This window comes from Geminicoccus harenae (genome assembly GCF_019800005.1).
Classification (GTDB): Bacteria; Pseudomonadota; Alphaproteobacteria; order Geminicoccales; family Geminicoccaceae; genus Geminicoccus; species Geminicoccus harenae.
This window is the reverse complement of record NZ_JABGCL010000001.1, coordinates 1-57,122: the sequence shown is the minus strand read 5'-3', so window position 1 is coordinate 57,122 and position 57,122 is coordinate 1. Positions and strand designations below refer to the sequence as shown.

General features: G+C 69.8%; 50 protein-coding genes, 1 other RNA gene and 1 riboswitch (1 of these 52 running past the window's edge). Of the genes, 26 read left to right on the top strand and 25 right to left on the bottom strand.

The features are described 5' to 3' along the window. The 11 genes from HLA95_RS00255 to argH all read right to left on the bottom strand — a co-directional run. Window positions 1-826, bottom strand: the 5' portion of a protein-coding gene (locus tag HLA95_RS00255) for a UDP-N-acetylmuramoyl-tripeptide--D-alanyl-D-alanine ligase (protein WP_222181995.1). 563 nt of this gene lie to the left of the window's left edge; the window shows 826 of its 1,389 coding nt (coding positions 1-826); the start codon lies at window positions 824-826; the stop codon falls past the left edge of the window. After that, entirely contained in the window at window positions 823-2,286 is a 1,464-nt protein-coding gene (locus HLA95_RS00250) for a UDP-N-acetylmuramoyl-L-alanyl-D-glutamate--2,6-diaminopimelate ligase (RefSeq protein WP_255591100.1), read from the bottom strand. The genes HLA95_RS00255 and HLA95_RS00250 overlap by 4 nt, the downstream gene beginning before the upstream one ends. Then, a complete protein-coding gene (locus HLA95_RS00245) occupies window positions 2,264-3,976 on the bottom strand; it encodes a peptidoglycan D,D-transpeptidase FtsI family protein (RefSeq protein ID WP_191061918.1) in 1,713 nt (570 codons plus the stop codon). The genes HLA95_RS00250 and HLA95_RS00245 overlap by 23 nt, the downstream gene beginning before the upstream one ends. Continuing rightward, the gene (ftsL, locus tag HLA95_RS00240; protein WP_191061919.1) at window positions 3,973-4,347 is read right to left on the bottom strand and encodes a cell division protein FtsL; all 375 of its coding nucleotides are present in this window, start codon (window positions 4,345-4,347) and stop codon (window positions 3,973-3,975) included. Before ftsL ends, HLA95_RS00245 begins: the two co-directional genes overlap by 4 nt. Further along, window positions 4,344-5,366, bottom strand: a complete 1,023-nt coding sequence (rsmH, locus tag HLA95_RS00235) for a 16S rRNA (cytosine(1402)-N(4))-methyltransferase RsmH (RefSeq protein ID WP_322100083.1) — start codon at window positions 5,364-5,366, stop codon at window positions 4,344-4,346. Before rsmH ends, ftsL begins: the two co-directional genes overlap by 4 nt. Before the next feature lie 523 nt (window positions 5,367-5,889). Beyond that, window positions 5,890-6,289: RNase P RNA component class A (gene rnpB, locus HLA95_RS00230), an RNA gene on the bottom strand. Between the two features lie 17 nt (window positions 6,290-6,306). After that, window positions 6,307-7,023: an N-acetylmuramoyl-L-alanine amidase gene (locus tag HLA95_RS00225; RefSeq protein ID WP_191062142.1), complete on the bottom strand. Its 717-nt coding sequence runs from the start codon at window positions 7,021-7,023 to the stop codon at window positions 6,307-6,309. Then, on the bottom strand, window positions 6,995-9,532 hold the full coding sequence (locus tag HLA95_RS00220) for a TIGR02302 family protein (protein WP_222181993.1): 2,538 nt from the start codon (window positions 9,530-9,532) through the stop codon (window positions 6,995-6,997). Before HLA95_RS00220 ends, HLA95_RS00225 begins: the two co-directional genes overlap by 29 nt. Window positions 9,533-9,578: 46 nt before the next feature. Continuing rightward, window positions 9,579-10,838, bottom strand: a complete 1,260-nt coding sequence (gene lysA / locus HLA95_RS00215) for a diaminopimelate decarboxylase (RefSeq protein WP_191060776.1) — start codon at window positions 10,836-10,838, stop codon at window positions 9,579-9,581. Beyond that, on the bottom strand, window positions 10,835-11,011 hold the full coding sequence (lptM, locus tag HLA95_RS00210) for an LPS translocon maturation chaperone LptM (RefSeq protein WP_191060775.1): 177 nt from the start codon (window positions 11,009-11,011) through the stop codon (window positions 10,835-10,837). The genes lysA and lptM overlap by 4 nt, the downstream gene beginning before the upstream one ends. A 29-nt stretch (window positions 11,012-11,040) precedes the next feature. Next, window positions 11,041-12,408 (bottom strand): argininosuccinate lyase, encoded by a 1,368-nt coding sequence (gene argH, locus HLA95_RS00205; protein WP_191060778.1) that lies wholly within the window; start codon window positions 12,406-12,408, stop codon window positions 11,041-11,043. A gap of 48 nt (window positions 12,409-12,456) precedes the next feature. On the opposite strand from argH, the gene HLA95_RS00200 reads away from it, so the two are divergent. The 11 genes from HLA95_RS00200 (at window position 12,457) to gabT (ending at window position 24,361) form a co-directional block, all read left to right on the top strand. After that, window positions 12,457-12,978: a TlpA family protein disulfide reductase gene (locus HLA95_RS00200; RefSeq protein ID WP_191060774.1), complete on the top strand. Its 522-nt coding sequence runs from the start codon at window positions 12,457-12,459 to the stop codon at window positions 12,976-12,978. A 198-nt stretch (window positions 12,979-13,176) separates the two neighbouring features. After that, entirely contained in the window at window positions 13,177-13,935 is a 759-nt protein-coding gene (locus HLA95_RS00195) for an SGNH/GDSL hydrolase family protein (RefSeq protein ID WP_191060773.1), read from the top strand. A 192-nt stretch (window positions 13,936-14,127) separates the two neighbouring features. Then, window positions 14,128-15,237 carry an ABC transporter substrate-binding protein gene (locus HLA95_RS00190; protein ID WP_222182123.1) on the top strand — a complete coding sequence of 370 codons (1,110 nt, stop codon included), beginning with the start codon at window positions 14,128-14,130 and terminating at the stop codon, window positions 15,235-15,237. A gap of 46 nt (window positions 15,238-15,283) precedes the next feature. Further along, window positions 15,284-16,333, top strand: a complete 1,050-nt coding sequence (locus tag HLA95_RS00185; protein WP_191062028.1) for an ABC transporter ATP-binding protein — start codon at window positions 15,284-15,286, stop codon at window positions 16,331-16,333. Between the two features lie 56 nt (window positions 16,334-16,389). Beyond that, window positions 16,390-17,187 carry an ABC transporter permease gene (locus tag HLA95_RS00180; protein WP_191061974.1) on the top strand — a complete coding sequence of 266 codons (798 nt, stop codon included), beginning with the start codon at window positions 16,390-16,392 and terminating at the stop codon, window positions 17,185-17,187. After that, window positions 17,184-17,978, top strand: coding sequence for an ABC transporter permease (locus HLA95_RS00175; RefSeq protein WP_191061973.1), 795 nt, complete (start codon window positions 17,184-17,186; stop codon window positions 17,976-17,978). The genes HLA95_RS00180 and HLA95_RS00175 overlap by 4 nt, the downstream gene beginning before the upstream one ends. Before the next feature lie 4 nt (window positions 17,979-17,982). Next, window positions 17,983-19,599: a 5-guanidino-2-oxopentanoate decarboxylase gene (locus HLA95_RS00170; RefSeq protein WP_222181989.1), complete on the top strand. Its 1,617-nt coding sequence runs from the start codon at window positions 17,983-17,985 to the stop codon at window positions 19,597-19,599. 10 nt (window positions 19,600-19,609) lie between these two features. Next, window positions 19,610-20,410 carry a carbon-nitrogen hydrolase family protein gene (locus tag HLA95_RS00165; RefSeq protein ID WP_191060282.1) on the top strand — a complete coding sequence of 267 codons (801 nt, stop codon included), beginning with the start codon at window positions 19,610-19,612 and terminating at the stop codon, window positions 20,408-20,410. 29 nt (window positions 20,411-20,439) lie between these two features. Beyond that, window positions 20,440-21,354 (top strand): agmatinase, encoded by a 915-nt coding sequence (speB, locus tag HLA95_RS00160; protein WP_191060283.1) that lies wholly within the window; start codon window positions 20,440-20,442, stop codon window positions 21,352-21,354. 4 nt (window positions 21,355-21,358) lie between these two features. After that, complete coding sequence (locus HLA95_RS00155; protein WP_191060281.1) at window positions 21,359-23,044, top strand: flavin monoamine oxidase family protein; 1,686 nt, start codon at window positions 21,359-21,361, stop codon at window positions 23,042-23,044. A 15-nt stretch (window positions 23,045-23,059) separates the two neighbouring features. After that, window positions 23,060-24,361: a 4-aminobutyrate--2-oxoglutarate transaminase gene (gene gabT / locus HLA95_RS00150; protein ID WP_191060280.1), complete on the top strand. Its 1,302-nt coding sequence runs from the start codon at window positions 23,060-23,062 to the stop codon at window positions 24,359-24,361. A gap of 31 nt (window positions 24,362-24,392) precedes the next feature. Here the strand turns inward: gabT and HLA95_RS00145 are convergent, their stop codons facing one another. The 6 genes from HLA95_RS00145 to HLA95_RS00120 form a co-directional block, all read right to left on the bottom strand. Then, a complete protein-coding gene (locus HLA95_RS00145) occupies window positions 24,393-25,142 on the bottom strand; it encodes an SDR family oxidoreductase (protein WP_222181985.1) in 750 nt (249 codons plus the stop codon). Between the two features lie 13 nt (window positions 25,143-25,155). Next, window positions 25,156-29,223: a glycogen debranching protein GlgX gene (glgX, locus tag HLA95_RS00140; RefSeq protein WP_222181983.1), complete on the bottom strand. Its 4,068-nt coding sequence runs from the start codon at window positions 29,221-29,223 to the stop codon at window positions 25,156-25,158. Further along, complete coding sequence (locus tag HLA95_RS00135; protein WP_191058567.1) at window positions 29,224-30,855, bottom strand: alpha-D-glucose phosphate-specific phosphoglucomutase; 1,632 nt, start codon at window positions 30,853-30,855, stop codon at window positions 29,224-29,226. Beyond that, the gene (glgA, locus tag HLA95_RS00130; RefSeq protein WP_191058566.1) at window positions 30,852-32,312 is read right to left on the bottom strand and encodes a glycogen synthase GlgA; all 1,461 of its coding nucleotides are present in this window, start codon (window positions 32,310-32,312) and stop codon (window positions 30,852-30,854) included. The genes HLA95_RS00135 and glgA overlap by 4 nt, the downstream gene beginning before the upstream one ends. Window positions 32,313-32,315: 3 nt before the next feature. Then, window positions 32,316-33,584 carry a glucose-1-phosphate adenylyltransferase gene (gene glgC, locus HLA95_RS00125; RefSeq protein WP_191058565.1) on the bottom strand — a complete coding sequence of 423 codons (1,269 nt, stop codon included), beginning with the start codon at window positions 33,582-33,584 and terminating at the stop codon, window positions 32,316-32,318. A 359-nt stretch (window positions 33,585-33,943) separates the two neighbouring features. Beyond that, window positions 33,944-36,439 (bottom strand): glycogen/starch/alpha-glucan phosphorylase, encoded by a 2,496-nt coding sequence (locus HLA95_RS00120; protein WP_191058568.1) that lies wholly within the window; start codon window positions 36,437-36,439, stop codon window positions 33,944-33,946. Window positions 36,440-36,730: 291 nt separating this feature from the next. After that, window positions 36,731-36,809: riboswitch (SAM riboswitch) on the top strand. Between the two features lie 86 nt (window positions 36,810-36,895). On the opposite strand from HLA95_RS00120, the gene HLA95_RS00115 reads away from it, so the two are divergent. Both HLA95_RS00115 and sugE read left to right on the top strand, forming a co-directional pair. After that, on the top strand, window positions 36,896-37,825 hold the full coding sequence (locus HLA95_RS00115; RefSeq protein WP_191058564.1) for a homoserine O-succinyltransferase: 930 nt from the start codon (window positions 36,896-36,898) through the stop codon (window positions 37,823-37,825). Between the two features lie 162 nt (window positions 37,826-37,987). Further along, complete coding sequence (gene sugE / locus HLA95_RS00110; RefSeq protein ID WP_191058563.1) at window positions 37,988-38,308, top strand: quaternary ammonium compound efflux SMR transporter SugE; 321 nt, start codon at window positions 37,988-37,990, stop codon at window positions 38,306-38,308. Window positions 38,309-38,327: 19 nt separating this feature from the next. On the opposite strand, the gene HLA95_RS00105 is transcribed toward sugE, so the two are convergent. Beyond that, window positions 38,328-39,776: a hypothetical protein gene (locus HLA95_RS00105; RefSeq protein ID WP_222181981.1), complete on the bottom strand. Its 1,449-nt coding sequence runs from the start codon at window positions 39,774-39,776 to the stop codon at window positions 38,328-38,330. A gap of 137 nt (window positions 39,777-39,913) precedes the next feature. Then, window positions 39,914-40,693 carry a methyltransferase domain-containing protein gene (locus tag HLA95_RS00100; RefSeq protein ID WP_222181978.1) on the bottom strand — a complete coding sequence of 260 codons (780 nt, stop codon included), beginning with the start codon at window positions 40,691-40,693 and terminating at the stop codon, window positions 39,914-39,916. Window positions 40,694-40,844: 151 nt separating this feature from the next. On the opposite strand from HLA95_RS00100, the gene gloB reads away from it, so the two are divergent. Beyond that, window positions 40,845-41,585: a hydroxyacylglutathione hydrolase gene (gene gloB, locus HLA95_RS00095; protein WP_255591095.1), complete on the top strand. Its 741-nt coding sequence runs from the start codon at window positions 40,845-40,847 to the stop codon at window positions 41,583-41,585. Between the two features lie 10 nt (window positions 41,586-41,595). On the opposite strand, the gene HLA95_RS00090 is transcribed toward gloB, so the two are convergent. Further along, window positions 41,596-42,459 carry an FtsX-like permease family protein gene (locus HLA95_RS00090; RefSeq protein ID WP_222181976.1) on the bottom strand — a complete coding sequence of 288 codons (864 nt, stop codon included), beginning with the start codon at window positions 42,457-42,459 and terminating at the stop codon, window positions 41,596-41,598. Continuing rightward, complete coding sequence (locus HLA95_RS00085) at window positions 42,456-43,163, bottom strand: cell division ATP-binding protein FtsE (RefSeq protein WP_222181974.1); 708 nt, start codon at window positions 43,161-43,163, stop codon at window positions 42,456-42,458. The genes HLA95_RS00090 and HLA95_RS00085 overlap by 4 nt, the downstream gene beginning before the upstream one ends. Window positions 43,164-43,229: 66 nt before the next feature. Here HLA95_RS00085 and HLA95_RS00080 point away from each other — a divergent pair, with 66 nt between their 5' ends. The 6 genes from HLA95_RS00080 (at window position 43,230) to vapC (HLA95_RS00055) (ending at window position 45,732) form a co-directional block, all read left to right on the top strand. Next, entirely contained in the window at window positions 43,230-43,925 is a 696-nt protein-coding gene (locus HLA95_RS00080; protein WP_222181972.1) for a zinc-ribbon domain-containing protein, read from the top strand. An 8-nt stretch (window positions 43,926-43,933) separates the two neighbouring features. Continuing rightward, window positions 43,934-44,365 carry a nucleoside deaminase gene (locus HLA95_RS00075; RefSeq protein ID WP_222182117.1) on the top strand — a complete coding sequence of 144 codons (432 nt, stop codon included), beginning with the start codon at window positions 43,934-43,936 and terminating at the stop codon, window positions 44,363-44,365. 55 nt (window positions 44,366-44,420) lie between these two features. Continuing rightward, window positions 44,421-44,666 (top strand): type II toxin-antitoxin system VapB family antitoxin, encoded by a 246-nt coding sequence (locus HLA95_RS00070; protein WP_191060185.1) that lies wholly within the window; start codon window positions 44,421-44,423, stop codon window positions 44,664-44,666. Next, on the top strand, window positions 44,663-45,061 hold the full coding sequence (gene vapC, locus HLA95_RS00065) for a type II toxin-antitoxin system VapC family toxin (RefSeq protein ID WP_191060186.1): 399 nt from the start codon (window positions 44,663-44,665) through the stop codon (window positions 45,059-45,061). The genes HLA95_RS00070 and vapC (HLA95_RS00065) overlap by 4 nt, the downstream gene beginning before the upstream one ends. Before the next feature lie 66 nt (window positions 45,062-45,127). Beyond that, window positions 45,128-45,343, top strand: coding sequence for a type II toxin-antitoxin system VapB family antitoxin (locus tag HLA95_RS00060; RefSeq protein WP_191060187.1), 216 nt, complete (start codon window positions 45,128-45,130; stop codon window positions 45,341-45,343). Further along, complete coding sequence (gene vapC / locus HLA95_RS00055) at window positions 45,340-45,732, top strand: type II toxin-antitoxin system VapC family toxin (RefSeq protein ID WP_191060188.1); 393 nt, start codon at window positions 45,340-45,342, stop codon at window positions 45,730-45,732. The genes HLA95_RS00060 and vapC (HLA95_RS00055) overlap by 4 nt, the downstream gene beginning before the upstream one ends. A gap of 3 nt (window positions 45,733-45,735) precedes the next feature. On the opposite strand, the gene uvrB is transcribed toward vapC (HLA95_RS00055), so the two are convergent. Further along, window positions 45,736-47,934 carry an excinuclease ABC subunit UvrB gene (gene uvrB / locus HLA95_RS00050; protein WP_191060189.1) on the bottom strand — a complete coding sequence of 733 codons (2,199 nt, stop codon included), beginning with the start codon at window positions 47,932-47,934 and terminating at the stop codon, window positions 45,736-45,738. A 202-nt stretch (window positions 47,935-48,136) separates the two neighbouring features. On the opposite strand from uvrB, the gene HLA95_RS00045 reads away from it, so the two are divergent. Both HLA95_RS00045 and HLA95_RS28790 read left to right on the top strand, forming a co-directional pair. Continuing rightward, window positions 48,137-49,459, top strand: a complete 1,323-nt coding sequence (locus HLA95_RS00045) for a calcium-binding protein (protein WP_191060190.1) — start codon at window positions 48,137-48,139, stop codon at window positions 49,457-49,459. Window positions 49,460-49,513: 54 nt separating this feature from the next. Continuing rightward, entirely contained in the window at window positions 49,514-50,617 is a 1,104-nt protein-coding gene (locus HLA95_RS28790; RefSeq protein ID WP_191060191.1) for a calcium-binding protein, read from the top strand. 27 nt (window positions 50,618-50,644) lie between these two features. On the opposite strand, the gene HLA95_RS00035 is transcribed toward HLA95_RS28790, so the two are convergent. Both HLA95_RS00035 and HLA95_RS00030 read right to left on the bottom strand, forming a co-directional pair. Next, on the bottom strand, window positions 50,645-51,685 hold the full coding sequence (locus HLA95_RS00035; protein ID WP_222181969.1) for a PilZ domain-containing protein: 1,041 nt from the start codon (window positions 51,683-51,685) through the stop codon (window positions 50,645-50,647). Window positions 51,686-51,700: 15 nt separating this feature from the next. Next, a complete protein-coding gene (locus HLA95_RS00030) occupies window positions 51,701-53,188 on the bottom strand; it encodes a glycosyltransferase (RefSeq protein WP_191060355.1) in 1,488 nt (495 codons plus the stop codon). 339 nt (window positions 53,189-53,527) lie between these two features. Here HLA95_RS00030 and HLA95_RS00025 point away from each other — a divergent pair, with 339 nt between their 5' ends. From HLA95_RS00025 to HLA95_RS00010, 4 genes are all read left to right on the top strand, one after another. After that, entirely contained in the window at window positions 53,528-54,211 is a 684-nt protein-coding gene (locus HLA95_RS00025) for a response regulator transcription factor (RefSeq protein WP_191060356.1), read from the top strand. A 91-nt stretch (window positions 54,212-54,302) separates the two neighbouring features. Next, complete coding sequence (locus tag HLA95_RS28785; protein WP_191060357.1) at window positions 54,303-55,202, top strand: calcium-binding protein; 900 nt, start codon at window positions 54,303-54,305, stop codon at window positions 55,200-55,202. An 85-nt stretch (window positions 55,203-55,287) separates the two neighbouring features. Beyond that, complete coding sequence (mtnK, locus tag HLA95_RS00015) at window positions 55,288-56,562, top strand: S-methyl-5-thioribose kinase (protein ID WP_191060358.1); 1,275 nt, start codon at window positions 55,288-55,290, stop codon at window positions 56,560-56,562. Window positions 56,563-56,583: 21 nt separating this feature from the next. Then, the gene (locus tag HLA95_RS00010; RefSeq protein ID WP_191060359.1) at window positions 56,584-56,802 is read left to right on the top strand and encodes a BrnT family toxin; all 219 of its coding nucleotides are present in this window, start codon (window positions 56,584-56,586) and stop codon (window positions 56,800-56,802) included. On the opposite strand, the gene HLA95_RS00005 is transcribed toward HLA95_RS00010, so the two are convergent. Further along, window positions 56,799-57,122: integrase core domain-containing protein (locus HLA95_RS00005; protein ID WP_222181967.1), on the bottom strand; the 324-nt coding region annotated here is incomplete at its 5' end. The two genes, HLA95_RS00010 and HLA95_RS00005, sit on opposite strands and share 4 nt — an antisense overlap.

The window sequence follows — 57,122 nt, the reverse complement described above, 5'->3', positions numbered from 1 at the left end:
GCGTCCGCCCGCCCAGCCGGGCCTCGACCCGGCTGCCGTCCGCGTCGCCCGTCTCGGCCAGGAGCCGCAGGTCGGCGCCGGCGGAGCGGCCGAAGGTGAGAATGGCGCCGGCCTGCGAGCCTCGTGCCGCCTGGAGGAGGAGGTCCGACCAGCGATTGTCGGCGGGCAGCACCACCGTGCCGCCCGGCTCGATCGCCTCCATGATCTCGGCCTTGGCGCGGGCGATCGCCTCCTCGCCGGGGAAATGGCCGAGATGGGCCGGAGCCACCGTGGTCACCAGTGCCACATGGGGCCGAACCTGCGCTGCCAGGGCCCGGATCTCGCCCGGGTGGTTCATGCCCAGCTCGAACACGCCGAACGCCGTGTCCTGCGGCATCCGGGCCAGGCTCAGCGGCACGCCCCAATGGTTGTTGTGGCTCTTGGCGCTGGCATGGGTCGGGCCGAAGGCGGCGAGCAGGGTGGCGAGCGCCGCCTTGGCGGTGGTCTTCCCGGCACTGCCGGTGATGGCGACGATCCTGGCGCCGGCCTCGGCGCGCCGCGCCCGCGCCAGCGCTTCCAGGCCCAGCAGCGTGTCCGCGACCAGCAGGCCGGGCGCAGCTTCCGGCAGGGCATCCGCACGGGCGACCAGGGCCGCCGCGGCACCTGCGGCCAGCGCTGCCGGCACGAACGCGTGGCCGTCGCGATGCTCGCCCTGGAGCGCCACGAACAGGTCGCCCGCCTGAAGCTCGCGCGTGTCGATCGCGACGCCGTCGGCCTGCCAGGCGGGGCCGCTCAGGGTGCCGCCGCTGGCCGCGGCAGCCTGGCTGGAGGTCCAGAGCGCGCTCATGCCGGGGCAAGCTCCGCAAGGGCGGCCTTCGCGACCTCGGCATCGTCGAACGGATGGGTGACGCCCCTCACCGTCTGGCCGCGCTCATGGCCCTTGCCGGCGATCAGCAGCAGATCACCTGGGCGAAGCTCGGCCACCGCCGTGCGGATCGCCAGCGCACGGTCGCCGATCTCGCGCGCACCGGCCGGCATCCCCGCCAGGACCGCGGCCCGGATCGCAGCCGGGTCCTCGCTGCGCGGGTTGTCGTCGGTCACGATCGCCACGTCCGCCCGCTCGGCGGCCATCTGGCCCATCAAAGGCCGCTTGCCCGGGTCGCGGTCGCCCCCGCAGCCGAACACCACGACGAGACGGCCCCCGACATGCGGCCGGGCCGCCGCCAGCGCCTTTTCCAGCGCGTCGGGCGTGTGCGCGTAGTCGACATAAACGGCGGCACCGCCGGGCGTGGCACCTGCGAGCTGCATGCGCCCGGGGGCACCCATGACCTGCGGGATCAACCGGAGCGCCTCGGCGGGGTCCCCGCCGGTCGCCTGCCACAGCCCCAGGGCCGCCAGGAGGTTCTCCGCCTGGAACGCGCCCACCAGCGGGCTCGCGACCCGGAACTCCCGCCCGGACAGCGCCAGCACCAGGCTCTGGCCATCCGGCTCCGGCCGCTGCTCGACCAGGCGCAGCGCCTGGGCCTGGCGACCATAGTCGATCACCCGGATGCCGCGCTGTTCGCAGACCGCCGCCAGCCCTGCGAACTCCGGCATGTCCGCGTTCAGCACCGCGACACCGTCCGGCACCAGCACCTCGGCGAACAGGCGGCTTTTGGCGGCCAGATAGGCGGCCATGTCGCCGTGATGGTCGAGATGGTCGCGGGTGAGGTTGGTGAAGGCGGCGGCCATGATGCGCAGCCCGTCGACGCGGCGCTGCTCCAGGCCGTGGCTGGACGCCTCGATCACCAGCCGCTCGACCCCCGCCTCGGCCAGCTCGGCGGCCAGTCGCTGCAAGGTCAGCACGTCGGGCGTGGTGAGGTTGCCCGGCAGGTCGCCGGTCGTGGACTGCACGCCGAGCGTGCCGATCGAGGCGGACTTGTGGCCGGACAGCGCCCAGAGCTGGCGGGTGAAGCTCGCGACCGAGGTCTTGCCGTTGGTGCCGGTGACCGCCGCCACGGTGGCGGGCTGGCGGCCGAAGAAGCGCGCGGCGAGCCTGGCCAGTGCCGCCGCAGGGTCGGGGGCGACCAGCACAGGGAGGGCGTGTCCTGCCAGGGCCGGACCGCCGAGCACGGCCACGGCACCCGCCGCGATCGCCTGCTCGACGAAGGTGCTGCCGTCCACGCGCGTGCCGGGCAGGGCCGCGAACAGCGTACCGGGCCGCACCTCGCGCGAATCGAGCGCCAGGCCGCGGATCTCCGGATCCGTGGCGTCGGGCGCCGGCAGGGCGGTCAGGCCGAGGCCGTCAATGAGGCGCGAAAGCCGCAAGCTGCGCCTCCTTGCCCCGCCGCTTCATTTCCTCCTGCTGGATCTCCGGCGGCGCCTTGGCCAGGAAGCCGTCCTCGACCTCCTGCGGGACCAGCGGCACGCCCAGGAGCGGGGCCACCCGGCTGATGATCTTGCCGGTCGCCGGGGCCGCGTTCCAGCTGGCGTAGCGGAAGCCCATCGTGGCTTCGTTGGCGGTCGGGTTGTCCAGCATCACCAGGACGGCATAGCGCGGCGCGTTCATCGGAAAGGCGGCGGCGAAGCTGGAGATCACCACGCCCTTCACGTACCTGCCGTTGACCGGCTTGTCGGCCGTCCCGGTCTTGCCGCCCACCATCATGCCGGGCACCCGGGCCTTGGTGCCGCCGCCGCCCACGACGTTCAGCCAGAGCAGCTCGCGGATCTGGTCCGAGGCTGCCTGGGAGATCACGCGCTCGCCCGGCACCGGCTGCTCGGGATCGCGCCGCAGCAGCGTGGCCGGGCGCAGGATCCCGCCGTTCACGACGGCGGCAAACGCGTTCAGGAAGCTGAGCGGCGTCACCGCCAGGGTGTGGCCATAGGAGACCACGGCCACCGTGATGTCCGGCCAGCGCTTCGGCACGAGCGGGGCGCTCACCCCGGGCAGTTCCAGCTGGGGCTTCTCCAGGAGCCCCAGCCTTTCCAGGTAGTGGTGCTGCAGCTCGCGCCCCCCGGCCAGCGCCATGCGTGCCGTGCCGATGTTGGAGCTGTTGATGAACACGTCGGTGGTGGACGCCCAGCGCTTGAGCATGTGCGCGTCGCCGATCGAGCGGCGGCCGATCTTCAGCCGCTCGCGGACGTCCCACATATCGTCCATCCGCACCACGCCGGCGTCGAGCAGGGTGCTGAGGGTCAGGGCCTTGAACAGGGAGCCGACCTCGTAGACCCCCTCCGTGTTGCGGTTGAACCGGCGCTCGTCCTTGGGCCCGACCGGGTGGTTGGCGTCGAAGTCGGGCAGGCTGACCATGGCCAGCAGCTCGCCGGTATGCACGTCCATGATCATGGCGTTGCCGGCGGCGGCCTCGTAGGTGCGGATGGCGCTGGCCAGCTCCTCGCGCAGCGCCTGCTGGACGCGCAGGTCGATCGACAGCGCGAACGGCTCGCGGTCGCGCATCCCGGCTTCGGTGCGGATGGTCTTGTCGAACACCAGCTCCAGGCCGCTCAGCCCGTTATTGTCGATCCCGGTCTGGCCGATCAGGTGCGCCACCAGATTGGCCTGCGGATAGACCCGCCGCGGCTGGTCGCGGAACTCGATGCCGGGGATGCCCAGGCGCAGGAGGTCGGCCTGCTGCCTGGGCGTGATCCGCCGCTCCAGCCAGATGAAGTGCCGGTCGGTGTCGAGCAGGCGGGCGATGATGCGCGGGTCGCGTTCCAGCACGGCGCCGAGGCTGCGATAGACCTCCGGGTCCTTGGGCACCTCGCGCGGGTCCGCACCCACCCCTGAGACGATCACGTCGGTCGCCACCGGGACGCCGCGCCGGTCGACCACATCGCGACGGCTGATGCCGTCCTTGGGCAGCACCAGGGCGGCGGCGCGCTCCTCCTTGGCGGCGAACTGGGTGATGTCCACCAGGCGGAAGGCCAGCGTCGCGAACAGCAGCCCGAAGGTCGCGACCACGACCCCGATCCGCCTTCGGCCGAGCGCCACCGAATCGAGCGGCACCCTCTCCTTCATCGCGGCAGCCCGCCCATGGCCAGGGGCTTGAGGCGCGCCGGCACTTCCGCACCGGACGGCAGCAGGACCGCGAGCATCCGGTCGGCATAGGCGACCCGCGCATGGTCGGGCAGGGCGCTGGCGCTGGCGAGCTGCCGCACGGTCACCGGCACCATGTCGAGCTTGGGCGCCACCGCCACGATCCGGTCGGGATGGGTGCGCAGCGCCAGGTCGGTCTCCAGCGTGCGGATCTCGTCAACCGTGCGGGCGATCTCGCGCTCCAGGCCGTGCGCATGCCGCTCCAGCCGCACCACCGCGTATTTCAGGTGGAAGGTCGACCAGGCCGTGCCCAGCAGGAGCAGCACGAGAAACACCAAGTTCCGCCCGGTCATCGCCCGTCCCCGCTCATGCCGGGATCGCCCTGCTCCGGCGCCCGGTGTTCGTACCCCTCCCCCAGCCGCACGGCAGCGCGCAGGCGCGCCGAGCGGGCCCGGGGATTGCCTTCGGTTTCCTGCGGTCCCGGGCGCTGCGGCCGGTCCACCAGCCAGGCAAAGCGCGGCGCCACCTCGGCCAGCGGCGGCAGGTGGCGGTAGGCGCGCCGGACCCGCCCCCCGCGCTCGTTGACGAAGTCCTTGACGATCGAGTCCTCGCCCGAATGGAAGGACACGGCGACCAGCCGTCCGCCCGGGCGCAGCACCCGCTCCGCCGCGTCGAGTGCGGTGCGCAGCTCGCCCAGCTCGTCGTTCACCACGATGCGCAGCGCCTGGAAGGTCCGGGTCGCCGGATCGATGCCCTCGCGCCCCTGCCCCTTGACCCGGGCCACCAGCTCGGCCAGCCGCCGCGTGGTGTCGATCGGCGCCTTCTGGCGCTCGGCCACCACGGCGCGTGCGATCCGGCGCGCGTCGCGCTCGTCGCCATGGTTCCACAGCATCCGGGCCAGCTCGATCTCGCTGAGGCCGGCCAGCAGCTCGGCGGCCGTGGGCCCGTCCTTGGACATGCGCATGTCCAGGGGCGCGTCGTAGCGGAAGGAGAAGCCGCGCTCGGGCTGGTCGAGCTGGAAAGAGGAGACGCCCAGATCGAACACGATGCCGTCGATGGCGGGGATGCCCAGGTCCGCCAGCACCCGCTCGAGTTCGCCGAACCGGGCATGGACCAGGGTCAGGCGCGGCTCGCCTGCCAGATCACGCTGGCCGCGGGCGATGGCATCGGGGTCGCGGTCGAGCGCCACCAGCCGCGTCACCCCGCGCGCCAGGATCGCCCGGCTGTAGCCGCCGCCGCCGAAGGTGGCATCCACCACGACCTGCCCCGGCCCGGGCTCGAGCGCCCGCAGCACCTCGGCCAGCATCACCGGCGCGTGACCCTGGGCGGTCTGCCGATCGGCATCGGTGGGGGTAGCGTCGGTCGGGACCACGGGCCGCAATGTCCTCGAGCGAAGGCTGCACGACTATCGTCTGGGGGTTAACACGCAGCGCACAGGCGACCAACGGTTTTCTTAGATTTTCCCAGGAAGTTCTTTGATTGTCACCATTTTCCCGCGGTCTTGGACAAGCCGATACTGGGTAATTTCCAAAAGCGGGCAAAAGCAACCAATGACGAAGTCACCTTACTGGCGCGCGTCTATTTAGTTATTCTTAGATGGCCTTGCCGCCGATCATGCCAGCCGCCCGGCGGGCGGCAAGTGGGCATGTGGCGCCTGCGCCGACGGTTCAACCTATTGGCGTGGCATCACGCCAGTTATGGGCGCGGCTCCGGGGATGGTCAAGCCGCAAACACCACCCTGCTTGTGGATATCGTACCACAACCTGTGGAAAAACGCGCCTCCGCCGACCCAGCCGGTTGTGGATAACCCTGCGGAAATCTCCAGTTGTGACATGGATAATCGACGCTGCGCCCACCCTCCGACCGGGGCTGGATTTTCTACCAAGCGGTGAAAATACGTCAGGCGGCCTGTAAGCCGGGTTCTGTCCCCGCCGCATGGGCGGGAGGCGGCCATTCCTCTGGGACGGCGCTCACGCGCCGCCTCGCGCGACCGACCCGGACGACCAGCCCGGAAGCAGGCCTGCAGGCGCGAAGCCTGCCGTCGTCCCTATTTGGTCTTGCTCCCGGTGGGGTTTACCGTGCCGCCACCGTCGCCGGCAGCGCGGTGCGCTCTTACCGCACCTTTTCACCATGACCCGCAGGCCAAGGATGACCCAGGCGGGCTGTTCGGTCTCTGTGGCACTTTCCCTGGGGTCGCCCCCGCCGGGCGTTACCCGGCACCGTACTTCCGTGGAGCCCGGACTTTCCTCGCCCCCTGCCATCGCTGGCAAGGAGCGCGGCCGCCCGGCCGCCTGACGCGGGCACGGCCTCTATCACGATGCGTTCCCGAGCTGAAGCCTCTCGACCGCCCCCAGCAGCCGGCAGGTCTCCGGATCGGCCAGCCCGTCCACCCGGCGCGGCCGGTAGCGGCGCTGGAATGCGGCCAGCGCCAGTTCCAGGCTGACACCCTCCAGGTCCACCGGGTAGCCGATCGCGCGCAGGCTGGCCCCCGGGTCGGCGACCAGCTCGCCGCCCGCTTCAGGCCAGCGCCCGATCCCCGCCGCAGCCAAGCGGGCCCACGGGAACAGCTCGCCCGGGTCGGTCTTGCGGTTGGGCGCGATGTCGGAATGGGCCAAGACCCGGGCCGGCGGGATCGGCCAGCGGCGCAGGATCCCCCGGCACAGCCGGATCACCGCCAGGATCTGCGCCTCGGGAAAGGGCCGGTAGCCCCATTCATGGCCCGGATTGACGATCTCCACCCCGATCGAGCTGCCGTTCAGGCCGGACCGGCCGGCCCAGGCGCTGACCCCGGCATGCCAAGCCCGGCGGCCTTCCGGCACCAGGGCCAGGATCGTGCCGTCCTCGTCCACCAACCAGTGCGCGCTCACCTTGGCAGCCGGGTCGCGTAGCCGGTCGAGCGCCAGCCTGGCGCTCTGCATGCCGGTATAGTGGAGCACCAGCGTATCGACCGCGCCCCCCGCCGGCCGCTCGTCCTGGTTGGGCGAGGGCCGGGCGCGCGGCTCAGAACCGCTCGAGCAGCCGGTCGTAATAGTCGAGCTCCATCCGTGGCCGGTCCGGGTCGCCGGAGCGGCGGTAGAGCTCCTCCAGCACCGCCCTGGCCCGGCCGAGCGCCGCCTCGTCGGGCACCGAGGTGCTCTCCGTGTCGACCCCGCCCATCCCTTCCGGCTGGCGACCGAACGGGTCGCGCTGCATGCCGGCCTGGTTGCGGCCGGGCTGGCCCGGCTGGGTGCCGCCCGGCCGGCCCTGGCCCTGCCCCTCGCCCATCTGCTGGCGCATCTGGTCCATGATGCCGCGGCCGGCCTCCTGCATCAGCGCCATCGCCTGGCCCTGCGGGTCGGTGGCGGCACCCGGGCTGCCCTGCTGGAGCTGCCCTTCCGCGCCGCGCATCTGCAGTTCCGCCTGACCCAGCTCGTCCGGGATCTCCATGCCCTGCTCGGCCAGCCCTTCCATGATCTGGCCGAGCTGCCGCCGCAGCATCTCCTGGAGCTGGGCAAGCTGCTCGGGCGTCATCTGCTGCTCGCCCTGCTGACCCTGCTGGCCTTGTTGCCCCTGCTGGCCCTGCTGGCCCGGCTGCTGCGGCATCTGGTTCATCCGCTGGTCCATCCGGAACGCCTCGTCCTGCAGCATCTGCTGGCGGCGGATCGCCTCCTGCAGGTCGGACAGGGCCTGCTCGCCCGGGCTGGGCTCGCCCTGCGGCATGGGCAGCTGGGCCTGGAGATTCTCCATCATCTCGCGCAGCTGCGAGAGCATCTGCTCCGCCGCCTCGCGCGAGCCGCTCTTCAGCATCTCGCGCGCCCGGTCGAGCATCGACTGGAGGTCCTGGCGGTCGACCATGTTCGGGTTGGGCTCGCCCGGCGGCATCTGCTGCTGCTCGCGCAGCGCCCGCTCCAGCGCCTCCGGATCGCGCATCGCCTCGGCCAGGGCCTGGCGGGTCAGCTCGTCCAGATAGCGGTCCATCGCCGCCTGGAGCTCGTCCATCAGCCGCTCGATCTCGGCATCGTCGCGACCCTCGGCCAGGGCCCGCTCCAGCTCCTCCTGGAGCCGGCGCATGTCCGCCTCGGCCGTGGCCATCCGCCCTTCCTCGACGAACAGGGCGGTTTCCCAGAGCTGCTCCAGCACCGAGTCCAGCTCCTGCTCGGACAATTCGCCCCGGCGCAGCCGCTCCGCCGCGCTGCTGAGCGACAGCGGCACCGAGGTCGGCAGCTCCTCCATCATCTGGCTGCCGGCGAGCTGGTCCAGGATGTCGGCGACCGATTCCCGCTCCTGCGGCGTCTCGGCCAGATCCTTGCGCTGCTCGATGATGGCGCGCGCCACCGGATGCTCGAACTTCCGCTCCGGCAGCGTCAGGGTGATCGGCTCCGAGCGGCCTTCCTGACCGGCCGCGTCCACGGCGATCAGCACCATGCGCACCTCCGCCCCGGCCAGCGGGTGCGGGGTGGTGTCCAGATAGGAGCGGCCCTTGGCCTCGCGCGGCTGGTCGGGGAGCGACTTCAGCGCGATCCGCTCCGGGGGCCGGTCGCCGGACGTGGGCTCGATCTCCAGCGCCACCGACACCAGGCCATAATCGTCGGCGCCGCTCCAGGCGAGTTCCAGCGCGTTGCGCAGCGTGATGCTCGGCTCGCCCTCGCTCCGGATGGTCGGGACCCGGTCCGGCTGGGCGGCGAGCAGGAAGCGGGCGATCTCCGCCTGCGCCTCGTCCCGCACCACGAGGTCGCCGTCATGGGCGACCTCCAGCCGTGCCTCGGCACTGGCCTCGCCCAGCCGCGTCGCGGTGAGCTCCTGGTCCTCGAAGCGGACCTGCGGTGCCGGCGCCCCTTCGGGCAGGTGATGGACCTGGAGCAGGGCCTGCGAGCCGGCCGGCACCAGGGTGCGGCGCGGGCCGCCGGCCGCCACCATCTGCGGCGGCAGCCTCGTGTAAGCGGGCGGCTCCACCCACAAGGTCGCGGCCATGGCCAGGTCGGGCGTGCGGGCGGCCAGGCCCGGGATCACCGCCTCCTGCAGGCGCTGGCCGAACCGGCCCTCGGCATCGACCAGGGCCAGCACCAGCACCAGGAGCACCCCCACCCGGATGGCCCATGGGTCCAGGCGTGGCAGCTCCGAGCGCGGCGGCGCCAGCCTGGTGCGGCCCGCCAGCTCGGCCAGCCTGGCCTTGTGCCGGGCCCACAGCGCCTGGGTGAAGGGGTCGTCGCTGCCTGCGGCGAGCCGGTCCTCCAGCCCGCGCAGCGGCGCATGGCTGAAGCCGCTGTCGGCCTCCAGCCGGCGCAGCGCGTCGGCCCGGCGGGCAGGACGGAACCCGCGCAGCGAGCGGTAGCCCACGTAAAGGAAGCCCCCGGCGAACAGGAGCAGCACCAGGGCGTGCAGGATGGGCGGCAGCTTGGCCAGAAGGCCGAACAGGGCCAGGATCAGGAACAGGCACAGGACCAGCAGCGGCCAGCGGGCCGCGGTCCACAGGCGTTCCAGGTCCACGAACAGGCGGGCCGCATGGATGATCCGGCTCAGTCGGCGCGGCAGGTCCGCCGCATGCTTCGACCCGTTCAATGGCCGCTCCTTCCCGGGCTGGCTGCCTGTCCGCCCACCTGCCGGCTCACTCGAGCCAGGGCGGGATCGTCTCGTCCTCGTACTGCCTTTCCACCGCGCGACGCGGGGTGATCACGGTGAAGCGATCTCCGTCTACCATGACTTCGGCCGGTCCTGGCCGAGAATTGTAGTCCGATGCCATCACGCTTCCATAGGCGCCGGCCTGCATGATCGCGACCAGTTCCCCTTCGGCCAGCCGCGGCAGCGGCCGACCCCGCGCGAAGAAGTCGCTGCTCTCGCAGATGGGCCCCACCACCTCGGTCGGCACCAGCGGGCCGTCCTTGGCGGCGACCGGCACGATGTCGTGCCAGGCGCCGTACATGGCCGGGCGGATCAGCGTGTTCATGCCAGCGTCCAGCACCAGGAAACGATGCGCGGCCGTCTCCTTCAGGTAGATCGCGCGCGCCACCAGCACCGCCTGCTCGGCGACCAGGAACCGGCCGGGCTCCAGCACCACGGTGACGCCCAGGCCGGCGGTCAGCCGGAGCACCATCCGGGCATAGTCGGCGATCGTGAAGCTCGGCGGCTCCTGGTAGCGCACGCCGAACCCGCCGCCGAAATCGACCCGGCTCAGCTTCAGGCCGGTCTCCCGGATCGCGGTGAACGCCTCCAGCACCCGGCGGTAGGCGGCCTCGAACGGGGCCAGCTCGGTGATCTGCGAGCCGATATGGCAATGGAGGCCCACCGGCTCGATCCCGGCCATGGTCGCAGCCTCGGCCAGGATCGCCGGCGCGTCCTCCACCGGCACGCCGAACTTGTCGCCCTTCTTGCCGGTGGAGATCTTGTCGTGGCCACCCGCGGCCACGTCGGGGTTGACCCGGAGCGCCACCGGCGCCCGGCGCCCCATGGCACGGGCCACCTGGTCCAGCCGGCGCAGCTCCTCGATCGATTCGACGTTGAACTGGAAGATGCCCTGGGCCAGGCCCAGCCGCATCTCGTCCGTGTCCTTGGCGACCCCAGCGAACACGATCCGCTCGGGCGGGCAACCGGCCTTGAGCGCCCGGGCGATCTCGCCCCCCGAGACCGTGTCCATGCCCAGGCCCATGCCGGCGAACAGCCTGAGCACCGCCAGATGGTGGTTGGCCTTCACCGCGTAGCAGATGCGCACGTCGTGGCCGGCGAACGCGTCCAGCAGCGTGCGAGCCTGGCGGCGCATCCCGCCGGCGGAGTTGACATAGACGGGCGTGCCGGCGGCCTCGGCAATCGCCGGCAGCGCCACGTCCTCGGCGTACAGCACGCCGTCACGTCGGGTGAAGCTGCCGGTCATCCGCCGGCACCCGGCTGGGTCCGGCCCGGCGATCCAGCCTGGCCGGGCGCTTCGGTCTGGCCGGGCGCTTCCGCCGGGCTGGGTTCCGGCGGGATCTCCAGGGCACCCTTCTTGCCGCAGGCGCCGAGGGCCAGGGGCAGGGCAAGGGCGGCGAACAGCAGCAGGACACGCATCGGCAGGATCCGATCAGGCAGGTATTGGCTCACAGGAAGCGGACCTTTGCGGCAGCGATCGCCTCGCGTACCCGCACCGGTGCCGTGCCGCCCTCGCTGGTCCGGCTCGCCACCGAGTTCTCCACGCCCAGCACCGCGAAGATCCGCCCATCGATCCGCGGGTCGACCGCCTGCATCGCCTCCAGCGGCAGCTCCTCCAGGGCGCAGCCCTGCTCCTCGGCGACCTTCACGCAGCGCGCGGCGATCCCGTGGGCATCACGGAACGGCACGCCGCCTTCGCGCACCAGCCAGTCGGCGAGGTCAGTGGCGTTGGTGTAGCCCACGCCCGCGGCGGCACGCATCCGCTCGGGATAGAGGGTGATGCCCTCCAGCATGGCCGCCGTGGCGCGCAGGACCAGCTCATAGCTGTCCACCGCGTCGAACAGGCCTTCCTTGTCCTCCTGCATGTCCTTGGAATAGGCGAGCGGCAGGCCCTTCAGCACCACCAGCAGGGCCTGCAGGTGGCCCAGCACCCGGCCGGACTTGCCGCGGACCAGCTCGGCGGCGTCGGGATTGCGCTTTTGCGGCATGATCGAGCTGCCGGAGGTGAACGCCTCGGGCATCCGCACGAAGCCGAACTGCGGCGTGCTCCACAAGACCAGCTCCTCGGCCAGCCGCGAGAGATGCACCGCACCGATCGAGGCCGCCGACAGATAGTCCAGGGCGAAGTCGCGGTCGGACACGGCGTCGATCGAGTTGGCCATGGGCTTGGCGAAGCCCAGCTCGCGCGCGGTCACTTCCCGGTCGATCGGATAGGAGGTGCCGGCGAGCGCACCGGCACCTAGCGGGGAGTCGCCGGCACGGGCCAGCGCGTCCAGGAAGCGCGAGCGGTCGCGGCCCAGCATCTCGACATAGGCCATCATGTGGTGGCCGAAGGTCACGGGCTGGGCGGCCTGCAGATGGGTGAAGCCCGGCATCACCGTGTCGGCGTTGCGCTCGGCCAGGTCGAGCAGGACCCGCTGCAGCTCCTTGAGCAGGGCGTCCGCGCGCGCCATTGCCCGGCGGGTCCACAGCTTGAAGTCGGTGGCGACCTGGTCGTTGCGCGAGCGGGCGGTGTGCAGCCGGCGGCCGGGCTCGCCGATATCCTCGGTCAGGCGCGCCTCGACATTCAGATGGATGTCTTCCAGTGCCGTGGTGAACTCGAACTCGCCGGCCTCGATCTTCCGGGCGATCCGCTCAAGCCCTGCCAGGATCGCCTCCAGGTCGCTCTTGGCGATCACGCCGCGAGCGGCCAACATGCGCGCATGTGCGGCCGAGCCTTCGAGGTCCTCGCGCCACAGCCGACGGTCGAAGGGGATCGAGGCGTTGATGGCCTCCATGAGGGGTGCCGGACCCTCCTGGAAATGGCCGCCCCACATGCTACGTCCGCTGCCGGTGCTCACGCTGCTTCGTCCAGAGGTGATGACTTGAACCGCCGCCTGCTCCTGACCACTGCCCTGGCCGGCCTCATCAGCCGGAGCGCGCTCGCCGCGGAGAAGTTCGACTTCCGCCGGCTGCCCGAGCCTGCGGCACTGCCGCAGATAAAGTACCTGGACGAGAGCGGCAACGAGACCGACCTCGCCGCGCTCAAGGGGCGCGTGGTGGTGCTCAACCTGTGGGCCACCTGGTGCGCGCCCTGCCGTACCGAGATGCCCTCGCTCGACCGGCTGCAGGCCAAGTACCCCAAGGAGGAGATGGTGGTGCTGGCGCTGGCGGTCGACCGCGGGTCGAAGGAGAAGGTCGACCAGTTCATGGCGGAGGTCGCGGCCACCACGCTGGTGGTCGGCCACGATCAGACCGCCAGGGCCGCCCGCCTGCTCAATGCGCCCGGCCTGCCCGCGACGCTCGTGATCGATCGCGAAGGCCGCGAGGTCGGCCGTCTGCTCGGCATCGCCGAATGGGACGGGCCGGAGGCGACTGCGCTCGTCGACGAGCTGCTGCAGGGCTGAGCTTGTGGCGAATTTGCCGGTCTCGCAATGACGTGATGCAGAACGAGCACCATGGTGCATCCTGTATGCAAGAAGGGGCTATGCAACGCCTGCGTGTGCTACTAGTAGCCTCCGCCGACTGTCGCCCATTTCCGTGAGGTCCGGACCTTCATGTTGAGCCGTCGCCATATAGTTGCAGGCGGCCTGGCTGCCCTAGCCATGCCTTCCATTGTCCGGGCCGCGCCGATCACCAACCAGGTGACCAAGCGGCTGGTCGTGCTCGGCGACAGTTACTCGGACCCGAACTACGACACCACCAACGGCTTGCCGAGCACCCCCAACTGGGCCGAGATCCTGGTGAGCCGCGGCCGCGCCGTGAGCATGGTCAACTACGCCCGCTCGGGCGCCACCGCGCTGGACTATGCGAATGCGCCCGCCCAGAGCACCTTCAAGAAGCAGCTCGACCTGTTCCTGGCCAACCCGCGCTACGGGGACGACGACATCACCGTCGTCTATCTGGGCTACAACGACATCGCGCGCAGCACGGATGCTCGCTGGTCCAACCTGATCCAGTCCAAGGCCGACTTCCGGGTGGGCGTCGACCGGCTGCTCACTGCCGGGGCTGCCCGTGACAAGCGCCGCCTGCTGATCGTCGCCGTGCACGACTGGAGCAAGAAGCCGAACAGCCGGGCGGAGTACCTGCCGCGCACCCGCGAGTGGCTGACCTTCACCTACGACTTCGTCAACAAGCGGCGTGCCACCCACAAGGGCATGATCTGCGTCAACGTCTTCCGCCGCTTCAACGACGTGGTGCTCCGCCCGCAGCTCTACGGGCTGAACAACGTCAGGACGGCGGATCCGGCCCGCGCCGCCACCACGGCGCTCTATTACAACACCAGCCATTTCGGCGCGAAGGGCCAGACGATCCTGGCCAACGAGTTCAGCAGCGCCTTCGACCTGGTCTGCCGCACCCGCTAGAGCCGGGCTGCATCTTTTGGTCCACGCCAGGGGCGGGGCGGCATGGCTGCCCCGCCCCTGGGCGTTTTTGCCGGTCCCGCGTCGCAACCGGGCAAATCGCGGAGGCTTTGACGAAGGCAGGAAAAGCTCGCAAGCATGATGGGAACGAGACGCCGGCGGCTCGGCAGCCCGTCGGCAACGGGGGACGCCACGATGAACTGGAACTCGTCGAAGACCGGCAGCCATCCGGCCGCGGGGCGCAGGCAGGTCCTGCTGGGTGCTGCGGCCACCGGCGCGCTCGCGGTGGGCGGGCTGCGGTCCCGGCCGGCCCGGGCGGCAGGCACGCTCAAGGTCGGCACCTATGGCGGCTACTTCAAGGACAGCTTCGACGAGCACATCTACCCGGCCTTCACCGAGGAGACCGGGATCCAGGTGGAATCGATCGCCGAGCCGACCGGCGATGCCTGGCTGGTCCAGCTCCAGACCGCAGCACAGTCCGGCCAGGCACCGGCGGACGTGTCGATGATCGCCCAGGTGGCACGCTTGAGGGGCCAGAACGCCGGTCTCTGGGCGAAGCTCGACGAAGCGAAGCTGCCCAACGCCAAGAACCTCCACGAGCATTTCGTGCATCGCTACCCGGACGGTGCCATCAGCGGCGTAGGTGCCGTCTCCTGGTACGTGACCCTGTGCACCAACACGGAGGAGTTCCCGGAGCCGCCGACCTCCTGGAAGGCGCTGTGGGACGAGGAGAATGCCGGGCTGCTCGGGCTGATGGCGCTGGCCTCCAATTCCTTCCTGCTGGAGATCACGGCGAAGACCTGGTTCGGCGGCACCGACATGCTGGGCGACGAGGCCGGCGTGCAGCAGGCGCTCGACAAGCTGAAGGAGCTGGTGCCGAACGTGCAGCTCTGGTGGCGCGACGAGGGCCAGTTCCAGCAGGCGCTGGAATCGGGCGAGATCCCGATGGGCGAGTACTACCACGACGTCACCGGCCTGGCCGCCAGCCAGGGCAAGCCGGTGCGCTCGACCTTCCCCGAGGAGGGCGGGGTGCTGGATTCCGGCTCCTGGTGCGTGATCAACACCTCCAAGGCCATGGACGAGGCGCATGTCTTCATCGACTACATGTCGCGCCCGGACATCCAGGCGAAGCTGGCGCGCAAGGTCGGGACCTCGCCCACCGTCAAGCGCGAGCTCACCGACCTGACGCCGGAGGAGTTCGCCGCGGTCGGCAGCGACATCCCGCCGATCATCCCGCGCTACGACCTCTATCTCGAAAAGGACGCGTGGATCAGCCAGAAATGGAGCGAGCTGATCGCGGGCTGATCCCCGCCGTCTCCTCCATCTTCCCTTCCCGTCCTACGAGGTAGTGATGTCCGGGCTGCGCATCGACCATGTCGGCAAGACCTTCGGCATGTTCGAGGCGCTGACGGACATCGACCTCGACTTCCCGTCCGGCCGCTTCATCTGCCTCCTGGGGCCGTCCGGCTGCGGCAAGACCACACTGCTGCGGGTGATCGCCGGACTGGAGACGCCGACCACCGGGCGCATCCTCCTGGACGGCGCCGACATCACGGGGATGCCGGCCCACCGGCGGGGCCTGGGCGTGGTGTTCCAGTCGCTCGCCCTGTTCCCGCATCTGAGCGTGGGCGAGAACATCGCCTACAGCCTGCGCATCCGCGGGGCCGACCTAGCGACGCGCCGCCGGAAGGCCGAGGAGCTGCTGGCGCTGGTCCACCTGCCCGGCGTGGCGGACCGGCCGATCTCGCAGCTCTCGGGCGGGCAGCGCCAGCGCGTCGCGATCGCCCGCGCCCTGGCCCTCGACCCCAGGCTGTTCCTCCTGGACGAGCCCTTGTCCGCGCTGGACGCCAAGCTGCGCGAGGCAATGCAGGTCGAGCTGAAGCTCCTGCAGCAGCGCCTGGGCATCTCCACCATCGTAGTCACCCACGACCAGCGCGAGGCGCTGACCATGGCCGACATCGTGGTGGTGATGGACCATGCGCGGGTCCAGCAGGTGGGGCCACCGCTCGAGATCTACCGCAACCCGGTCAACGCCTTCGTCGCCGACTTCATCGGCACCAGCAACCTCCTGCCGGGTGTGGCCGACGGCCAAGGCCTGTCGATCGACGGCATCCAGGTCGCCGGTGCTAGGCCCCATGGCCTCGCCCGGGGCAGCAAGGCGGCAATCTCGATCCGGCCCGAGGAGGTGGTGGTCCATCCCGCGGGCGAGCAGGGGCCGAACCGCCTGCCGGCCGAGGTGACCTTCGTGCGTGACCTGGGGGCGAGCGTCGAGATCATGCTGGCCTGCGCGGGCCGTGAGCTGCTGGCGGTGACCAGCCCCCGGGAGCGGCCGGACGTGCGGGTCGGCGACCGGGTGGTGCTGGAGCTGCCGCCCGCCGCCTGCGTGGTGCTGCCGTCGTGACCGACCGTCGGCCGAGGGGCCTGCCCGCCCGCCTGCCGGTGCTCTGGCCGGCCGCGATGCTGCTCCTGTTTTTCGTGGTGCCGTTCGGCATCATGCTGGCGGTGAGCTTTTTCCACCAGGTCGAGGGCGGCTTCTACGAGCCGGGCTTCGAGCTGGCCAACTATGCCCGCTTCCTCGACCCGTTCTTCGGCCGGGCGCTCCTGTTCTCCCTGTGGATCTCGGTGCTGGCCGCCGTCATCGTGATCGCGGTGGCCTTCCCGTTCACCTACTGCCTGACCCGGCTGCGCCGCTCCGCCCAGGTGCCGTTCCTGGTGTTCGTGCTGGCGGTGCTCTCGCTCTCCGAGGTCATCATCGGCTTTGCCTGGTCGACCCTGCTCTCGCGCACGGCCGGCCTGTCCAACCTCGTCGCCTGGGCAAGCCTGATCCCGCGCGCGCAGGCCTGGACGCCCAGCTTCGGCGCCCTGCTGATGGGCCTGTGCTATCTGGGCTTTCCCTACACGGTCCTGATCCTCTACCCGCCGCTCTCCCGCCTCGACCCCGAGATCCCGGAAGCGTCGCGCACGCTCGGCGCCTCGCCGCTGCGCACCTTCTTCCTGGTGATCGTGCCGGTGCTGCGCGGTCCTTTGCTCGGCGCGCTGATCATGGTGTTCGTGTTCAATCTGGGCGCCTACCTGCTGCCCCAGGTGCTGGGCCGGCCGCAGCACTGGACCTTGTCGGTGCACATCACCGACCAGGCCGTGTTCCAGTCCAACCTGCCGTTCGCCGCCGCCATGGCGATCTTCCTGATGCTGTTCAGCCTGGCGTTCATCGGACTCACCATGGTGCTGGGCGGGCGGCAGGAGGCGGCACGATGAGCCGGTTGCTGCGCAACCTGTTCATGGGGCTGGTGGTGCTGTTCATGGCCCTGCCGCTCCTGGTGGTGGCCGGCGTGTCGCTGAACGGCGGCCAGCAGCTCCGCTTCCCGCCGCGCGACCCCTCGCCGCGCTGGTATGCCGAACTGTTCACCGCGGAGGACTGGCTGAACGCGCTGGCCAACAGCCTGATCATCGCCACCAGCTCGGCGGCCCTGGCACTCGCCGTCGCCTTCCCGCTCGCCTGGTTCGTCTGGCGCTACCGCACGGGCTACGGCCGGCTGCTCTACGGCCTGGGCATCGCTCCCTTCACCCTGCCGCCGGTGATCACCGCACTGGGCTTTTTGGTGTTCTGGACGGTGGCCGGCTGGCACGGCTCGATCCTGGCGACGATCGTCAGCCACGCGATCTTCTTCGTCACCCTGCCGCTGGTCACGATCAGCCTGGGCCTGGCGGCGATCGACCGGCAGGTGATCGAGGTCGCCATCACCATGGGTGCGGACGAGCCCACCGTGTTCCGCACGGTCGTGCTGCCGCTGGTGCGGCCCTACCTGATCTCCGGCTACGCCTTCGCCTTCGTGCTCAGCCTGAACGAGTATATCGTGGCCTACATGGTCGCGGGCTTTACCGTGGAAACGCTGCCGATCAAGATCTTCAACAGCCTGCGCTACGGCTATACGCCGGTGATGGCGGTGGTGGCGGTGGTGTTCGTGCTGCTGGCGGCGCTGATCTTCGGCCTGATCGCCCGGTTCGGCGACCTGCCGAGGCTGCTCGGCGCCTGGTCGAAGGAGTGACGGGATGCCTGATGCCGGCCTCACCACCGGAGAAGCCCTGGTCCGCCTCCTGGAGGCCTACGGGGTCGAGCTGGTGTTCGGCATCCCGGGCGTGCACACGGTGGGCCTGTATCGCGGCCTGCACGGTGCGCGGCTGCGCCACGTCACGCCGCGCCACGAGCAGGGCGCCGGGTTCATGGCGGACGGCTATGCCCGGGTCACCGGCAGGCCGGCCGCCTGCTTCGTGGTCACCGGGCCGGGTGTGACCAACATCCTGACCGCGATGGGCCAGGCTTCTGGAGACAGCGTGCCGATGCTGGTGGTCTCCAGCGTGAACCGGCGCGACCAGCTCGCCATGGGCAGGGGCGCCCTGCACGAGTTGCCCGCCCAGCAGGCGGTGGCTGCGGGTGTCGCCGCCTTCAGCCACACCCTGCTCTCCCCCGACCAGCTGCCCGAGGTGCTGGCCCGCGCGTTCGCCCTGTTCCGCAGCGCCCGGCCGCGCCCGGTCCATCTGGAGATCCCGACCGACGTGATCGCGATGCCGGCCGGCAATCTCGACCTGACGCCGGCGGCACTGCCGGGCCTCCCCGGCCCCGATCCCGCCTGCGTCGCGCGCGCGGCCGAACTCCTGCGCCTGGCGGAGCGGCCGGTCGTGGTGCTGGGCGGGGGTGCGGTGGACGCGGCCGAGCCGGCCTATGCCCTGATCGAGCTCCTGAACGCGCCCTTCACCAACTCGGTGAACGCCAAGGGCATCATGCCGCCGGATCATAGGCTGCACCTGGGCGAGAACCTGTCCTTCCTGCCCCTGCGCGAGGCCCTGCGCACGGCCGACCTGGTGCTGGCGGTGGGTACCGAGTTCGGCGAGACCGAGATGTACCCGGAGCCGCAAGAACTGCATTTCGACGGCGCGCTGGTCCGGATCGACATCGACCCCCAGCAGCTGGCGCGCGGGCCCAAGCCCACGGTCGCGATCCTGGCGGATGCTCGGCTGGCGCTGGACGCGCTGCTCCACGCGGTGCGCAGCCCGGGCATCGTCCGGAACGGCAGCGAGCGTGCGGCAGAAGTCCGTGCCGCGGTCCAGGCGCAGTGGTGGCCGGCGATCCAGGGCCACCGCAAGGTCCTGGCGGCGGTCGACTGTGCCCTGCCCGACGCGATCATCGTGGGCGACCAGACCCAGCCGGTCTATGGCGGCAACCAGTTCTACCAGCCGCGCCGGCCGCGCTCCTGGTTCAACGCCAGCACCGGCTACGGCACGCTGGGCTACGCCCTGCCCGCGGCGATCGGGGCCAAGCTGGCGGCACCGGACCGGCCGGTCGTGGCGCTGATCGGCGATGGCGGCTGCCTGTTCACCCTGCCCGAGCTGGCCTCGGGGGTGGAGGCGGGCGTGCCGATCGTGATCCTGCTCTGGAACAACCAGGGCTATGGCGAGATCGCCGACTACATGGCCGAGACCGGCGTGCCGAAGCTGGGCGTGGACCTGGTGACGCCGGACTTCGTGGCGATCGCCCGGGGCTTCGGCTGCGTGGCCGACCGGGCGACCGGCCTGGACCATCTGGAGCGGCTGCTCTCGGCCAGCATCGGCCGCAGCGTGCCGACCCTGATCGAGATCGACCAGAACGCGCCGTTTCTCGGCCAGGAATGAGGGAAGAACCATGCGGGTGAGGCTGTTCCAGGGACCGTTGCGCGCCGGCACGCCTGCCGAGAACCTGGAGCGGCTGGCGGAGCTCGCGGCCCATGAGGAAGGCGGGCTGCTGGTCTGCCCGGAAATGTTCCTCACCGGCTACGCGATCGGGCGCCGGGCGATCGAGCGCCTGGCCGAGCCGGTCGACGGCCCCTCGGCGAGACGGGCGCAGATGATCGCGCGGGCCACCGGCACGGCCCTGCTCTACGGCTATCCCGAGCGCGCCGAAGACGGGTCGATCTACAACAGCGCCATCCTGATCGGCCGGGATGGGCAGCGCCTCCTGAACTACCGCAAGTGCCACCTGTTCGGCGAGTTGGACCGCGCTGCGTTCGAGGCCGGCGAGGGGCCGGCCCCGGTCGTCGAGCTGGACGGCTTCCGGCTGGGCCTCCTGATCTGCTACGATGTCGAGTTCCCGGAGGCGGTGCGCGCGCTGGCGCTGGCGGGTGCGGAGCTCATCGTGGTGCCGACCGCGCTGATGCAGCCCTATGACGTGGTGGCCCGCATCCTGGTGCCGGCCCGCGCCATCGAGAACCAGGTCTTCCTCGCCTACGCCAATCGCTGCGGTACGGAGGGCGAGCTCGTCTATTGCGGGCTGAGCTGCCTGGTCGGGCCGGACGGGACCGACCTCGCGCGGGCCGGCCGGGGCGAGGAGGTGATCGGTGCCTGGATCGAGCAGGAGATGCTCGAGCGCTCGCGGCCCGACTACACCTATCTCGCCGACCGCCGCCCCGACCTCTACCGCGCGCTCGTGCAAGGAGAACGCCGTTGACCTTCAACCAGCCGCTGGGCGGCAACGAGATGCCGCGCTTCGCCGGTCCAGGCACCATGATGCGCCTGCCGGCCGCCGCCTCCGCCGAGGGGCTGGACGCCTGCTTCGTCGGCATCCCCATGGACATCGGCGCCTCGCACCGGGCCGGCACCCGGTTCGGCCCGCGCCAGATCCGGCAGGAATCGACGATGATCCGGCCCTACAACATGGCGACCCGGGCGGCCCCCTTCGACAGCCTCCAGGTCGCGGACATCGGCGACATCCCGACCAACACGTTCGACCTGAAGAAGTCGGTCGAGATCATCGAGGCGCATTACGACGAGATCCTGGCCACCGGCTGCATCCCGCTGGGCCTGGGCGGCGACCACACCCTGGTCTATCCGATCCTGCGCGCCATGGCGAAGAAGCACGGGCCGGTCGGCCTGATCCATGTCGATGCCCATGCCGACATCAACGACCAGATGTTCGGCGAGAAGATCGCGCACGGCACGCCGTTCCGCCGCGCCATCGAGGATGGGGCGATCGACTGCCAGCGCGCCGTCCAGATCGGCCTGCGTGGCTCCGGCTATGCGGCCGACGAGTTCGACTGGACCCGCTCCAAGGGCTTCCGCGTCGTCCCGGCGGAGGAATGCTGGCACAAGTCGCTGACCCCGCTGATGGCAGAAGTGCGGGCCATGATGGGCGATGGGCCCGTCTATCTCAGCTACGACATCGACAGCCTGGACCCGGCCTTCGCACCCGGCACCGGCACGCTGGAGGTGGGCGGGCTCACCATCTGGCAGGGGCTGGAGATCGTGCGCGGCTGCCGCGGGCTGAACCTGGTCGGCTGCGACCTGGTCGAGGTGTCCCCGCCCTACGACCCGGCCGGCACCACGGCACTCGTCGCCGCCAACCTCCTGTTCGAGATGCTCTGCGTCCTGCCCGGCGTCCAGTACCGGGCCTGAAGCCATGTCGTCCGCCCTGCCTGGATCGTCTGGCCCGCACGCCCGGCCGGTCACCATGTTCGGGCCGGACTTCCCGTTCGCCTATGACGACCATGTCCGCCACCCAGCCGGCCTGGGCAGCCTGCCGGCGGAACGGCACGGCACCGAGGTCGCGGTGGTGGGGGCCGGCATCGCCGGGATCGTCACCGCCTACGAGCTGATGAAGCTCGGCCTGAAGCCGGTCCTGTACGAGGCCGACCGGATCGGAGGGCGGCTGCGCTCGGAAACCTTCAAGGGTGGGGACGGGACCATCGCCGAACTGGGTGCCATGCGCTTTCCGCCATCGGCGACCACCCTGTTTCACTATTTCGACAAGGTCGGGCTCGGCATCCAGCCATTCCCGAACCCGCTGACGCCTGCCGCCCCCAGCACGGTGATCGAGTTGGGCGGCCAGGCCCATTACGCCCGCACGCTCGCCGACCTGCCGCCTCTGTTCGGGGAGGTGGCGGCTGCCTGGCGCCAGCTTCTGGAGGAGGAAGCCGCCTTCCGCGAGATGCAGGCGGCTATCCGGGCACGTGACGTCCCGGCGATCAAGGCCATCTGGAATCGGCTGGTGCCGGAGCTGGACGAGCAGACCTTCTACGGTTTCCTCGCCCGCTCCCGTGCCTTCGGCCGGCTTTCCTTCCACCATCGCGAGGTGTTCGGTCAGGTCGGCTTCGGCACGGGCGGCTGGGATACCGACTACCCGAACTCGATGCTGGAGATCCTGCGCGTAGTCTATACCGATGCAGACGCGGATCACCGGACGGTCGAAGGCGGGGTGGAGCAGTTGCCGGTACGGCTCTGGGAGCGCGCGCCGGGCCGGCTGGTGCACTGGCCGGCCGGCACCTCGCTGAAAGGCCTGCACAACGGCATGCCCATGCCGGGCGTGGCCCGGATCGAGCGCGACCCGGACGGGCGGATCGCCATCACCGACCGCTGGGGCAACCGGCGCCTCTATGACGCGGCCGTGGTCACCTGCCAGGTCTGGCTGCTCTCGGCCCGGATCGACTGCGACGAGCGCCTGTTCGCCCATCCGCTGTGGATGGCGATGGAGCGCACCCATTACATGCAGGCGTCCAAGACCTTCGTGCTGGTCGACCGGCCGTTCTGGCGCGAGCTCGATCCTGCGACCGGCCGGCAGCGCATGAGCATGACGCTCTCCGACCGCCTGACCCGTGCCAGCTACCTGCTCGACCAGGGCCTGGACCGGCCGGGCGTGATCTGCCTGTCCTACACCTGGAACGACGATGCCATGAAATGGCTGTCCCTGCCGGTGGACGAGCGGGTGCGCCTGATGCTGCACAGCCTGACGCAGATCTACCCGGGCCTCGACATCCGCCGGCACATCATCGGCCACCCGATCACCGTGTCCTGGGAGGCCGACCCGAACTTCATGGGCGCCTTCAAGGCCAACCTGCCCGGCCACTACCGCTACCAGCGCCGGCTGTTCAGCCATTTCATGCAGGACGGCCTGCCGCCGGAGCAGCGCGGCATCTTCCTGGCCGGCGACGACGTGTCCTGGACGGCCGGCTGGGCGGAAGGGGCGGTGACATCGGCCTTGAACGCGGTGTGGGGGGTGCTACGCCATCTGGGCGGCACGAGCGCGGCCGGCAATCCCGGCCCCGGCGACCGGTTCGGGGAGCTGGCCCCCATGACGCTCGGCGACTGAGCGGAGACTTCAGCAGTGACCAGCAACGCGGACCTGCGGGCCCGGCGTGATGCCGCAGTTGCGCGCGGCGTCAGCAATCCCACCGGCATCTATGCGGCCAAGGCCGAGAACGCCTTCGTCTGGGACGTCGAGGGCAAGCGCTATATCGACTTTGCCGGCGGGATCGGCGTGCAGAATGTCGGCCATCGCCATCCCAGGGTGATCGAGGCCGTGCGCCGCCAGCTGGACGGCTTCGTCCACACCGCCTTTCAGGTGCTGCCCTACGAGCTCTATGTGGAACTCGCCGAGAAGCTGAACGCGCTCGCCCCTGGCGACTTCCCGAAGAAGACCGCCCTGTTCACGACCGGGGCGGAGGCCAACGAGCACGCGATCAAGATCGCCCGCTTCGCTACCGGCCGCCCGGGCGTGGTCGCGTTTTCCGGCGCGTTCCACGGCCGGACCCTGCTCACCCTGGCGCTCACCGGCAAGGTGGCCCCCTACAAGACCGGCTTCGGGCCGTTGCCGGGCGACGTCTACCACGCGCCCTTCCCCTCGGCCTTCCACGGGGTGAGCGAGCGGCAGTCCCTGGACGCGATCGAGGCGCTGTTCGCCCACGACATCGGCCCGGAACGGGTCAGCGCCATCATCATCGAGCCGGTCCAGGGCGAGGGCGGCTTCCGGGTGGCCCCGTTCGGCTTCCTCCACGAACTGCGCGCCTTGTGCGACCACCACGGCATCGTGCTGATCTCGGACGAGGTGCAGGCCGGCATGGGCCGGACCGGCAAATATTTCTCGATCGAGCATGCCGGCGTGGTGCCTGACCTGGTGGTCGCGTCCAAGAGCCTGGCGGCGGGCTTTCCCCTCTCCGCCGTGATCGGCCGGGCCGAGCTCATGGACGGGCCCGGCCAGGGCGGGCTCGGCGGCACGTTCTCCGGCAACCCGGTCGCCTGTGCCGCGGCGCTGGCGGTGCTGGAGGTGATGGAGGAACAGGACCTGCTGCGGCGCGGCCTGGTGCTGGGCGAGCTGGTGACTGGCCGGCTCCAGGCAATGGCGCGCCGCAACGACCTCACCTCGATCGGCGAGATCCGCGGGCTGGGCGCCATGATCGCAGTCGAGCTGGTGGCCGACCGGGAAACCCGGGCGCCGGCACCGGAGCTGGCGCGCAAGGTGACCGCACTGGCGCGCCGCGACGGGCTGGTGCTCCTGACCGCGGGTCATGCCGGCAACGTGCTGCGCGTCCTGGTCCCGCTCACCGCACCGGACGAGGTGGTCGAGGAAGGCCTCGCCATCCTGGAGCGGGCGCTGGTCGAGGCGGAGGCGGGCCAGGCGGGAAGCTGAACCCGCCTGCCCCGCCCTCAAGGAACAGTGGTCAGCCGCGGCCGATGAACGGCATCTTGGTCGCCATCACCGTGACGAACTGGACGTTCGCGTCGAGCGGCAGGCTCGCCATGTGGACGATCGTGTCGGCGACATGCGCCGCGTCCATCTTGGGCTCCGGCTTGATGCTGCCATCGGCCTGGGGCACGCCGCCGCTCATCTTCGCGGTCATCTCGGTGGCGGCATTGCCGATGTCGATCTGGCCGCAGGCGATGTTGTACTTGCGCCCGTCCAGCGAGGTGGAGCGGGTGATGCCGGTGACCGCATGCTTGGTCGCGGTATAGGCGATCGAGTTCGGCCGCGGCACGTGCGCCGAGATCGAGCCGTTGTTGATGATCCGCCCGCCCTGCGGATCCTGGTCCTTCATGAGCTTGAAGGCTTCGCGGGTGCACAGGAACACGCCGTTGAGGTTGGCGTCGACGACGTTCTTCCAGTCGTCGTAGGTCAGCTCCTCCAGCAGCGCGTTGCGGCCGAACGTGCCGGCATTGTTGAACAGGAGGTCGAGGCGGCCGAAGCGCTCCTTGACCTTGGCGAACAGGTTCTGGACCGAGGCGTCGTCGCCGACATTGGTACGCACGGCCAGCACCTCCGCCGGTGCCGCCTCCTTGGCGACCGCATCCAGCTGTTCCTGGCGGCGGCCGGCCAGCACCAGCGACCAGCCGGCCTTGGCCAGCGCCAGGGCGGCGGCGCGGCCCACGCCGCTGCCGCCGCCGGTGATCAGAGCGATTTTCTGTGCAGCCATCCTCGGTGCCCCCTCATGGTCGTTCCGCCTTCATGGCGGCGACCACGCGCCGGGCCAAGGGGTGATCGGCAAGATCCTCCACCGGCACGTCCAGCCGGCGCCGCCAGTTCGGCCGCTCCAGGTCGGTGCCGGGCAGGTTGAGCTGCTCCACCTCGCCGACCAGGTCCTCCGCCTGGGCCAGCACCAGGGAACAGGGGGTACGGGCGAGCATCGCGTGCGCCGAGGGGGCCAGCGCCGCCTCGTCACCCGGGTCGATGCCGATCACGGCGGCAAGCCCCTCCTTTTCCCGCGCCCGCTCCGCCAGGGCGCTTTCCTCGGGCTCCGCACCCTGCACCTTGGCGCGCAGCTGGATGTCGTCGCCCTGCCAGAAGCCCGCCAGCGTGGCGAGGTCATGGGTGGAGATGCAGGCCGCCGCCCGCTCCGGCCATTCCTGCGGCGGCCGGAACCGCTCGTCGTCGCGCTCGAACCACATGACCTTGGTGGACAGGATGTCGGCTTCCGCCAGCCGCTCGCCGAAACCCTCCGGCACCGTGCCGAGATCCTCGGCGACCACCATGCAGCCGTTCTCCTGGCTGGAGATGGCCAATTCGGCGAACATGGCGTCGACCGGGTTGCGCACATAGGCGCCTTCCAGCGCCGAGGCGCCGGACGGCACCCAGAACAGCCGCTGCAGGGTCATCGCATGGTCGATGCGCAAGGCGCCGGCATGGCGCATGTTGGCCCGCAGCAGGTTGCGCCAGGCGGCCATGCCTTCCCGGATCAGGACCTGCGGGTCGAGCGGCGGCACGCCCCAGATCTGCCCGCTCTCGCTGAACGGGTCCGGCGGCGAGCCCACCGCGACATTCTGGGCAAAGCGCCATTGCTGCGACCAGAACTCCGCCCCCGACGGCGCCGCTCCCACCGCGAGATCGCGGTAGAGGCCCACCGCCATGCCCTCGGCCCGCCCGGCCGCCAGCGCCAGTTCCTGGTCGAGCTGCCACTGGACGAAGGCATGGAAGCGCACGCGCTCCGGATCGACCTCCTCCCCGACCGTGTCCGGCTGGCGCGCCCAGTCCGGCCAACTGGCCCAGTCGCTGGTGCCGAACCGCTCCTCCAGCGCCTGGAACTGGGCGAAGGCCAGCAGTGCCGGGCCGGCCGCCGCGATGAACGCATCGAGGTCGGACCGGTCCTCCAGCGCCGCGAACGCCTGCTCGGCCGAGGCGAGCTTGGCGGCGACCACCGCCGGGTAGTCGATGATCCGCCCGGCCGCGCGGCCGTCCGCCGGCAGATATTGCTGGTCCAGCACGCTGCTCAGGTAGCGCAGGTCGAGAAAGCGCCGGTCGGAGGGGTAATAGGGGCTGGCGCGGCCAGGATCGCTCAGGAACAGCGCGTGGAACGGGTTCAGCCCGACCACGTCGGCGCCCATCGCCTTGCAGGCATCGACGAACTGGGCGAGCGTGCCGAAGTCGCCGATGCCGCTGTCACGCTCGCGCTGGCGCAGCGCATAGAGATGGGTGGTGATGCCGAAGCGCCGCCCGCCGTTGCGCAACGCCTCGGGCAGGTGGCAGCGCCCGGGCGAGACCAGCAGGCGGGCCGGCTCGTCCTTGTCGCCGATCTCCCACCGGCCGGCCGGCAGGGCCTCGGGCAGGGTGACGCGGCAGCGCGCCAGGGTCCGGCCATCCTCGCGCCGGCTGGCCACCACCTCGCCCGTTCCCGGCTGGACCGTGACCCGCCGGATCTCGCCGGCCTCGGTAGCCAGCTCGAGCGTCACCAGCCGGTCCGGATCGTCCGTGGTGATTTCCACGACCGGCGCCTGACCTGCCCTCGCGACCGTCAGGCGCGGGACCAGGCGCTGCCAGGGCTCCTCTTCCAGGCGGTGGAGGGAATCGGCGATCTCGCCGGCACTGCCCGCCGGGATGCGCATGGCCTGGAGCAGCGCCTTCAGGCTGTCCGGCGACACGTCGTGCCGGGTGCCGGCGATGTCCCACCAGGCGAGATCGATCCCCGCATGATCCGCCAGGCGCTTCAGTGTCTCGGGATCGTCGCCATTGCGCCGGGCCGGCCGGTCGCTCAGCACGACCACGGACCGCGCCGACAGCTCAAGATAGTTCGCAGCAACCGGTCCACTCGCCTTCTCCACGGCCGTGTCGAGTTCCAGATGCCAGCGGCCATCCGCTTCCGGCAGGATCAGGCGGAGCGGCGCACCGTGGGCGTTCACTCCAACGTAGACATGGTCCTGTGGTTGCATGGAGCGCAGCTCCATCCCGAGAAATCTGCGCTCCTGGGCGAACCAGTCGGCTTCCTCGAAGGCCCGGCCGTCCTCGCGCCGCCAAGCGACGGAGGTGCCGTCCAGGAAGCCGTCCTGGTGCAGGGCGGGATGGCGGCCGCGCAGCACCACCAGCCGGCCCACCAGCTCCGCCAGCCCGTCCGCCTCCGGCGATGGCCCGGACCAGTCCAGCCAGTTGATCTCGTTGTCCTGGCAATAGGCGTTGTTGTTGCCGCCCTGGGTGCGGCCGAACTCGTCGCCCATGGTCAGCATCGGCGTGCCGCGCGCCAGGATCAGGCAGGCCATGAGCGCCCGCATGTCGGCGCGCCGGAGGCTGATCACCGCCGGGTCGTCGGAGGGCCCCTCCACGCCATGGTTCCAGGAGCGGTTGTTGTCGGTGCCGTCCCGGTTGTCCTCCAGATTGGCCTGGTTGTGCTTGTGCTCGTAGGAAACCAGGTCGCGCAGGGTGAAGCCGTCATGGGCGGTGACGTAGTTGACGCTGACCGACGGGCGCCTGGCGCCGAACAGGTCTTCCGAGCCCGCCAGCCTGGTCGCGAGCTGGCCGACCATCTCGTTCTCGCCGCGCCAGAAGCTTCGCAGGTCGTCGCGGAACCGGTCGTTCCACTCCAGCATCCCGTCCGGGAAGTTGCCGGTCTGCCAGCCGCCCGGCCCGATGTCCCAGGGCTCCATGATCAGCTTCAGGTCGGCCAGCACCGGGTCCTGCTGCAGCGCCATCAGGAACGCACTGTCCCGGGCATAGCCCGTGGGCGTACGCGCCACCGTGACCGCCAGGTCGAAGCGGAAGCCATCCACGCCCAGGCTCGCCCAGTGGCGGAGCGAATCCATCACCAGCCGCAGCACCGGTGCCCGCTCGGTGGCCAGCGTGTTGCCGCAGCCGGCATCGTTCAGGTAGTAGCGGCGGTTGCCCGGGTCGAGCCGATAGTAGAGGGCGTTGTCCAGGCCGCGCAGCGACACGGTCGGGCCCAGCTCGTCGCCCTCGGCGCTGTGGTTGTAGACCACGTCGAGGATCACCTCGATGCCCGCCTGGTGCAGCCGCTCGATCGTGGCTGCCACCTCCTCGGCCGGCCCGTCCGCCTGGTCCTCCACCAGGTAGCGCGGCTCCGGCGCGGAATAGGCCACCGGGTTGTAGCCCCAGTAGTTGCTCAGGCCGGCATCGGCCAAGTGCCGCTCGTCCAGGATCGCGTGGACGGGCAGGAGCTCCAGCGTGGTGACGCCCAGGCGGCGCAGATGGTCCAGGACCGGCGGCTCGGCGAGGGCGGAGAACCGGCCGCGCAGCCGCTCGGGCAGGGCCGGATGCAGCCTGGTCATGCCGCGCACATGGGTCTCGTAGATCACCGTGTGGCCGAAGGGCGTGCGCGGCCGGCTGTCCGGGCGCGGTGCGACCGGTGCCGTCACGATCGCCTTGGGCATGTCGGGCGCGCTGTCCGAGGCGTCGAACGACAGGTCGGCGTCCGCCGCACCGCGCCGGTAGCCGAACATGGAGGGTGCCAGACGGAACGGCCGGTCGATCGCCTTGGCGAACGGGTCGAGCAGCAGCTTGTTGGGGTTGAAGCGGTGTCCGGCATCGGGGGCATAGGGGCCGTGGACCCTGAAGCCATAGCGCGTGCCGGGTGCTATCCCCTCGATCCGGCCGAACACCACGCCGGCGGCGCGCTCCGGCAGGGCCAGCCGGGCGAGCTCGGTGCCACCCTCTGCGTCGAACACGCAGAACTCGACCCGCTCGGCATGCAGCGTCGGCAAGGCGACGTTGACGCCGTTCCCGTCGGTGGTGACGCCCAGCGGGTTGGGGCGCCCCGGGAGGACCCGCAGGTCCACTCAGGTGATCACGCTCGGTGCGGCACGTCCGGTGCGCGCGCGGATGCCGGCGATCTGCTCGGCGGTCTCGATGAGGTCGGCCAGCACGTCCTGGGTTTCCAGATGGTGGCGGGTGGGATCGGGTTCGTAGCGCTCGAGATAGAGGCGCAGCGTGGCGCCGGCCGTGCCGGTGCCGGACAGGCGCAGCACGATGCGCGACCCGTCCTCGAACAGGATGCGGATGCCCTGCTTGCTGCTCACCGAGCCGTCCACCGGGTCCTTGTAGGTGAAGTCGTCGGCCCGGGCGATGCCGCGGCCGTTAACGATCCGGCCGGACAGCTCGCTCAGGCGGCCACGCAATTCCTCGACCAGGACATTCGCCGCCTGGGCGTCGACTTCCTCGTAGTCGTGGCGGGTATAGTAGTTGCGCCCGTAGGTGGCCCAGTGCCCGGTGACGATCTCCTTCACCGACTGGCCGCGCACCGCCAGGATGTTCAGCCAGAGCAGCACGGCCCAGAGCCCGTCCTTCTCGCGGACATGGTCGGAGCCGGTGCCGGCACTTTCCTCGCCGCACAGCGTGGCCATGCCGGCATCCAGCAGGTTGCCAAAGAACTTCCAGCCTGTGGGCGTCTCGTAGCAGGCGATGCCCAGCTTCTCCGCGACCCGGTCGGCCGCGGCACTGGTGGGCATGGAGCGGGCCACGCCCTTGAGCCCGCCGGCATAGCCCTTGGCCAGGTGCGCGTTGGCGGCCAGCACGGCCAGGCTGTCCGAGGGGGTGACGAAGATGCCCTTGCCGATAATCAGGTTGCGGTCGCCGTCGCCGTCCGAGGCGGCACCGAAATCCGGCGCGTCCGGCCCCATCATCAGGTCGTACAGCTCCTTCGCATGGACCAGGTTCGGGTCGGGGTGGTGGCCGCCGAAGTCGGGCGAGGGCGTGCCGTTCACCACCGTGCCGCGCGGGGCACCCAGCGCCCCTTCCAGGATGGCGTGCGCATAGGGGCCGGTCACCGCGTGCATCGCATCGAAGCGCATCCTGAAGCCGGAAGCGAACAGCGCGCGGATCCGGTCGAAGTCGAACAGGTTGACCATCAGGCCCAGATAGTCCTGGACCGGGTCGATCACCTCGACGGTCATGCCCTCGACCGTGGTGGTACCCAGCCTGTCCAGGTCGATGTCCGGCGCGTCCGAGATCCGGTATTCGGTGATCGCCTGGGTCCGGGCGAAGATCGCCTCGGTGATCTTCTCCGGCGCTGGCCCGCCATTGCCGATATTGTACTTGATGCCGAAGTCGGCCTCCGGCCCGCCCGGATTGTGCGAGGCCGAGAGGACGATCCCGCCGAAGGCCTTGCGCGCGCGGATCACGCAGGAGGCGGCCGGCGTGGACAGGAGGCCGCCCTGCCCCACCAGGAGGCTGCCGAAGCCGTTGGCCGCGGCCAGCTTGATGATGGTCTGGATGGCTTCCCGGTTGAAGAACCGGCCGTCGCCCCCCACGACCAGCATCTTGCCCTGGCGGTCCTCCAGGCTATCGAAGATCGACTGGACGAAGTTCTCGACATAGTGCTCCTGCATGAAGACCGGGGTCTTCTTGCGCAGGCCGGACGTGCCGGGCTTCTGGTCGGAAAAGGGCCGGGTCTCGATCGTCTGGATGGTCATGTCGCCGCTCCGCTCTCGGGCACCAGGGTCCGGTACAGGCTGGCATAGGCTCCGGCCCGCACCTCCCAGCCAAGCTCGCTGATCATCCCGTTGCGCTGCATCTTCCGCCAGTGCCCGGGCTGCCGGTAGAGCTCGATCGTCCGGTAGATGGCATCGCGCAGGGCCTCGGCCGTCACCGGGTAGAACTGCACGCCGGTCGCCACGCCCGCCGACAGTGCTGCGTCATTGGCATCGATCACCGTGTCGGCCAGGCCGCCCACCCGGCTCACCACCGGGATGCAGCCATAGCGCAGCCCGTAGAGCTGGATGAGCCCGCAGGGCTCGTAGCGGGAGGGGACCAGGATCGCGTCGGCGCCAGCCGCCAGGAGATGCGGGAACTCCTCGCTATAGCCCAGCACGCAGGCGATCCGGCCGGGATGACGCTCGGCCAGGCGCGCGTAGACCGCTTCCTGCTGCATGTCACCGGCACCCTGCACGACCAGCTGGCCGCCGGCCTCCAGGAGATGCGGTGCCGCCTCCAGGATCAGGTCGGCGCCTTTTTGCCAGGTCAGGCGGGTGATCACGCAGAACAGCGGCGAGCCGTCCTGGTCGAGCCCCATCCGCTCGCACAAGGCCGCCTTGTTCGCCGCGCGGTCCTCCAGGCTGCCGACCGCATAGTTCTGCGCCAGCAGCGGGTCGGTGGCCGGGTTCCACCGGTCCAGGTCGATGCCGTTGACGATCCCCCTCAGCCGCGCCGACCGTGCATTCAGGAGGCCGTCCAGCCCCATGCCCAACTCCGGCGTGCGGATCTCGCGGGCATAGCTCGGGCTCACCGTGGTGATGCGGTCGGCATAGTTGAGCCCGGCCTTCAGGAAGCCGATCTGGCCGTAATACTCGACGCCCTCCGGTACGAAGGCGCTGCGCGGCAGGCGCAGCTCGTCGAGGAGACGAGCCGGGAACTGGCCCTGGAAGGCCAGGTTGTGGACGGTCAGCACGGTGGCGGGGCGGCTGCCGCCGGCCAGCGCCAGATAGGCCGGGACCAGCCCGGCCTGCCAGTCATGGGCATGGACGATGTCCGGCCGGTAGCCCGGCAGGAGGCCCTGGCCGAGCCAAGCCGCCACGAGCGAAAGGGCGGCGAAGCGCTGGGCGTTGTCGGCCCAGTCCAGCCCCGCGGCATCCAGATAGGGGCCGCCCGGCCGGTCGAACAGATGCGGCGCATCGAGCAGGAACAGGGAGAGGCCGGTATCGGTGGACGCCACCAGCAGCCGGGCACCGCCGCCGAACAGGTCGGTCAGGCGCATGCACTCCTCCGCCTGCGCCAGCTTGGCCATGACCTGCCGGTAGGCCGGCAGGAGGACGCGGACCGCCGCGCCGTGCGGCGCCAGCGCTTTCGGCAGCGCGCCGACCACGTCGGCCAGCCCGCCGGTCTTGATCAGCGGGAAGCACTCGGAGGCCACCGACAGAACGGATAGGCTCATCAATCAGCCGCCGAGCCGGTCGATCATCGGCTGGGTGATCAGGCAGATCCCGCGATCAGTACGCCGGAAGCGCCGGGCGTCCACCTCCGGGTCCTCGCCCACCACCAGCCCGTCCGGAATGGTCACCCCGCCGTCGATCACCACGTTGCGCAGCCGGGCACCGCGGCCGATCTTGGCGTAGGGGAGCACCACGGCACCTTCGAGCAGACCATAGGAATGGACGTGGACGCCGGTGGACAGGAGCGAGCGTCGGACTTTGGAGCCGGACACGATGCAGCCGCCGGACACGAGCGAGCTCACGGCCTCGCCGCGGCGGCCATCCACGTCGTGGACGAACTTGGCGGGCGGGGTCAGCTCCGAATAGGTCCAGATCGGCCAGGTCTGGTCGAACAGGTCGAGCTGCGGGACGATGTCGGTCAGGTCGATGCTGGCTTCCCAGTAGGCGTCGACCGTGCCGACGTCGCGCCAGTAGGCCTCCGATTCCGCCTTCGACTTCACGCAGGACTGGGTGAAGCGGTGCGCAACCGCCTTGCCGTGCTGGACGATGTAGGGGATCAGGTCCTTGCCGAAGTCCCGCGCCGAGCCGGGCAGCTCGGCATCGCGGCGGAGCTGGTCGAACAGGAAGTCGGTCCGGAAGACGTAGATGCCCATGCTGGCGAGCGCCTTGTCCGGGTTGCCGGGGATGCCCGGCGGGTCGGCCGGCTTCTCCAGAAAGGCGACGATCCGGGAATCCTCGTCGACATGCATGACGCCGAACGCGGTGGCCTCCATGCGCGGGACTTCCAGGCAGCCGACGGTGACGTCGGCGCCCGTGTCCACGTGCTGCTGGAGCATCATCCCGTAGTCCATCTTGTAGACATGGTCACCCGCAAGGATGACCATGTACTCGGGCGCATAGTCCTGGATGATGTCGATGTTCTGGAAGACGGCGTCGGCCGTCCCCTCGTACCACTGGGTCTCCGACACGCGCTGGCTGGCCGGCAGGATGTCGAAGCCCTCGTTGCGCTCGGGCCGCAGGAAGTTCCAGCCGCGCTGCAGGTGACGGATCAGGCTGTGCGCCTTGTACTGGGTCGCCACCGCGATCCGGCGGATGCCGGAGTTGAGCGCGTTGCTCAGCGCGAAGTCGATGATCCGGGTCTTGCCGCCGAAGAACACGGCGGGCTTGGCGCGCCGGTCGGTGAGCTCATGGAGGCGGGAGCCACGGCCGCCCGCCAGCACATAGGCCATGGCACTGCGTGCCAGGACGGTGGTGGGCGTCCTCACATCGACCATCGATCGCTCCCTTCCCGTCTCTTCTTGTCTTGCCGCTCATGAACTGAGCTCATGATCCGTACCGAACAGGGCCGCCGACGGGGTCCGGGAGCGCGACCGGCGGGCACGGGGGACCGGCCGTGCCGTCGTTTCCCCGCGAAGCCGCCCCGGCCGCCATCCGCCGCCACGGTAGCGAGCCACATCCGTGTTGAGAACTTCTCGCCCGCGCCCAGGTTGCGGCGGGTCGGCGCGATATTCCAGCCGAAACGCTGGAATAAGGCGCCGCCTGCCGCATCTGGCCCCGGCCGGACCGTGGGTTGCTCACCTGCGGGTGGATGCCCGCAGGACGAGGCTCGCGGTGGCCGAGCTGCGCCGGCCGGTCAGCCGGGGTTCATCGGCGCGTGCCAGATGTTCTCGGCATACTCGCGGATCGAGCGGTCGGAGGAGAACCAGCCCGCGTTCGCGGTGTTGTGCAGCGACATGAGCCGCCACTGCTCGGGCCGGCGGAACAGGGCGGCCGCCTTGCACTGGGTGGCCGCGTAGTCGGCGAAATCCGACGCCACCATGAAATAGTCGCTCTCGTACAGGTCGTGGACGATCGGACCATAGCGGCCGGGCTCGTCCGGCGAGAACACGCCGCCGCCCACCGCATCCAGCACCTGGCGCAGGTTGATGTCGGACTCGATCACGCTGCGCGGGTTGTGCCCCTTGGTCCAGCGCTCGCGCACCGCATCGGCGGTCAGCCCGAAGATCAGGATGTTGTCCAGGCCGACATGGCGGCTGATCTCGACATTGGCGCCGTCCATGGTGCCGATCGTGATGGCGCCGTTGGCCTGGAACTTCATGTTGCCCGTGCCGGACGCTTCCATGCCGGCGGTGGAGATCTGCTCGGACAGGTCGGCGGCCGGGACCAGCATCTCGGCCAGCGAGACGTTGTAGTTCGGCAGGAACACGACCCTGAGTTTGTCGCGCACGGTGGGGTCGCGGTTGATCACCCGTGCCACGTCGTTGATCAGCTTGATGATCAGCTTGGCGCGATGGTAGCTCGCCGCCGCCTTGCCGGCGAAGATCTTGACCCTGGGCGTCCAGTCGCGCTCCGGCTCGGCGCGCATCGCCTCGTAGAGGTGGACCGTCTCCAGGATGTTCAGGAGCTGGCGCTTGTACTCGTGGATCCGCTTGATCTGGATGTCGAACATCGCTTCCGGGTCGAGCCGGATGCCCGTCCGCTGCGCGATGAACGCCGCCAGGCGCTGCTTGGCCCCCTGCTTGACCCGCGCGAACCGCTGAAGGAACGCCTGGTCGGTCGCGAACTGCTCCAGCTCCTTCAGCCGGTCGGCGTCCTTGATCCACTGGGGGCCGATCGCGTCCGTGATCAGCTGCGCCAGCTCCGGATTGCACTCCACCAGCCAGCGGCGCATCGTGATGCCGTTGGTGACGTGGGTGATGCGGTCCGGGAACAGCGTGTTCAGGTCCTTGAACACGGTCTCGCGCATCAGCTCGCCATGGAGCTCGGAGACGCCATTGACCCGGCGCGAGCCGATGAAGGCGAGGTTGCCCATGCGCACGCGGCGGCCATGGGTCTCATCGATCAGGGAGACGGAGCGGACCAGGTCGTCGGTCACGTCCGGCCGTCGGCGCACGGCGGCCAGATGCATCGCGTTGATCTCGAAGACCAGCTGCATGTGCCGGGGCAGGAGCCGCTCGAACAGCGGCACCGACCAGGTCTCCAGGGCTTCCGGCAGGAGGGTGTGGTTGGTGTAGCAGAGCGTGGCCTTGGTGATCTCGAAGGCCTCGTCCAGCGCAAAGCCGTTCAGGTCGACCAGGATCCGGGTCAGCTCCAGCACCGACAGGGCCGGGTGGGTGTCGTTGAGCTGGATGTTCGCCGCCTGGGGCAGCGAGGTCAGGTCGTCATGCTGGGTCAGGTGGCGGCGGATCAGGTCCTGCAGCGAGGCCGAGGTGAAGAAGAACTCCTGGCGCAGGCGCAGCTCCTGCCCTTCGGCCGTGGAATCGTCGGGATAGAGGACCCGCGAGATCGCGCTGGCGCGCACCTGCTCGGCGAAGGCATCGACATGCTGGCCGCGGTTGAAGGCGTCCAGCCGGATGGGCGTGATCGGCCGGGCCGCCCACAGGCGCAGCGTGTTGATGGTCCGGCCTTCCCAGCCGACCACCGGCGTGTCGTAGGCCTGGGCCAGCACCCGCTCGGACGGCTGCCAGATATAGGAGACGGTGCCGTCCGGGTTGTCCTCGGCATCCACATGGCCGCCAAAGCCGATCTCATAGGCGACCTCGGGCCGCTCGAACTCCCAGGGATTGCCGAAGGCCAGCCAGTCCTCGGGCAATTCGACCTGCCAGCCGTCCCGGATCACCTGGCGGAACAGGCCGAAATCGTAGCGGATGCCGTAGCCGTAGGCGGGCACGCCGACCGTGGCCATGCTCTCCATGAAGCAGGCGGCGAGCCGGCCCAGGCCGCCATTGCCGAGCGCTGCGTCCGGCTCCAGCGCCTTGACCGCCTCGAAGTCGATGCCATGGGCGGTGAGCGCCGCCTTGACCTCGTCCAGGAGCCCCAGATTGCTCGCCGTGTCGGTCAGGAGCCGGCCGATCAGGAACTCGAGCGACAGATAGTAGACCCGCTTCTTGCGCTGCCGGTAGGTCTGGTCGGTGGAGTCGAACCAGCGGTCGACCAGCCGGTCGCGGAGCGTGATCGCGGTCGCCGCGTACCAGTCGTGCAGCCGGGCGAACTCGGGATTCTTGCCCACGGCATAGCGCAGCGTGGTGACGATCGCCTCTTTCAGATCCGCCGACGCCCGGCCGGGCAGGGGCCGCGGCGGGGGGGCGCTGGCCGGCGAGGGCGAACTCGGCATGGTCTTGGTGTCCATCACGTCGCAGGTCCTTGATGGCCTTCCCTTGCCCCGGTCCGCGGGAGGTTCGGCTCGTGGATGCACACGGCGCTCGACGGGCCTCCGGCCGGTCCCGGCCGGCCTCCAGGATGGAAGCCGACGCCGCCCGTCGAGCATGGCGGGCATGATGGGCTTGGCAAGCGTCCCTATGGAAGCGGGAGGGTCCCTTGCAGATTCCGGGCGGCAGATGTGGGTGCGGCACAAGTGCAAGCCGCCGCCCCGCCCGAGCAGCGGCTTGACATTGGCGGCCTGGACACCCAGCTTGCCTGCCGTCGTCTCCGTGGTGATTTGCGCCGACCGGCTTGCGGCCACGTTAAATAAGCGGCTAAAAGGTCGTGATATAGGACGTTATTCCTGGAACAGCCGGGAAAGCGTCCTTATCCCGTTCCTGACCGGTCGGCCACTCGGCGTTGAATCGAGGCCAGGAAGCGGTCGATGCCCATCAAGATTCCCAACGACCTGCCCGCGGCGGAACTGCTGCGCAACGAGGGCGTGCGCCTGATCGGCGAGGAGGATGCGCTCCAGCAGGACATCCGTCCCATGCAGGTGGGCCTGCTCAACCTGATGCCGGACAAGCTCACCACCGAGACCCAGTTCGCCCGGCTGCTCGGCGCCACGCCGCTCCAGGTCGAGCTGACCCTGATCTCGACCGGCAGCTATACTCCATCGAACGTGTCCCAGTCGCACCTGCAGAGCTTCTACCAGAGCTGGGAGCAGGTGGCCGACCGCAAGTTCGACGGCCTGCTCATCACCGGCGCCCCGGTCGAGCTCCTGGAGTTCGAGGAGGTGAAGTACTGGGACGAGCTGGTGCGGATCTTCGAGTGGTCGCGCCTCCACGTCCATTCGACCTTCAATGTCTGCTGGGGTGCCCAGGCGGCGCTCTACCACTTCCACGGCGTGCCCAAGCACACCCTGCCGGTGAAGCGGTTCGGCATCTATCGCCACGAGGTCACCGAGCCACGCGACGCCGCGCGCTCGCCGCTCATGCGCGGCTTCGACGACGAGTTCTGGGTGCCGGTCAGCCGCCACACCGAGGTGCGCGAGGAGGACCTGCCGGCCGACGGCAGCATCCGGGTGCTGGCCCGCTCGTCCCGCGCCGGGCTGTGCCTGTGCGAGGACCCGGCGAACCGCCACCTCTTCATGTTCAACCACCTGGAATACGACACATTCACGCTGGACCGCGAGTACCGGCGCGACCTGGAGCGCGGGCTGAACGTCGAGATGCCGCTGCGCTACTACCCGGACGACGATCCGTCCAAGCGGCCGGTCAACCGCTGGCGGGCCTATGCCCACCTGCTGTTCGGCAACTGGATCAACGAGCTGTACCAGACCACCCCGTTCGACCTGGACGAGATCGGGCGCTGAAGGGCAACCCCCTGCCCTTCGCGGGCGGGGCAGCCGGACTGGCGGCGGGCCGATGTTGAACTTCCTGCCCGCCTGCCCAATCTGGATGGCGCGAGGCCACGTCCTCCCCCTCCACGGGATGAAGTCCGGGACGGCCCGGCAGCTTGGCTGAAGGAGGCTGCCGTGGCGTGGCTCATTCTCGTGATCGCCGGTCTGTTCGAGGTCGTCTGGGCCTTCACGATGAAGCAGTCGGAAGGCTTCACCCGGCTCTGGCCCAGCGTCGTCACCATCGCCGCGATGCTGGTGAGCTTCGGGCTCCTGTCCTGGTCGATGCGGTCGTTGCCGCTGGGTACGGCCTATACGGTCTGGACCGGGATCGGGGCGGTGGGCGCGTTCCTGGCGGGGATCGTCTTCCTCGGCGAATCCGTCAGCGCGATGCGCCTGCTGGCGGCCCTGCTCATCGTGGGCGGGCTGCTGCTCATGAAGCTGTCCAGCACCGCCTGAAGGCGGCCGTGTATGGGGCTCAGTCCTGCCGGTCGCCCGCGTTCTGGTCCTGGACCCTGACCATGCCGGCGGCCACGCCGATGCTGGCGGCACCCGCCTTGCCCAGCGTGATGGCCCCGCTGCCGGCATGGTCCGGTCCGGTGCCGACGATCCGGCGGTTCTGGATCCGGCCGGTCGCGAAATCCAGCGTGGTCAATGCCCAGCGATTGCCGTCCGGCAGGTGCTCGTAGCTGTAGACCAGCCCGTTCTCCAGCGAGAGGGCCGGCACCACGGCGACGCCCACCGTGCTGTTCCAGACCGTCTCGCAGCGACCCTGCCGGGCGTCGATGTCGATCCGCTCCAGGCCGCGCCCGCCGGTCAGGTTGGCCGCCAGGACCGAGGCCTGCCCGTCCGCCTGCCAGGCCACGCCCAGCAGCCGCTCGCCCGACCGGGTCGGGAAGGGATAGGCGGCGAACAGGGGCGTGCTGCAGATCCGCTGGCCACCGGCCTGCCGCGAGCGGTCGAACACCACCAGCTGCTCATGCGGCCAGCCGCCATCGGTCAGCGCCACCATCTGCCCGCCCAGCAGCAGCACGGCCCGCCGCACCGGAACGGCTCCCGGCCCGCCCGCCACCGCCTGCGGTGCCTCCAGCGGCCGGCGCCAGCTCACCACCGGCTGCCCGTCCGCACCGGCGTCCAGGCGCTGCAACGCGTCCCCTGCGACCAGGAACAGCGCACCCTCGTCCGGATCGACCGCGGGGTGGCTGTCGACCGTGGCGGAAGCCCCGTTCGCCGCCGTGAGCGCCAGGGTCCTGGTCGTGCAGTCGTCCAGATGCAGGGTCCCCGCGAGCCCGGCGGCGCTCACGAACCAGGCGCGGCCGCCGCCCTGCGGCAGGAGGGCGGTCACCTGGTCGCCGGCCGGCAGGCTGGGCTTCAGATCGCAGGCCGCCACCTGCTCGAACCTGGCCGTCCCCCGGGTCCACACCGCACCGATCGTCACCACCTGCACCTGCTGGACCAGCCATACCTGGCTGCCACCCGCCAGGACCACGATCCGTCCGGCCTGGTTGACATAATGCGCGCCGGTCGCCGGGCCATCGGGCAGCGCCAGTTCAGCCAGGCGGGTCAGGGAGCCAGGGTCCAGGAGATTGAGCGTCGTTCCGCCGGGCCTGGTGCAGACGGCCAGCACGCGGCCCTTGCGATCCAGCGAGACCTCGCCGCAGGCGGCATCCAGCCGGATGGAGCCCACCACCTGCACGCCACCGAGCGGCCCTGCCGCCGCCTGAGCACCGATGGCCGGCTCGGCCGTGGCGGGTGCCAGGGCGGCCAGCGGCCGGGGCGAGGCCGGGCGGCCGGAGAAGCCGCCGGCAGCACCCGCCGCCACACCATTCGCGATCGGTCCCGGCTCCGCTGCCGGCGACAGTCCCGGCAGCAGGAGCGAGAGAAGAAGTGCCGTAGAAAATCCGGCACGGCGCGCCCGACGGATCATCCGCGCATGTCCTCGCTTGGGCCATGGAACATCATGACACGTCTTTGCGCATTTCCTCAAGTCACGCCGTGGCGGCAGCATCAGGCCGCCGCGGCAGGAACTCCGTCGCGACCGCCTCAGTTCCCGGAAAACCGCGGTCAGCGGCGCGGCGGGCGCCGGTCATGGGGTGCCAGCACCCGCACCGCGGCATGCTCGGCGGTGCGCGCCGCCGCCTGCGGGAGCGCCACGTACTGGCGTCGCCGGGGCCGGGCGGTCTGGAAGGCCGGGGCGCCCAGATAGAGCTGCTTTTCCGCCTCCGCCAGCAGGATGCCGCCGAACTGCGGCCAGAGCCGCTGGCCGGTGCGCTCCAGCGGGATCGCCAGGCGCTGCAGGATGTTCAGGTTCCAGGGTGGCACGAACATGGCGCGGCGCACCTCGCCCCGCACCAGGAGGTGGCGGGCGAGCAGGCGCTGGAGCTGGCCGGCGGTGAACGGCGAGCCCTGGCCGAACGGCGTGGTGTCGGACAGGGACCACAGCCCGTGCCGGTTCGGCACGATCAGCACCACCCGGCCGTCATCGGTGAGCACCCGCCAGATCTCGCGCATCAGCCGGTTCAGGCTGCGGCAGGTCTCCAGCGCATGGACCAGGAGCAGGCAGTCCACGCTCTGGTCGGCCAACGGGATCTCGTCCTCCTGGAAGATCGCAAGCCGGCAGGGCCCCGTCTCCGGCCAGCGCTGCACGATGCAGCCGGCCGGCACCAGGGCCAGGGTCGCGGCCGCCTCGTCGGCAAATACGTCCAGGAACGGCATGGCGAAGCCCATGCCGACGATGGTCTTGCCGGCCACCTGCGGCCAGAGCTGGCGGAGCTGCAGCCCGATCAGCCGGCGCGCGAGCTGGCCCTTGCGGCTGGCGTAGAACTGCTCGAGATCGCCGTTCATGACTCCCTTCGGTTCCAGCTTCGGTTCCCGGCTCGGCAAAGCTCGTGCGCCGCCCGAGGTGGCACGCACTGCTCGTCAGGACCATATACGACGGTAATGCCCATGCTGAAGTGGGTAGACGCCCAAACGCGACCAAACGGGAGATGCGACCTTGGCCAACGCCCCAATCCTGGTGGAACTCCTGCCGATCCTGGACGACAACTACGCCTTCATGCTGCGCCAGGAAGGCAATTCCAGGGTGGTGATCGTCGATCCGGGTGAAGCGGCGCCCATTGCCGAGGCGCTGGCCGAGCGCAGCCTGCAGATCGGCAGCATCCTGATCACCCACAGCCATTCGGATCACGTGGCGGGGGTCGAGGAGCTGGCACTGGCCACCCAGGTCGAGGTCATCGGCAACGGCGCCGATTGCCACCGCCTGCCCAAGCTGACCCGCACGGTGGAGCCTGGCCAGCGCTTCGAGCTGCTCGGCACGCCGGTCGAGGTGCTGGACACGCCCGGCCATGTGCGCGGCCATGTCAGCTATCATCTGCCCGAGGCCAAGCTGCTGTTCTGCGGCGACGTGATGTTCACCATGGGCTGCGGCCGGCTGGGCGAGGACGGGCCCGAGGTGCTGTGGAAGTCCCTGCAGCTCCTGGCCAAGCTGCCCGACGACACCAAGGTCTATTCCGGCCACGAGTACACGCTGGGCAATGCCAAGTTCGCGGCCCACGTCTTCCCGGACAACCAGGAGATCAAGGCCCGGCTCGCCAAGATCGAGGAGCTGCGTGCGGCCGGCCAGCCGACCGTGCCGACCACGATCGGCGAGGAGAAGCGGACCAACCCGTTCCTGCTGGGCGGATCCGAGGCGCGCTTTGCCGAGCTGCGCGAGGCCAAGAACAACTTCCGCGGCTGAGGCAAAGGGTTCAGGGCAGGCGGCGCAGCATGGCGTTGGCCGTCTGCCGGGCCGCCAGCGCCACGGCCAGCACGATGGCGCAGGCTCCCAGCAGCAGGATCGCCACGTCCAGCGGCCGGACGGCCAGCACCGCCTGCACCGGCCAGCTGCCCTCCGGGCCTTCCTTCGCCAGCATCAGCATGACCAAGGCACCCAGGCCGGCACCGGCCAGGCCGCCCAGCCATAGCGGGCGGAACGGGTAGGGCCGCAGCTCGCGCAGCATGAACGGGTCGTCGGCGCCGAGCATGCGCAGGACCTCGATCTCCCCGTGCCGGCGCCGGACGGCATCGGCCGCCACGACCGCCGCCAGCAGCATCGCGAGCAGCAGGGCGCCGGCGCCGAGAACCGGCATGGCGTAGCGCAGCAGGCCGAGCAGGGCCGGGTCGGCGCGCGGGCCGATGGTCCCGGCATCCTCGATCAGCCCGTCCGGGGCGAGCGCGGTGATCCGCCCGTGGAGCCGATCGAGGTCGGGCACCACCCCTGGGTCGAACCGGACCTCCAGCAGGAGCGGCATGGGCAGATCGGCATCAGCACTGCCGACCAGGACCTCCCGCACCTCCGCCTCGGGGACCGCCTCGACCTGCCCGACCTCCGGATCGGCACGCAGCAGGGCGACCACGCCCGCGAGGTCGCCCTCGCGGTCGGCCGGATCGAGCGGTGCCGGCAGGGACACCACCGCCACGGCGACACTGCGGTCCTCGGCTGCCAGCAGCAGGCCATGGCCCGCGGCGGCGAGCGCCAGGGCGACCGTCGCCGTCAGGACCAGCAGGCCGAGCAGCAGGGCCGCCACGCCCCTGGCCGGCCAGCCGGGTGCCGGAAAGGTGCCGGCGCTCATGCGACCCGGTCCGCCGACAGGGTGGGCAGCGCCGGATGGAGGCGGCCATCGGCCAGGTGCATGGCCTGCCCCCGGACCCGTGCCGGCAGTGCCGGGTCATGGGTCGCCAGGAGGATGGTGGTGCCGGCCCGGTTCAGCTCGCCCAGGAGATGGAGGGCCCGGTGGGCCAGCGGCCCGTCCAGCAGGCTGGTGGGCTCGTCGGCCAGCAGCAGGTCGGGCCGGCCGATCACCGCGCGCCCGAGTGAGAGCAACTGGCGCTCGGCGGCGGACAGTTCCCCTGGCCGCCGTGCCGCCAGCCCGGTGATCCCCAGCCAGTCCATGAGCTCGACGACCGGCGGCCGGGCCTGTTTGGCAGGCAGACCGGCGATGCGCAGCGGCAGCGCCAGGTTGGCTGCGGCGCTCAGATGGTCCAGGAGGCGCAGCTCCTGGCAGACCAGCCCGATCCGGCGGCGGATCCGGGCACGCTCGGCCCGGTCGATCCGCGCCGTGTCCCGGCCGAACAGGGTCAGCCGCCCGGCCGGCGGGGCGGCGGCGCGGGCGATGGTGGCCAGCAGCGTGGTCTTGCCGGCGCTGCTGGCGCCGACGATCACCAGGAACGATCCTGCTTGCACGGTGAGGTCGATGTCGCGCAGAACGTCCGGGCCGGACCCATATTTCATGGCGGCCCCGAAGAGTTCGATGATGATTTCGCGCTGGTCGCTCAATATCGATCCTGGAACCACTGTCGTCTTGCCCCCGGATCGTCGCCGGCCGGGCCGGATGCGCCAGCCATGCTCGGCGCGCCCGGTATCGTGCCTGGTATCATGCCCGACATCATGATCGTCACCTGCCCCAACTGCGGCGCCAAGTACAAGATCGACAGCGCCGCGATCGGCGAGAAGGGGCGCATGGTCGCCTGCGCCAACTGCCGTCATCGCTGGTTCGTCGATCCGGAGCGACCCGGCGCCGAGCCTGCCGCGCCCGAGCCGCCGCCGCCACCGCCGACTGCCGAGCGGCCGCGCCTGGGCGAGGAGCCCGGCATGGTGCGGCGGGGCAGCCGGAGCAGCGCGTTCGGCTGGCTCGTCCTGCTGGTGCTGATCGCCGTGGTGGCCGGCCTGGTGCTGGCCCGCAACCAGATCGCCACGGCCTGGCCGCAGGTGGCGGGCATGTACCGCCAGCTCGGCCTGGAGGTGACGGTCGATCCCGGCCTGGAGATCCGCGGCGTCACCTCGTCGGAGATCGACGAGGACGGGGAGCGGGTGCTGGTGGTGAGCGGCGAGATCGTCAACACCACCGACTATGCCAGGTCGGTGCCGGCCCTGCAGGTGGCGCTGCTCGACGGCGACCGGATGGAGCTGACCAGCGAGGTGGTGCGGGTCGAGCCGCCCATCCTGGAGGCCCGCGCCACCACCCGGTTCGAGACGCGGCTGGAGGACCTGCCGCCCGAGGCGCGCCATACCGTGGTGCGGTTCGAGGAGGCTCCTTGAACCTGCCGATGGCGCGTGCCCTGGCCGAGGCCAGGGCCGCGTCCGAACGGGGCGAGGTGCCGGTGGGCGCGGTGGTCACCGACCGGGCCGGGCGGATCGTCGCCGCGGACGGCAACCGGGTCGAGGAATGGCGGGATCCCACCGCCCATGCCGAGATCCTGGTCCTGCGCGCCGCGGCCACCGCCCTGGGCTCGCCGCGCCTGGTCGACCATGACCTGTGGGTGACGCTGGAGCCCTGCCCCATGTGCGCCCAGGCGATCGCGTTTGCCCGGATCCGCCGCCTCCACTACGGCGCCGCCGATCCCAAGGGCGGCGGCGTCGACCACGGCCCGCACATCTTCGCCCAGCCGACCTGCCATCATCGACCGGAAGTGGTGGCCGGCATCCGGGAGACGGAGGCGGCGGCGCTGTTGCGGGAGTTCTTCCAGGCGCGGCGTTGACCAACGCCAGGGACGATGTGTATGTTCTTGCAAGTTCATACACATCGAGCACGTGATGCGCACCAACATCGACATTGATGATGCTCTCCTGGCGGAAGCGGCCCGGCTCACCGGGCTGCCCACGAAGAAGGCGGTCGTCGAGGAGGCGTTGCGCAGGCTCGTTCGTCAGAAGGGTCAGGCGGAAGCGTTGCGCGAATTGACCGGCATCGGCTGGGAAGGCGATCTCGACTCGATGCGCACCGACCGGGGTGGCCATGGACCCTGGGGTACGCCGGACAGCGACGAGCCGCCCTCCACGTGACCTTTCTTACTGTGGACAGTTCCGTCTGGATCGACGTCTTCAGAGGCAGGGATACGCCGGAAGTCAGGCTGTTTCACGCGCAGAGCGACGAGACTGAGATCGTCCTGGGCGATCTCGTCCTGGCGGAACTCCTGTCCGGTGCGCGGGACGAGGGGCACGCCATCCGCATCGACCAGTGGCTGCGGCGGTTTCCGACGATCGAGATGGTAGGCGGGCGCAACGCGCGGGTCGCTGCCCGGAACTACCGTATCCTGCGCCGCCTGGGCTTCACCATCCGCAAGCCGAACGACCTGTTCATCGCGACCTGGTGCATCGAGGAAGGCGCCACCCTCCTCCACCGCGACCGCGACTTCGACCCGTTCGAGCAGCATCTGGGCCTGCGCGTGCTGCGCTGAGGGCTCGGCATTGATCCGTCGAGCGGCTGCAACCTATGTTCAAGTGCAACAGTTCAGGCAGATCACATGAAGACCCAGATCGACATCGACGAGGACCTGCTTCGTGAGGCGATGAAAGCCACCGGGCTCTCCTCCACACAGGAGGTGATCCGTGCGGCACTGGAAAAGCTCGTACGGCTGGAAAAGCAGCGTGAGACCCTCAGATCGATCGAAGGCAGCATCACCTATGATCCGGTCACGGAGACGTGGACAGCGAAGGATCAATTCGAGCCGACGCCTTGATCGTCGCAGACACGAGCGTCTGGATCGATTTTCTGCGGGGTGCTGGAACGGAACGGAGCCGGTTGATCGCGATCGCCGCCGATGCGGATGAGTTGGTGGTACCCGATCTCGTTATCTATGAACTGATGGCAGGAGCCATCACATCGCGCGATCGCCTGCTGATCGAGCGCAAGGTCGCCTCATACCGGGTGGTGGATGTCGCCGGTGACGACCGAGTACGCGCTGCCGCAGAGCATTACCGCTTTCTTCGCAACCGCGGCATTTCCATCCGCAAGACCGTGGATGTCCTGATCGCCAGCTTCTGCATCACCGAGCGTGCTCCCCTCATCCACGACGACCGCGACTTCGATCCGTTCGAGCAGCATCTGGGCCTGCGCGTCCTGCGCTGAGCCTCACACCCCTGCCCGCTTCCGCCCCCGTGCCCGCGCCTTTGCGTCCCTGGCCTTTTCCGCCCGCGACTTGCTGGTGGGCTTCCAGGCATGGGCGCTGGCCTGCGCCACCGGGCGGGACGGCATGCCGAGTTCGCCGTCCTCCAGCCGCTTGATCTCGTCGCGCAGCCGGGCGGCTTCCTCGAACTCCAGGTTGCTGGCGGCCTTGCGCATCCGCTGCTCGAGCTCGCCGATATGGCGCTGCAGCTCCATGCCGGTCAGGATGGTCGGCTGGTCCTCGACCAGGTCCACCGTCACATAGTCGCGCTCGGCCACGTCCTTCAGGATGTCGGCGATCTGCCGCTTGATGGTCTGCGGCGTGATGCCATGCGCCTCGTTGTGCGCGAGCTGCTTGGCCCGGCGTCGCTCGGTCTCGGCCAGCGCCGCCTCGAGCGACCGGGTCATCCGGTCGGCGTAGAGCACGACCTTGCCCTCGACGTTGCGGGCCGCCCGGCCGATCGTCTGCACCAGCGAGGTCTCCGAGCGCAGATAGCCCTCCTTGTCGGCATCCAGGATCGCGACCAGCCCGCATTCGGGGATGTCCAGTCCCTCGCGCAGCAGGTTGATGCCGACCAGCACGTCGAACTTGCCGAGACGCAGGTCGCGGATGATCTCGATGCGCTCCAGCGTGTCGATGTCCGAGTGCATGTAGCGCACCTGGACGCCCTGCTCGTGCAGGTACTCGGACAGGTCCTCGGCCATCCGCTTGGTCAGCGTGGTGACCAGCGTGCGCAGGCCCTTCTCCTTGGCCAGGCCGATCTCGTGCATCAGGTCGTCGACCTGGTGCTCGACCGGCCGGACCACGCAGACCGGGTCGACCAGACCGGTCGGGCGGATCACCTGCTCGGAGAACACGCCGCCGGTCCGCTCCATCTCCCAGGAGCCGGGCGTGGCCGAGACGAAGATCGTCTGCGGCCGCATCGCGTCCCATTCCTCGAACTTGAGCGGGCGGTTGTCCTTGCAGGACGGCAGGCGGAAGCCGAACTCCGACAGGATCGACTTGCGGGCGAAGTCGCCCTTGTACATGCCGCCCACCTGCGGGACGGTGACGTGGCTCTCGTCCACGATCAGCAGCGCATTGTCCGGCAGGTACTCGAACAGGGTCGGCGGCGGCTCGCCGGGTGCGCGGCCGGTGAGGTAACGTGAATAGTTCTCGATGCCGGAGCAGGACCCGGTGGTGAGGATCATCTCCAGGTCGGCCGTGGTGCGCTGCTCGATCCGCTCTGCCTCCAGCAGCTTGCCGGTCGCGCGGAAGTGCTCCAGCGTCTCCTTCAGCTCCAGCCGGATGCCCTCCACCGCCGCCTGCAATGTAGGCTTGGGTGTCACGTAGTGGCTGTTGGGATAAAGGCGGATCTGGTCCAGCTTCTCCAGCCGCTTGCCGGTGAGCGGGTCGATCTCCACCAGCGCGTCGACCGTGTCGCCGAACAGGTCGATCCGCCAGGCCTTGTCCTCCAGGTGCGCCGGGAAGATCTCGATCACGTCGCCCTTGGCGCGGAAGTTGCCGCGCGCCAGCTCCATGTCGTTGCGCTTGTACTGCAGCTCGACGAAGGCGCGCAGCAGCTTGGCCCGGTCGACCTTCTGCCCCTTCTTCAGGGTCATGGTCATCCGCGCATAGGTCTCGGGGCTGCCGATACCGTAGATGCAGCTCACCGACGCCACGATGATGACGTCGTCGCGCTCGAACAGCGCCCGGGTCGCCGAGTGGCGCATCCGGTCGATCTGCTCGTTGATGGCCGAGGTCTTCTCGATATAGGTGTCGGTGCGGGCGACGTAGGCTTCGGGCTGATAGTAGTCGTAATAGGAAACGAAGTACTCGACCGAGTTCTCCGGAAAGAAGCTCTTCATCTCGCCGTAGAGCTGGGCGGCCAGGATCTTGTTCGGCGCCAGGATCAGCGTCGGCCGCTGCAGGTTGCGTATGACGTTCGCCATGGTGAACGTCTTGCCGGAGCCGGTGACGCCCAGGAGCACCTGGTCGCGCTCGCCGCGCAGCAGGCCCTCGGTCAGCTCCTGGATCGCCTGCGGCTGGTCGCCCGCCGGCTGGTAGTCCGAGGCGAGCGTGAGCGCCTGCCCACCCTCCGGTCGCTGGATCAGCTCCGGGCTCTCCGCCACTGCCTTCAACAGGTCCAGACCAGCCAGCGCGTCCGTCGTGGGCAGCTTCGTCATGGTTCACCCGTCGCCGTTCATCCGCATGCGGTCCGACATGGTGGGGTGGCAGCGGCACCAGAACAAGAGGGGAACGGTGTGGCCATTCGGTCTCACTGACTTGGCCGTCCTGGCTGTCGCAAAGATGCGACTTGGCGAATAATATTAACTTCATGTAATAATAGCCCGTCGAGTCATCGCTCATGACGCAGGGAGCATTTCCATGGCGACCGTCATCGGCACGAACCGGGTGGATCTCCTGCGCGGCACCCCCGGCCCGGACACGTTCTTCGCCCGGGGCGGCAACGACCTCCTCAGCGGCAGGGAAGGTGCCGACCGCCTGCACGGGGAGGCCGGCGACGACCGGATCTGGGGCGATGCGGGCAGCGACCGGCTCTATGGCGGGACCGGCCATGACCGGCTGCGGGCCGGCAGCGGCCGCGACTGGCTGGACGGCGACAGCGGCAACGACCTGGTCGATGGCGGCGCCGGCAACGACCGCGCCTATGGCGGCGATGGCGACGACCTCGTCCTGGGCGGTGCCGGGAACGACTACCTGTCGGGCGGCAGCGGCGACGATGTCGTGCGCGGCGGCGAAGGGACCGATGTGCTCACGGGCCGTGAGGGCTGGGACGCCCTCTACGGCGACGCGGGCAACGATGCTCTCCAGGTCGGCATCCTCGGATTCCTGGACGAACCCGAGCCCGACCTCGACCTCGGCCCCAACTTTGCCGACGGCGGTGCCGGCGACGACCACATCTATGGTGCCGGCGGCGCCGACCGGCTGCTGGGTGGTGCGGGGAACGACCGGATCGAGGGCCGCTCCGGTGCCGACCGCATCGATGGCGGCGACGGCCAGGACGGGCTCACGGGCGGCCTCGGCAGCGACGTGATCCATGGCGGTGCCGGGCGCGACTTCATTCGCATGGGCGACGCCATCGTCCCGGAGCTGGACCGGGACACGGGCGTGAACAGGGGCTACGGGGACGCTGGGGACGACCATCTGGAAGGAGGTGCCGGCGAGGATCGGCTCTTCGGCGGCGACGGCAACGATGTGCTGCTCGGCGGGAAGGAGGGCAATGACCTGCTGGACGGCGGTGCCGGCAACGATTCGCTGAACGGCTATCGCGGCGATGATCGCCTGATCGGCGGAACGGGCGAGGACCGGTTCATGAACATGTTCTGGAACGCCGCAGAGGAGATGGCGATCTTCGGCGGACCGGGCAACGACCGGATCGTCGACTTCACCAGGGGCAGCGATCACATCTGGATCGAGCACGGTACCGAGAGCGAGTTCCGCTACGATCTCGACTTCGGCGATCTGGATACCAGCGGCAACGGCGTCCTCGATGCCGCAGACGCCTTCGTCCGCATCGAGAACCTCACCGACCACGGTGTCACGGCCAGTTCCACGGTCATCGACCTGGCCGCCATGCTTCATTCGATCCAGCCGGACGACCCCGAACCCTGGGGACCTGCCACGCTGCAGGTCTACCGCGTAACGGGGCTGCAGAGCAGCGACTTCGAGTTCCACAGCACTCCCTGATTCCGACGCGACCATGGCGGATCCGATCCGGTTCCGCGGTTTGGAGCAACGCGAATGGCAACCATGATCGGCACAGGCCGGCCGGACATCCTGACCGGCACAACCGCGGCCGACAGCATTTTCGGCCGGGCGGGCAACGACGTCATCGCCGGCAAGGCAGGCCATGACAGGCTGCACGGCGAAGCCGGCGACGACCGCATCTGGGGCGATGCAGGCAACGATCGGCTATACGGTGGCGCAGGCCGTGATCATCTCTGGGGCGGCAGCGGCAACGACTGGATCGACGGTGTCACCGGCGACGACGTGATCCACGGCGGCAACGGCAACGACCGGGCGTATGGCGGAGCTGGCCGGGATCGCCTCTACGGTGAGGCCGGCGACGACCGGCTGTCCGGCGGCGATGGGGATGATCGGGTTTCCGGTGGAGACGGCCGGGACGAGATGCTCGGCTGGGCCGGAGCGGACCGACTGCTGGGCGACGCCGGCGATGACCTGATCCTGGGCGGGCTAGGTCCGGACCGCGTCTGGGGCGGGTCGGGAAACGACGAGATTTATCTGGGCTCGGCGACCTTCCCTGAAGACGAGGAGGACTTCGCCGCCAACACCGCCTATGGCGAGGATGGCAGGGATCGCTTGTTCGGTGGAGAAGGCGACGACGATCTTCATGGCGGCGACGGTGGTGATGGCCTGTATGGACACAACGGCAATGATCTCCTGAGCGGGGGTGCCGGCGACGACAGCCTGCAAGGGCAGGGCGGCGACGATCGGCTGATCGGAGGTTCGGGCTCGGACCGCTTCTGGATCGAACTTCACGACCATGGCCCGGGCGGCATCGACCGGATTGTCGATTTCGTTCGAGGCGACGAAGAGATCGACATCAGCCATTACAACGACGACCAGTTCCCAACGTCGCTCGATTTCGGCGTTCTGGACAGCAACGGCAACGGCCGGCTCGACGACGCCGATGCGTTCGTCGAGATCGAGCGCCTGTCCGAGCAAGGGGGGCAGGCTTGGTCGACGGTCATCGACCTGGGCGCGGCGATGAAAACGGTGCGTGGTGACGACGGCTCCTCGCCGACGCCATCGGTCCTGGAGGTCTATGGCGTCACCGGGATGCGCAGTTCGGACATCACCGTTAACGATTTCGCTTCGCCCTGAAGCCCGATCCCGGAGGCCTTCGATTCCTCAGCGTAGGTCGACGCTGACCGGCGTGCCCAGCATGTCGAATGGCAGCGGCTCGTCGGGCCGGATCACGACCGGCACGGCGCCGTCGCCGCGCACCCGGCCGCGCCCGCCCGCCAGATCGTCCAGCGGCGCCTTCAGCTCGACCCGCTCGATCTGGCCGGTACGTGGTGCCGCCTCGCCCGGCAGGTCGATGCGCACCGGCAGGCCGGGCGCCAGCTCCCTGGCCTGCGCCAGCGGCAGCATCGCCGTGACCTTGAGCGGCTCCTCGGCGGAGATCAGCAGGGCGGTCGTCGCCCCGGCACCGACGCCCGCCCCGTCCGCCACCTTCCATTCGCCGAGCGTGCAGATGCAGGGCGAGCGCAGCTCGTACTCGGCGAGGTCGACCGCCCCGATCACGCGGGCGATCGGTGTACCGACCTCGACGATCTCGCCGATCGGGAAGCGCTCCAGCCGGCCAGCCACCGGCGCGTTCAGCCGGTACACCGGTGCTTCGATCCGGGCATCGGTAACGTGGATCCGGTAGAAGCGCTGGTAGGCGCTCCAGCCGAGCACGCTGACCAGCGCCAGCCCCGCCAGGCCCATGATCGCCCAGCCCAGCAGCGTGCGCCCCTTGCCGGCACTTCCCGCCTGGGCGGGCTGGCGCGGCGGCTGGAAGGATTCCCGGCCGAGCGCCACCAGCACGTCGCCGGGCGAGGCGATCTCGCCGGTCAGGTAGCGGTCGACGATCTGCCGGAACAGGCTGATCTGGCCCTTGGTCATGCCGGTGAAGCGGCAGCCGAAGCGGGGTCGGTCCGGGAGGCGGTAGATCAGCTCCGCCTCCAGATGCATGGTCAGCTCGAAGTCCTCGAACGGCAGCTCCAGGGTGACCGGGAAGACCTCGCCCTCGCGCAGCTTGGGCGGCTCGGAATCGATCCCCAGCCCGCCCAGCGACCAGTCGTCGACCTGGTACCAGTCCCCCGCGATCTCCGCGCGGATCGGGATCTTCAGCCGGACATGCTGGCGATGGATCTCCGCCTCGTGGACGACCGCTGCTTCATTCATGCCCTGGTTCGACATTCAACGTCCTTCGAGCGGCAACGGCAGGACCCCGGTCCAGAGCGCGAGCACGGTGACGAGCGCCAGGACGCCCAGGAGCTGGCAGTAGACGGCACCCGCCTCGATCAGGACGGCCCGCCAGCCGGTGGCGACCGCGCGGCTGGCGATGTTCTGGCGGGTCCAGCGCTGCCTGTCCAACCGGAACAGGGCGCGGCCCTTGACCAGGGCCAGCGCCACCTGGTCGTACCAGAGCAGGAGCGGCCAGCTCCCTTCCACCCGGTTGCGGGTGGTGAGCAGGAGCAGGGTCTGCAGGGAGCGGGTGAACATCACCCAGATCAGGTAGAACAAGAGCGCCCAGGGCGTGTGGGTGAAGGTCAGCAGCAGCGCCACGATCGGGCCGACCAGCGGCGTCCAGATCGAGATGCGCTGGTCGAGCAGCGTCCACCACAGGAACGGGCCGACCCGGGCCGGCCCCAGCGCCAGCGCCCGGGCCCCGGAGCGCAGCATGTTGCCCGACCAGCGCAGCACGAGCTTGCGCGAGGCGCGGACGAAGCCGCCGGGCGGGGGATGCTCGATCGTGGCGACCTGGACGTCCGGCACGTAGAGCATTCGCCGGCCGGTGCGCAGCAGGTGGAACCAGGTCGACTTGTCCTCGCCGGTCAGGAACTGGATGCGGCCGAGCCGCCAATGGTCCATCCCGTCATTCTCGACCGCGGCGATGAAGTCCGGCTCGACGGCGACCTCGGCCGGGAACAGGGAGAAGCGCCCGGTCATCGCCAGCACCCGGCCGGACAGGGACAGGGAACTCATGGTCTGGTGGCGCCGGGCGAAGCGCAGCCGGTGCCAGGAGGAGAACGGGAAGCGCTCGCCGACCGTGAACGGCTTCTCGTCGGTGGTGATCCCGCCCAGCGCCGGGTCGAGGGCGAAGAACGGCACGGTGCGGGCCAGCGTGCCGGGCGGCAGCACCGTGTCGCCGTCCATCACCCCCACCACCGCCCCAGCGGAAGGTACGCGCCGCGACACGCCGCGCAGGGCGATCCCGAGAGCCCGCCGCTTGCCCTCGCCGCTGACCCGCACGATCAGGAGCCGCACCCGGTCCGGCAGGCCGGACAGGTCGAACAGGCGCTGGATGGCGATCTCGTCGGCCCGCTCGACGATGGAGGCGACCAGCGTCACCTGGCCGTTCCAGGCAGCCGCCTCCGCGATCACCGAGCGCCAGCAGGCGAGCGTCGTGTCCAGCTCGATCCGGTAGCTGGTCACGATCAGGAACAGTTCGTTGCCGCTGGCCTCCGGCCGCGCCGCCAGGGCATCGGCCCGTTCCCGCAGGTCGGGGAACACCAGCCGGCGCCAGACCAGGCCGCGGACCACGTGGACCAGGCCCCAGCCATAGCGCCATATGCCGATCCCGCCGGTCAGGAACAGGATCTCGTGGCCGACCGCGCGCACCGCACTCTCCGGCACGAGCAGGACGGCGATCGCGACCACGAGGAAATGGGCCAGCAGGATCATGAGGTCCCGCCTGCAACCGGGAGTGGCTTGCCCGGACCGCCTGTCCTGCCCGCCAAGATCACCCCCATGCCTTGCCGCCGTCCTTTCCGTGAGGCGGGCCAGGAACGCCATGTCCCCCCGGCTCCTCGACGCCTGTCTAATGAGCGCAGGGTGGCGGTGGAAGGCAGAAGCGGCGCTACCGCGCGGTTCTCGTCATGGCTGTGGCTCGCTTGCGGATGACGAACGCCCGGCATCCCGGCCGGGAAGCTTACGGAGCCGTGAGCGGCACATCACTTGAGCTTCGTGATCGTCACTCCTAATTTGGTCGCCGGTAGAACATTTTGAGCGGGCAGGCCGTCGATGGCGAAGAACGAACGGATCCTCATCGTCGACGACGACACCGCCCTGCGCCGCGAGTTGGCCGAGCAGCTCACCATGCACGAGGGCTTCCGGGTCCAGGAGGCCGGCAGCGGCAAGGAAGCGCTGGCGCTGGTCAAGAGCGAGGAATTCGACCTCGTGATCCTGGACGTGGGCCTGCCCGACACGGACGGCCGCGACCTGTGCAAGCTCCTGCGCAAGAACGGGGTGAAGGCTCCGGTCATCATGCTGACCGGCCGCGACGGCGATGCCGACGAGGTGCTGGCCCTGGAGAGCGGCGCCAACGACTATGTGACCAAGCCCTTCCGCATGTGGGTCCTGATGGCCCGCATCCGCGCCCATCTGCGCCAGCACGAGCTGTCCGACGACGCGGTCTTCCAGATCGGCCCCTATGCCTTCAAGCCTGCGGCCAAGATGCTGACCCAGGGCCAGAAGAAGATCCACCTGACCGAGAAGGAAACCGCGATCCTGAAGTATCTCTACCGGATCGGCGACCGGCCGGTCGCGCGCGAGGTGCTGCTGGACGAGGTCTGGGGCTACAATACCGGTGTCACCACCCACACGCTCGAGACCCACATCTACCGGCTCCGCCAGAAGGTCGAACCCAATCCGGGCCAGGTGTCGCTGATCGTCACCGAGGCAGGCGGCTACCGGCTGGCGCGCTGAACTCTAAGCGACCCGCATTTCGGCTTCTGACTGCCGATCCCGTCGCCAATGGTTGTATAGTGCCTGCTGACCTTCAGGTCAGGAGGCAGGCATGGCACTGTTCATCGGGACCACAGGCGACGACCGGCTGACCGGTACGTCGGGCAAGGACACGCTGTACGGCCGCGCCGGCAAGGACGTGCTCACCGCCGGCGCCGGCAACGACGCGCTCTATGGCGAAGCCGGGGACGATACGCTCTGGGGCCAGGACGGCAACGACCGGCTCTGGGGCGGCGATGGCCGCGACACGCTCCGCGCCGGCAACGGCAACGACCTGCTGCGCGGCAATGCCGACCATGACCTGCTGTTCGGTGCAAACGGCAACGACGCGCTGGCCGGGGATGACGGCGATGACCGTCTCTACGGCGGTGCCGGTGACGACACGGCGCATGGCGGGGCCGGCAACGACCTCGTGGCCGGGCAGCGGGGCAACGACCTTCTGTTCGGTGGGGCCGGCAACGACGTGCTGGAAGGCTGGCAGGGCGACGACCGGCTCGATGCCGGCCAAGGCGACGACGCAGTGGCCGGCTGGGACGGCCGGGACCTGATCTGGCTGGGTGCCGGCCAGGACACCATTGTGTTCAACGGCGCGATCTTCGGCCAGTACCTGGACCATGTCGGCGCCGAGTACATCAACCCGGACGACGACCTGGTGCTCGACTTCGTACCGGGCGAGGACCGGATCCTCCAGATGACGTTCACGGTCGACGACCCGCTGGAAGGCACCTCCACTGCGACGACCGTCGACTTCGCGCGGCTGGACAGCAACGCGGACGGAAGGCTGGACGATGCCGACGCCCATGTCGACGCCGTCAGGGTGAGCCTGGCGGGGGAGTCCCGGGACTCGCTCGCGATCCATGCCGGCGATGCCAGCGGGATCGCGTTCTTCGCCGGCAGCACGCTGACCCTGGCGGGCGTGACCGGCCTTTCGCCGGGCGACTTCACCGCCTGATTCCTGGCTGGCGCTTGCACGACCGGAGACTGCACCGCTAAAGCCCGGTCGACCGAGCAGGCCATGTCAGGACGAGGGAAGAACGATGCCGCTGCCGACGCCCGAGGGCTACCGGGTCCTGGACGAGAGCTCCCTGCGCGACCTGCTCGCCAGCCTGCCCGCCGTGGCCCAGCGGGTCGGCGGGGACGCGGCGGCATGGCGGATCCGCGAGGTCGGCGATGGCAATCTCAACCTCGTCTTCATCATCGAGGGCACCCATGGCGGGATCTGCGTGAAGCAGGCCCTGCCCTATGTGCGGCTGGTCGGCGAGAGCTGGCCGCTCGACCTGAACCGCGCCTTCTTCGAGTACCGCGCCAGCGTCATCCAGGCCGAGCACTGCCAGGGGCTGGTGCCGGAGATCCTCCATTACGATCCGAAGCTCTACCTGATCGTGATGGAGCTGCTCTCGCCGCACATCATCATGCGGCGCGGCATGATCGACGCCGTGGTCTATCCGCGCTTCGTCGAGCACATCACCGACTACATGGCGCGCTCGCTCTACTTCACCTCGGACCTGGCCCTGCCGGCGGCGCGCAAGAAGGCGATGATCGCCGAGTTCTGCCCGAACACCGACCTGTGCAAGATCACCGAGGACCTGATCTTCACCGATCCCTACCGGGTCCACGAGTTGAACCGCTGGACCAGCCCGCAGCTGGATAGCTGGGCGGCGATGTGGCGCGAGGACGACCAGCTCAAGCTCGCGGTCTCGCAGCTGAAGGTGGACTTTTTGTCCCGCGCCGAGGCCCTGCTGCATGGCGATCTCCATACCGGCTCGATCATGGTGACCGAGGCCGAGACCCGGGTGATCGACCCGGAGTTCGCCTTCGTGGGGCCGATGGGCTTCGACGTCGGCAAGCTGATCGCCAACCTGCTGATGAACTATCTGAGCCATGACGGCCACGAGACCCGGCCCGGCGAGCGCGACGACTACCGCGCCTGGGTGATCGACACGATCCACGGCGTCTGGCACGGCTTCGCCACCAAGTTCGTCGCCCTGTGGGCCAAGAACCGCACCGGCGACGCCTACCCCCGCGACCTCCTGCCCGACGACTCCTCGGTCTTCCGCCAGGCCCAGTCCGCCTACATGGCACACTTATGGACCGACAGCCTGCGCTTTGCCGGCGCCTCCCTCACCCGCCGCACGCTGGGCCTCGCCCACAATGCCGACCTGGAGCGCATCGAGGACCCCGACCGCCGCGCCGCCTGCGAGAGGCGCGTCCTGGAACTCTCCCGCGACCTGCTCGTGAACCCCGACAGCTACGCCCATATCGAGCAGGTGACGGCACGCGCCCAGGCGCTGCGGGCGCGGGATCTCGGCTGAGCACCTTCTGTAGGTCGACAGGTGCTGGATGATCCGTTGGCGATCACCAGGCAGGACCCGCACCCGGACGGCGACCGCTGGCAGACGATCGGCGTACCGGCACCCGGGAGTTCTGCCGTCATCCTGGTGGTGCACACCGATCTCCGTCTCCTCGATGACGGCAGCGAGATCGGCCGGATCATCTCGGTCCGGCGTGCGACACGGCACGAGAGAAGAGCTTATGAGGAAGGGACACCTTAGATGTACGGTCCCGGGATGTGGTGTGACGGATCGAGCCTGAACCGGTCGGGCTCTTTTGCCCAGACCTGGCAGATGAATTCGTAGGGGGTCAGGCCGCGCAGGGTCTTGAGCCGGCGGGCGTGGTTGTAGGCGTCCACGAACAGCTGCAGATGGACCCGGAGCTGTTCATGGCTGTCGTAGTGGTAGCGCTTGACGGTAGCGTCCTTGATCGTGCGGTTCATGCGCTCGACCTGGCCGTTGGTCCAAGGGTGGTTCACCTTGGTCAGGCGGTGCTCGATGCTGTGCTCTGCGCAAACCCGGTCGAAGATGTGGACGAAGGC

Excerpts from the sequence above, each read along its gene's own strand:
- HLA95_RS00245 (WP_191061918.1), bottom strand. The coding sequence starts at position 3,976 with ATGAAGGAGAGGGTGCCGCTCGATTCGGTGGCGCTCGGCCGAAGGCGG.
- ftsL (WP_191061919.1), bottom strand. The coding sequence starts at position 4,347 with ATGACCGGGCGGAACTTGGTGTTTCTCGTGCTGCTCCTGCTGGGCACG.
- lysA (WP_191060776.1), bottom strand. The coding sequence starts at position 10,838 with ATGACCGGCAGCTTCACCCGACGTGACGGCGTGCTGTACGCCGAGGAC.
- lptM (WP_191060775.1), bottom strand. The coding sequence starts at position 11,011 with ATGCGTGTCCTGCTGCTGTTCGCCGCCCTTGCCCTGCCCCTGGCCCTC.
- argH (WP_191060778.1), bottom strand. The coding sequence starts at position 12,408 with ATGTGGGGCGGCCATTTCCAGGAGGGTCCGGCACCCCTCATGGAGGCC.
- HLA95_RS00195 (WP_191060773.1), top strand. The coding sequence starts at position 13,177 with ATGCCTTCCATTGTCCGGGCCGCGCCGATCACCAACCAGGTGACCAAG.
- HLA95_RS00190 (WP_222182123.1), top strand. The coding sequence starts at position 14,128 with ATGAACTGGAACTCGTCGAAGACCGGCAGCCATCCGGCCGCGGGGCGC.
- HLA95_RS00185 (WP_191062028.1), top strand. The coding sequence starts at position 15,284 with ATGTCCGGGCTGCGCATCGACCATGTCGGCAAGACCTTCGGCATGTTC.
- HLA95_RS00180 (WP_191061974.1), top strand. The coding sequence starts at position 16,390 with ATGCTGCTCCTGTTTTTCGTGGTGCCGTTCGGCATCATGCTGGCGGTG.
- HLA95_RS00175 (WP_191061973.1), top strand. The coding sequence starts at position 17,184 with ATGAGCCGGTTGCTGCGCAACCTGTTCATGGGGCTGGTGGTGCTGTTC.
- HLA95_RS00170 (WP_222181989.1), top strand. The coding sequence starts at position 17,983 with ATGCCTGATGCCGGCCTCACCACCGGAGAAGCCCTGGTCCGCCTCCTG.
- HLA95_RS00165 (WP_191060282.1), top strand. The coding sequence starts at position 19,610 with ATGCGGGTGAGGCTGTTCCAGGGACCGTTGCGCGCCGGCACGCCTGCC.
- speB (WP_191060283.1), top strand. The coding sequence starts at position 20,440 with ATGCCGCGCTTCGCCGGTCCAGGCACCATGATGCGCCTGCCGGCCGCC.
- HLA95_RS00155 (WP_191060281.1), top strand. The coding sequence starts at position 21,359 with ATGTCGTCCGCCCTGCCTGGATCGTCTGGCCCGCACGCCCGGCCGGTC.
- HLA95_RS00145 (WP_222181985.1), bottom strand. The coding sequence starts at position 25,142 with ATGGCTGCACAGAAAATCGCTCTGATCACCGGCGGCGGCAGCGGCGTG.
- HLA95_RS00135 (WP_191058567.1), bottom strand. The coding sequence starts at position 30,855 with ATGACCATCCAGACGATCGAGACCCGGCCCTTTTCCGACCAGAAGCCC.
- glgA (WP_191058566.1), bottom strand. The coding sequence starts at position 32,312 with ATGAGCCTATCCGTTCTGTCGGTGGCCTCCGAGTGCTTCCCGCTGATC.
- glgC (WP_191058565.1), bottom strand. The coding sequence starts at position 33,584 with ATGGTCGATGTGAGGACGCCCACCACCGTCCTGGCACGCAGTGCCATG.
- HLA95_RS00120 (WP_191058568.1), bottom strand. The coding sequence starts at position 36,439 with ATGGACACCAAGACCATGCCGAGTTCGCCCTCGCCGGCCAGCGCCCCC.
- HLA95_RS00115 (WP_191058564.1), top strand. The coding sequence starts at position 36,896 with ATGCCCATCAAGATTCCCAACGACCTGCCCGCGGCGGAACTGCTGCGC.
- HLA95_RS00105 (WP_222181981.1), bottom strand. The coding sequence starts at position 39,776 with ATGATCCGTCGGGCGCGCCGTGCCGGATTTTCTACGGCACTTCTTCTC.
- HLA95_RS00100 (WP_222181978.1), bottom strand. The coding sequence starts at position 40,693 with ATGAACGGCGATCTCGAGCAGTTCTACGCCAGCCGCAAGGGCCAGCTC.
- HLA95_RS00090 (WP_222181976.1), bottom strand. The coding sequence starts at position 42,459 with ATGAGCGCCGGCACCTTTCCGGCACCCGGCTGGCCGGCCAGGGGCGTG.
- HLA95_RS00080 (WP_222181972.1), top strand. The coding sequence starts at position 43,230 with ATGCTCGGCGCGCCCGGTATCGTGCCTGGTATCATGCCCGACATCATG.
- HLA95_RS00075 (WP_222182117.1), top strand. The coding sequence starts at position 43,934 with ATGGCGCGTGCCCTGGCCGAGGCCAGGGCCGCGTCCGAACGGGGCGAG.
- HLA95_RS00070 (WP_191060185.1), top strand. The coding sequence starts at position 44,421 with ATGCGCACCAACATCGACATTGATGATGCTCTCCTGGCGGAAGCGGCC.
- HLA95_RS00060 (WP_191060187.1), top strand. The coding sequence starts at position 45,128 with ATGAAGACCCAGATCGACATCGACGAGGACCTGCTTCGTGAGGCGATG.
- uvrB (WP_191060189.1), bottom strand. The coding sequence starts at position 47,934 with ATGACGAAGCTGCCCACGACGGACGCGCTGGCTGGTCTGGACCTGTTG.
- HLA95_RS00045 (WP_191060190.1), top strand. The coding sequence starts at position 48,137 with ATGGCGACCGTCATCGGCACGAACCGGGTGGATCTCCTGCGCGGCACC.
- HLA95_RS28790 (WP_191060191.1), top strand. The coding sequence starts at position 49,514 with ATGGCAACCATGATCGGCACAGGCCGGCCGGACATCCTGACCGGCACA.
- HLA95_RS00035 (WP_222181969.1), bottom strand. The coding sequence starts at position 51,685 with ATGAATGAAGCAGCGGTCGTCCACGAGGCGGAGATCCATCGCCAGCAT.
- HLA95_RS00030 (WP_191060355.1), bottom strand. The coding sequence starts at position 53,188 with ATGATCCTGCTGGCCCATTTCCTCGTGGTCGCGATCGCCGTCCTGCTC.
- HLA95_RS00025 (WP_191060356.1), top strand. The coding sequence starts at position 53,528 with ATGGCGAAGAACGAACGGATCCTCATCGTCGACGACGACACCGCCCTG.
- HLA95_RS28785 (WP_191060357.1), top strand. The coding sequence starts at position 54,303 with ATGGCACTGTTCATCGGGACCACAGGCGACGACCGGCTGACCGGTACG.
- mtnK (WP_191060358.1), top strand. The coding sequence starts at position 55,288 with ATGCCGCTGCCGACGCCCGAGGGCTACCGGGTCCTGGACGAGAGCTCC.